We start from the raw sequence: 55,985 nt of genomic DNA, 5'->3' as shown, positions 1-55,985 counted from the left end.
ATGCCTTGATGAAGAGCATTGATTCGATGCACGAAACGTTGCGCACCGGACAAGACGGCATCCTCGAAGCCCGCACCCGATCCCGGCCATGATCTACGGAACTCCTCAAGTCCATCTAGTTGATGAATCCACCAATCGAATCGGTGTGCGCACGCGTGTTTTTTCGCAAATGTTTGAGTTCGGCAAGGAACCGAAGCCGCCGCAGGAAGACGGGAAAGCGAAGTTGGTCGGCTCGCAGATTCGCAAACGTGGAGGCATCTATTTTATGACGTGGTTCTACGAGGACGGCAACAAAAGCGGCGTGGGGGTCGAACTGCAAGATCGCAAGAATTCCACCGACTACGACTTTACGGGGGGCTTCGCCGAGGTGTCGCTCAAGTTGCACAAAGATTACTCGAAGCTGCTGGAGAAATACCAGGGAGTGCCCGACGTGGACGGCGGCGATATTCTCTGGCCAGCGACGCTCTCGAAAGAGAGCGGTGGTGGTGGCGCTTTTCCCGGTAATGGAGGGACCGATGGCGACATCAATCCGATGTTCGGTTACCAGAGCAAATTCCGCATGGAAGGCAATTATCGCTTCCGTTATGCGGTCGTGGAACTGCCTGGCGCTCTCTTCGACGGCGTTGATTACATCGCCGACAAACTGCCCGGAAAGCCACCCACCGATCTGAAGGACGGCCGCAACTGGCTGATGGCAGCTCCTAACCTCAAACACCTCGGTAACGTCTGGGATGTGACGGAAAATTACTGGCTCTCGGGCCCAGGCGGTTGGCCGAAACCCATCTATCAGAAGGACTTCTTGAAATGAACGACTCTCTTCCCATCGGCACGGCCACGCCCGCCGGTTACGCGCCGCCACGGCAAAGCCCTGGAATACTCCTGCGGATGAATGCGCAGGGCTACACCCAGACTCCGACCAACCGGGGCGGTGGCAGCTTTAACCATCCGTTTCGCCCGTCGTTAGTCGGTATGGAGCTCCGCTTGAGTCGCGGCTTGGTCAACGGCCTTGAGCCCGTTATCGGCACAAAAAAAATCCCGATTTCCGGCGATGCCAAACACGCTCAGCCAGCTCTCAAGCTCGATCCAGATCAGATCGATAAGGAAACTCAGCAAAGCTGGGTCTGTCTTCAGGTGACGCCCGACAAAGAGGGACGCCTCGCCACCGCCGATCAGATCGAGGTTGTGCAGAGGAAAAGCGCCTACGCTTTCGTCGGCGAAAAAGGCATCCAGCCCGTGGCGCTTGTTCTTTGGAAAAACAAACGACCCGTTCGCGCCATTGACCAGGTCTGGTTCAACCTTCGTTACATCACGATTCTCCCACCCGCCGGACAAGGCGGCAGGAAACATTACTTCCTATGACGCCGCAAACACCAGGTCTCGCGCCGCAAAGACAGCATCCCCAGGGACGCACCATCACGCTGCCTCGCAGCTCGAAATGGCACCATCCCTGGACTACAAATCTATTCTGGCTCGCGCCGCTTAAGAAATGGGTGGCCTCCGTGCGCCCTGGCTTCGTCAACGGAGAGGCTCCGGTCGTCAAAACCAGCTTCGCTGAGATCATGGAGTTGCGACAGGCGGGCCGAAATTTTGGCACCAACCCACTCACGGGTGAGCCCTATTTTTCCTCCTATATTTTTAACCAGGGCGAGGCAAAGAAAAAGATCGAGCTGCAAGCGCCTGTGGATGTCCCGCTCTACTTCAATCCGCCGATTTCTACGAGCTGGCGCAACCTTGGTGTGGACGGACCCGGCTCCACAGTTCCGCAATTCTTCCTGGACCGTGGAGTGAACGCGCCGCCGCGCTTGAGCGACGACGAAAGCGTTGCGGTGCAGCAGCTCCTCAATCCAGTATCGCCCAAACAAAACCGCCTCCTGCGGGCCTGCGACATCGTGCTGCACCAGCCGCGCCTGGCATTAACCTCACAGATCAGCGTTCAACCCGGCATTGTCACCGGCATTTCCAACGTCACTCAAACCTTGAGCGTCCGGAGCGCCGCACCGGGCGACCGGCTGAAGGTTTACAGCACGTCGCTTTTTCGCCCGCTGGATGCCGCGCCCGATCCGCTGACCGGCGTTTATGAAGAGCCTAACTTCGACGAGATTCTAATCTCGACCATTTACCTTCTCTCGCCTCCCAATGCGACTCCTAACAGTGCGCCCGACGCCACTTGGACGCCCTTCGTTCGGCAGGCGCTGTTTTGGGATCTGAACTACATGCAACCGGAGCTGCGGATCATCAACACCGATCCGGGCACGCCCTTCATTCCACCGCTCGCGGCGGGAGCGGCCCAACTCATTATCAACTTCACCACGGCGAGTTTTAACGACGCGATTTCCAACGCCCTTAACGTCCTCAGCGGCCACTCACTGGCAGGCACCTTCTGGACACCCACTGGCGGCGGCTCCGACAGCACGTTTCCACTCCCCTCTTTAGACGAGGAAAAACCCGCCATCGGCACCGATAAAACCGCCCGCAATCAAGCGAAGGCCCGCCTGGCCCAGAAAGCAAAACGCCGGTCGCGCCTGGACCCGCCTTTTCCCTACATCGCCCGCGCATTCGACCTCGCCCTCCTGTCCTGATTTTTTATGAAACAATATCTCTCTGTTAACCTCGCGGACCGGACCGCCTCGCTGGTCGGCGGCGCGACCTGGACGCCGCCTGATCTCACCTTCGGCGACGATCTTGTGCTGGCCTTGCGATTCGAGAAAATCATTGATGGCCAAACCGTGGAGACCAGTGAAAACGTGGCCGCTCTGTGGGCGGCGATTGGCGAGATCGACGCACCGCCGGTGCAGGGAAAATTTGCCATCAAGGTGGGCAGCGGCGCTTCGACCGGAGCGAACACCACACAGGAAGTGAATTACGATGTGTCTGCAACCGGCTTGCAGACTGCTCTCAACGCGCTTGCGGCGACGGTGGCCACTTACGGAGCCGTCAAGACGTGGAAGGTGGATGGCTCGCTTCTCATGCGCTTCGGAACCGGATCGGTCGAGGTGCCTTTGCTTGTCGTGGATAACACCCTCTGGCCGATCAGTTTTGGCCGGATCAGTGCCTACCAACTCGATGGCCAGTGGATTCACGAATTGCGCCTGCAGCAAGCTCCGGGCGCGTTTACCGACGCAGCTCCTCGCGTGCTGCCACCCGCGCCGACCGTGGCTCGTGTGCGGGCCGGTGAAGTCGTCGATGACCTCATTATTACCGAAGTCCAATCGCTCACTCTGCAGCGGGAATTTCGCGGGACCTACGATCTCACTTTTGGCACCGTCCGCACGGATCTTCTCAGCCAGGAAGATGGACCCGAGGAAGTGCAGGCGGCGCTGCAAAAATTGAACGCTGGCTTCCTCGTCACATTGCCAATCAGCGGCACGATGAATATCGAGTTTGCGGGCGACATGGCAGGCAATGGCTACGATTTATTGGAGGTGAATGTGCGCCAGGCTCCGGAGGGCGATCTCACCTTCACTCTCACGACACGCCGGGCCATTCTGGCCGCGATGTTGCGCACGCAGGAAGAGGTGACTCTGCCGCTACACATCCGTCTGAATATCGTCGAGGATGGCGAAGTAAAAGACGTTGTCGCATTGCGGCGGGATGTGATTATTCGCCGCCCTCTCATCTGGGACGATCTGGCCACGGTCCAGGACATCGACTGGCTCCAGCCGCCGTCTCCGAAGGATTACATTCCCTTCACGCTCGATCAGGTCATCACCGGCACGCAGCACTACACCACGACCATCGGCGACGGCTCCGCGACGACCTTCGCCATTGCCCACAATCTCGCGACGGAATCACTCCACGTGAACGTCCGCGAAAACGTCTCGGGCGGCCGCATTCTCCGCGACAACGAATTTACGGCCGTTAACACCTCGGCGAATGTCCTGATGATCAGCGGATTTGCCACCACGCCGACAGCGGCGCAATACGCGGTTGTTATCAGCTCGTCCGGGCCGATCTCCGCGTTCCTCGCGCACACTCACACGATGGGCCAGATCGTGGGTCTGCTGGATTACCTGAGCGACCTGAGCGGACGCGTGACGACGCTCGAAGAAATCCTTCCCTCGACCGGCCCGGCTGGCACTGCAGATACGACTGGAACTGGACTGGAAATCGAGCTGCCAGAGATCAACACGACGTTGTTTTACGTCGCTGCCCCCGGCGATTTCGACCCCGCAGCGCTGCCCGTGCGCAACATGGCCTATTTGCTCCCCGCAGTCCACGATTCCACGGTCACCACACTCCCCGGAACATTGCCCGCGCCCGCCGCCGCCAGCGTCTGGCAAAACACCTCGGGAACCGCCGTGCTCATTTCCTCGGGCGGCCACATTAAATCCGCCAGTGTGGCCGACCAGGGCTACGTCGGCAGCGATGGCCGCACGCTCTACGAAGTGGTCCGCAGCGGCACGAGCAATTCCTTCTACGCCGCCGCTTTCGAGCGCACGCTGTTTACCTTCGAGATCAACGACAAAATGCTCCGCCTCAACGGACTGCTCGATCTCCAGTTTTCACTGGTCGCGCAGCTCCTCAATGCGCCCTGCCAGGCCCAGTGGATCGTAGTCATCGAGGTCGGCAGCATCGACGCCGATACCACCCCGAGTCCCATCGGGCTCAACCTCAAAAAAATCACCTGGTCTGCGACACCAATCCTGAGCCAGGTCATTCTGCTTTCGCCGCTGGCTGTGAAGCACACCTTCGGAGCCCGCATCCGCCGCAAGCTCGTCTCCCTCGTGGACACGCTCACTGCCGACCGGATGCGCTACGGCGTCTGGGAGGGCGCGAACGACGGCAAACCGGCGACCGCCAACTTCGCCATCCGCGCCCGGCTCACCCAATTCGACACCGAAAACGTGGACGCCACCACCCTGCGCGGCTGGGTCCATTACGAACTCAGCGCCGCCGCCACTGCCGGTGGCAGCAAAGCCACAGCCACCATCACTTACTAAGTTATGCCCGCACCCACCATCGACCCCACCACCAGCGTTCTCGGCTACAAACAATGGGAATACTGGCAATATCAGCCCTACGCGACCGATAGCAGCTTCCTCCCCGTCGTCCTCTGGGAAGCCAAAGGTTTGCCGGACGGTATGACCATCGACGCGCCGACGCTTTACATCGCCACCACGGGCGCAGCATCGACGGATATAATCACCGCCACCGGCAGCGCTTTTGCCAATGGCGACAAGGTTTATTTCACCGCACTCACCGGCGGCGCGGGGCTGGCCGTCAACACGCGCTACTATGTCGTCAACGTCTCTGGTGCGACCTTCAAACTGGCGCTCACCTCGGGCGGCACAGCGATTGACTTCACCACCGACATCACAGCGGCCACGATCAGCAAAGTCTCGACCGGCCTGATCAGCGGCGCGGCGACGGTTCCCGGCGTGTTTGTTGTCGAACTAAAAGCCACCAATGCAGAGGGCACCGGGCGTTTAATTGTGCCCATCGGCATCACTCCGCAGGCCGGGTCGAACAGCTTCTATCCCGACGTGGAAATCGACGTAGTCACGCGGGAAGTCCTCTGGCCCGGCTGTGTCATCAAATTGCACGACGCCCTCATCCTGCGTGTCGCTTTCAAAAACTCGGGGAGTTACATCGACATGGATCTCACCGGACTGCGCATGGTGCTGAAGCAGGAGGAAACTGAGTCGATCCTGGTCAAGGGCAACACTTTTGCTAAAGTCGGCGCTGGCACTGCCGCCCGTTATTTGCTCTACATTCCCGCGTCAGATGCCGCCTTTGCAGCCGCCCTCGCGGATTCCGAGGATAACATCCCGCTCGACGCCGCGTCGGGACTCTCCACCACTGGTTTCCCCGCCCTCGCGGAGATTAGTTGGACGGTGAATAACGCCAGCGGAATCAGCGGCTCTCCGACCACTCTGAATCAGTCGTCGAAAACTTTCCTCATCGAAGCCGAGCGCGATCTCGAACCCACCCAAGCATGACCTGGAACGAAGCCCGTATTTTAGCCGAGGCAGGCCAATTGGTTCGCCGTCGCTCGTGGCCTGCCACCACCCCCGACTTCGCCTGGCTCTTCGAGGATCGCGGGTTGTTTTATTCCGACCAATTCATCCTTACCAACGGCAAACTTACCAGCAAAGGCGTGAGAGCCATTGTCACCAACGCCCGCTTTACGTCCGCCGAATTTCTGGCCACGGATTGGCAAAGCCAGAATGAATACCTGACCACGATCACTCCGGTGCCACCCCTGCCACCGACACCTCCTTTGCCCCCGGTTCCGCCGGTATTACCGCAGCCACCCACACCCTCTGTCCAAGCAGCCATCGATATTCGCTCTGAGCGTTTTTCCAGCGTTACGTGGGCTGTCGGCATTTTCCAACTTTATCGAGGGTCCGCCCGCGTCTTCACTCTCACGGCAGACCGTGATTACATCACCTTTCACAACACCCTCATCCTCCAGACGGGCGATGTTTTGCGGCTGGTCAATACCACAGGCTCCCGTGGGTTTGCCTACACCTGGACGACCCGCATCAATGGCGGGCCGGTAGCCACATACTCCGGATCGGGTGCGACTACGCCTGACCCCTTTATTCCGGGCGCGTTCACCCTTGGCTCGATCACGATATGACCTGGGACGAGGCGCGGGCGATCTGCGAGGCAGGCACCCCCGTTCGCCGCCGCTCTTGGCCCGTCACGCGCCAGAGCTTTCGCTGGCTGATCTGCCAACGCGGCCTGTTTTTCGAGCAACAATACTTTCTCAACCCGACCGTGCCGTCCGGTGCGCCCTCCATCGAGACGGCAACCCGCTTCCGCGCCGCTGAGTTTCTCTCCGATGACTGGACTACCGAGCCGATCCTCACCACACTCGATCCCGATCCACCCTCCGTTCGGCCCGAGGGCGACCAAACTCTCCCAGCCAACGACGACGGTTCCACCACCGAAATACCCCTGCCGTTTTCGATCAACTACTACGGGACGACTTACCATTCGCTGTGGGTGAACAACAACGGCAACCTCACTTTCGACGGGGCCATGAGCGCCTACACGCCCACCTCACTGGCCGCGCTAGGTCGCGCCGTTATCGCCGTTTTCTGGGCCGACGTGGACACCCGTGCTCCCACTTCCGGGAAGGCAACTTACGGGAACTATAATACCGACGGCGATGTCTTCGTCGCCACTTGGCCCGAGGTTGGGTATTACAGCGTTGCCGCCGACAAACTCAACCGCTTCCAAATTGCACTCGTCAACCAGGGCGGCGGCGACTTCGACGTGGAGCTAAATTATTCCAAAGTGGAATGGGAGACAGGAAATGCGTCGGGCGGCTCAGGCGGCCTGGGAGGATCATCCGCCCGAGCAGGCTTCGCGGCCGCCAGTGGCGGCTCGGTAGAGATCGACGGCTCCGGAGTCAACGGCGGATTCCTGGACTCCAATCCCGCAGGCTTAATCTACCGCTCCCACGGCTCAGACATCGCTGGCCGATTCCTTTATAGCTTTAGAGGAGGACTGTTGCAGAACCCCTGAACAATGACTGCGCGAACTCTGCAAACCTCACACAGCGAAGGTCAAAATTCTCATACCTATTTCATTCGTTCCCGAATCGGCGTGCGGGATACATGACACGCTCGAAGGGGCGTTTGACACGGTTTATGGCCGATTTGCACGTTCCAAGGCTCGATTGACACGCTCGAAGGCGCCTCTCGCACGGAAAAAGGGTGAATTGACACGTTGCAAGGCTCAGTTCGCACGTTCCAAGCCTCGATTGACACGTCCGAAGGCTGCGCTCGCACGTCCCCAGGCGCGACGAACAGGGAGCCGCTTTCTGGATGGCGCAGCGGGATTTTTCCCTTAACGTCCCAGCCATGCGCCGGCCACGAGTGATTTCCAATTTTGCCATGACGGCGGATGGGAAGGTCTCGACCCGGAACCACACGCCCTCGGGGTTTACCTCGGCGCGGGATAAGCGGCGGTTGCTGGAGATTCGCGCGCTGGGCGATGCGTTGCTGGTGGGGCGCGGCACGGCGGAGGCGGACGAGATGTCGATGACGATTCCGGCGGAGGACTTGCGGGCGGAACGGCTGGCGCGCGGGCAGTCGGAGCATCCGCTACGGGTGCTGGTTTCCCATTCGGGCGAGATTCCGGCGACGCTCCGGGTGTTTGCCAATGCGGTCGCGCCGACGCTGATCTACTCCACGGAGGCGATGCCGGCGGCGAGCCGAGAGGCGTTGCAAGCGAGGGCGGAGTTGCATCTGACTCACGAGAAAACCGTCCCGCTGCGCTGGGTGCTGGGCGAGTTGCGGTCGCATCACGGCGTACGCACGGTGGTCTGCGAGGGCGGGCCGACGCTGCTGCGGGCGCTGCTCGCGGAGGATTTGCTGGATGAGATGTTCATCACGCTGGCCCCGAAGATTTTTGGCGGAAAGGACGCGCCGACGATGACGGGAAAGGCGAGCTCGTTCCTCCCGGAGACGCGGCATTTTCGCCTGAAAAAGTTTTTCGTGGAAAACAATGAAGTCTATTGCCACTACGTCAGGCGTATAACCCCGTAAAATCATGCAAACCGGCAACTCCATTCTCATCCGCGCTTCCAAGGAAAAGATCTTTGAAGCCGCCGCCGATCTCTCGCAATGGCCGAGGATTCTGCCGCATTACCGTTACATCGATTACATCGAGAGCGCCAAGGACCGGCATGTCGTCAAGATGGCCTGCTACCGCACTGGCATTCCCATTTCCTGGATGAGTGAGGAAGTGATCGACCGCGAGAAACTCCAGGTGCGTTTCCATCATTTGAAGGCGTTTACAAAAGGGATGAACGTCGTCTGGACTTTTACCGACACGCCCGACGGCGTATTGGTGGAGATCATGCATTATCTCCGTTTCCGCATTCGCTGGCTCGCCCCGATCGCTGGCTTGATCATTGGGAATTTTTTCATTTCTTATGTGGCCGGACAGACTTTGAAACATATGAAACTCCACTTGGAAAACCCCGCCACGTGAGCCGTCGCGCCGTCATCACCGGGCTGGGGCCCATCACTTGCATCGGCACGGGCAAGGCCGCCTTCTGGGCCGGGTTGCTCGCGCAAAAGAGCGGCATCACCCGTCTCACGGAGTTCGACACCACGCTCTATCGCGCGCATTGCGCCGGGCAGATCGCCGATTGGGATGGAACTCGTTTCTTTCCACCGCACCGGCTGAAACGTCTGGATCGTTACGCGCAATTTGCCGTGGCCTCGGCCAAGCTCGCGCTGGAGGACGCCGGCATCGTGGCGACTCCCGAGAACCCGACGGATCGCATTGGCGTGAGCTACGGCACAGCGCTCGCTGGCATTGCCAACGCCGAGGGCCAGCACGCGCTCTTTGTGAAAAAAGGACCGCGCGCGGTGCATCAGACGCTGGCCTTGCAAGTCTTCGGCGGCTCGGCGCACTCCAATATCGCCATCGAATGCGGTCTGCGCGGCGTGGGCACAACGAACTCCAACTCGTGCGCCAGCGGCACGGTGGCCATCGGCGAGGCACTGCGTTACATCCGCGATGGCTGGGCCGATGTGATGGTCGCAGGCGCGGCCGAAGCGCCGCTGAGTCCGCTGACGTATGGCGCGTTTGCGTTCATCAAAACGATGTCGCAATGGACCGGCGACCCGGCGGAAAGCTGCCGTCCATTCGACTTAAACCGCGATGGATTCGTCATGGGCGAGGGCGCGGCGAGCCTGATCATCGAGGAATACGAGCACGCCAAAAAACGCGGCGCGCACATTTACGGCGAGGTGCTGGGTTACAGTCTGAACAACGACGCGCATCACATGACGACTCCGCTGCCGAGCGGCGAGGCTTGCACGAAGGCGATCAACGATGCGCTGGCCGATGCCAAGGTGAACGGCGACCAGATTGACTACATCAACGGCCATGCGAGTTCGACTCAAATGAACGACGCCAACGAGTGTTTCTGCGTCCAGAAAGCGCTCGGACACGAGGTGGCGAGTCGCATTCCGATCAGCGGAACGAAGGCTTACACGGCGCATCCGCTCGGAGCCACGGGCGCGATGGAAGCGATCATTTGCGCGCTCGCGCTGGAGAATAACTGGGTGCCCCCGACGCTGAATTACGAGACGCCCGACCCGGCCTGTCCGCTCGATGTGGTGCCGAATGAGGGCCGCGAAAAGAAGTTGAGTTACATACTAACCAACAGCTTCGGCTTTGGCGGAATCAACAGTTGCGCCGTGCTCGGCCAAGTCTGAGCCGGCTCCATTTCACTGCAACTCGTCCGGGTGCCGCCCGGTGAGCGCGTGGCGGATGGTCTTCAGGAGCGTCTCTGCCGTGTAAGGTTTCGGCACGAAATAGGGAACGGCCATTCCGACTTCCTGGGCCACATGTTCATTGGAAGACAAGCCGCTGGAGCCGATGACTTTGACTTCCGGATTGATCGCCTTCAAAGCGAGGATCGTGGCCGGGCCGTCCATCACGGGCATGGCCATGTCGGTGAGGACCAGGTCGATTTTTTGTTGGTTCTGCGCGTAGATCGCAAGCGCCTCGACGCCGTGAGCGGCGAGCAGGGTGCGGTAGCCGAAATGTTCCAGCGTCTTCTGCACGGTCTCGCGGAGGATCTGCTCATCGTCCACGACGAGAATCCATTCGCCGTTGCCGCACGGGAGCGGTTTGGGAAGCAATGCCGCGGCGGTGGCGGAGGCCGCGACGGTGTTTGCCGGGAGATACACCTCAAACTGCGTCCCCTCGCCCAACTGGCTGTTGAGCGCGATGAATCCCTCGTGGCTTTTGACGATTCCGATGCTGGTGGAAAGCCCGAGCCCGGTGCCCTGGCCCACGACTTTGGTGGTGAAAAACGGCTCAAAAATCTTGTCGCGCACTTCCGGCGGAATGCCCTCGCCCGTGTCGGCGACGGTGATCCGAACGTAATCGCCGGGCCGCGCCTCGGGGTTCATCGACACGTAAGTTTCATCCAGCCGGACGTTTTGCACGTCGATGGAGAGACGACCGCCCCGCGGCATGGCGTCGCGGGCATTGACGCAGAGGTTGAGAAAGACTTGGTGCAACTGCGTGTGGTCGCCGGTGATCGTCCAGAGGTCGCGGCCGATATTAAGCTCACACGTGATCGACTTAGGGAACGTTTCGCGGGCGATTTTCTGGATGTCGCGCAGGATGTGAATGAGATCCACGACGACGCGCTGGCCTTCGACGCCACGGGCAAAGGAGAGCACCTGCCTGACCAGGTCGGAGCCGCGCTCGGCGCTGCTGAGCAGGGTGTTGAGCAATGCCTCGGTGTCTTTGTCGGGGAATTTCATTTTCAGGATTTCCAGCGACATCATGATGGGGGCCAGCATGTTGTTGAGGTCGTGCGCGATGCCGCCCGCCAGCGTGCCGATGCTCTCCATCCGCTGGGCGCGCAGGAACTGGGCTTCGAGTTTTTTCTTTTCCGTGATGTCTGTGGCGATGGAGAGAACGGATTTAGGCCGGCCCTCGCTGTCATTAACGACGGTGCAGTGCACGTCCATGGTCAGGTCACTGCCATCCTTGCTGCGCTGGGCCACTTCTCCCCGCCATTCCCCGGTGGAAATGATGGCGTTGAGAATCGCATCGTATTGAGTTGGATCCTTGAAGAGCAACTCCACGGAATTCTTGCCCATCGCCTCCTCGGAGGTCCAGCCGTAGGTGCGTTCGGCACCTTTGTTCCAGTAGATGATGCGCCCGGCGAGATCCTTCACATGAATGGCCTCCTGGGCGCTGTCGAGCAGGGCGGCCTGCTCGCTCAGTCGCTGTCCGTCGCGTTTTCTTTGCTCCTCGCTCTCATGACGATGCGTAATGTCGCGAGCCACCCCGAAGACCTGGCGCGACTCCGGCATGGGATAGACGTTCCAGGAGAGCCAGCGATGGGTCCCGTCCTTGCAGAGGTAGCGATTCTCGAAGTCGCGGACAGGCACGCCGTGGAGGATTTTTTCCCGGGTCGCGAGGGTGATGTCGTGGTCCTCGGGGTGGACAAATTCCACCGAGGGACGGGTGGTGAGTTCCTCCGCCGACCAGCCGAGCGTGCTGGTCCAGGCGGGATTCACGATTTCAAACCAACCATCGAAATTGGCCACGCAGAGCATGTCCATCGAGTAGTTGAAAAACCGGTCGCGCTCCTCCTCGGCCTGCTTGCGCGCGGTGATGTCCTCCGTGACTGCGATGAAACTCGACTCCTGACTTATCGGATCGCGAATGACCGACAGGCTGATCTGGCTCCAGACGACGCGGCCATCTTTTCGGAGATAACGCTTCTCGTAAACGCAGCTCTCGCGGCGGCCTTCCCGCACATCGGCGATCAAGCTCTCGTCGCGTTTCCGGTCCTCGGGAACGGTGATGGAAAAAACATCCTGAGATTGCAGTTCGGTTTCGCTGTAGTCGACCATCTGCCGGTAGGCGGCGTTGGTTTCGAGAAACGTCCCGTCGAAGCTGGCGATGACCATCCCAGTGGCTGCGTTTTGGAAAGTGCGGCGGAAACGCTCTTCGCTTTGTTGCAGAGCATTCAACGCCGTGATGCGTGCAGTTACATCGAGCGCGAGAACCAGACGGGCCGGAGAACCATGGAAGTCCAATTGCAGCGAACTGACTTCGACCTGAATCGCGCTCCCGTCCTTGCGCCGATGCCGCCAGACGCCGGATTGGGAGGGAGCCGAGCCCAACTCGGCCAATGTTTTATACAGGGTAGGCACATCCTCCGGCGGGCGGATGTCGACGAGAGAGAGCTGGAGAAATTCTTCCTGCGAATAGCCATACATGGCGACGGCCATATGGTTTACCGCGAGGAATCGCAGCGTATTCACATCATAGACCCACATCGGATGCGGGTTGTGCTCGAAAAGCCAGCGGTAGCGTTCCTCGCTCTCACGCAGCCCGGCCTCGGAAGATTTTCGCTCTGTGATGTCCATCACGCTGCCTAGACGGCGAAGGGGTTTCCCATTTTCGTCGGTGACGAGTTTCCCACGCGCCGACATCCAGCGAATCTCGCCAGTGTCGCGTCGGCGAATGCGAAATTCCACCTCCCAGTCAGATCCCATTTCGGCGCGGTTCAGCAAATGACGATCCTCTGGCAGCACAAACTCGAGAAACGCCTCCATCGTTCTGCCGAAATCCTTCAGCTCGATGCCAAACAAAGCGCTCGTCTCCATGGACCAAGTGGATTGCTGCGTCACGAGATTGAGTTCCCAGCTTCCCATCTTGGCAATCTCCTGCGTCTCGTGAAGCAGGGCCGTCATGCGCTTTTCCTCGCGAATCTGACGACGCAAATCCATCTCGGTCATCACGTTGCGGCTCAACACTTGCAGCGCGTGCTCCTGCATCGGCGTGAGCTGGCGCTCGACCCGGTCGATCACGCACAGAGTTCCCAGAATCTGCCCCGTCGTAGTGATCAGCGGCGCTCCGGCATAGAACCGGATCCCGTCGGGCGCCACCACGTATGGGTTGTTGGAAAAGCGGGGGTCTTCCAATGGTTTCTGCACGATGAGCAAGTCAGGGCTCTCCAAGGCATGAGCACAGAAAGAGTGCTCACGCGGTCCGCCATTCATCTCCAACCCGATTCTGGATTTGAACCACTGGCGCGAATCGTCCACGAGGGTGATCGTGGCGATGGGAGTGCCGCAAATTTCCGCCGCCAGCTTGGTGATCTCGTCATATTTCGACTCCGGTGGCGTGTCGAGAATGTCGTAATCGCGCAGAGCCGCCAGCCGGGCCGTCTCGTCGGCGGGGGAAATGGGCGCAGTCATTGCCGGGCTGGGGAAAAAACAAACATAAACAGTTCCCCAAAGAGGGGTGATCAATCTGTCACAAATGCGAGCCGGATTCCACCCGAAAAGTTAGGAGTCGAGTTAGAAGTAATCCTTCGGGTCCATCCCGATCGCACGAATCGTGCAGCCGGAGACGACTTTGGCGGTTAATTGCTCCTGAGCCCCGCGGAGGAGTTCCGATGTGGCCGAACCCGGATTGAACCACACCTCGCTCGCATCCACTTGCGCCAACCCGGGCAGCAATGACTCCCCGACGGTCGGTGGCACATAGAGGCTTACCCAATCCACCGGCTGCGGCACGTCCACGATGGACGCATAGGCCTTTAACCCGGCGACTTCTTGCTCCTTCGGATTCACCGGATGCACTACCCAGCCCGCCTGGAGAAACGCCAGCACTGCGGCGTGGCCATATTTCCCTGAGTCATTTGAGGCTCCAATGATCGCGATGCTGGGCATGAGGAAATCTGCCGCGCTCCATGGCGTTCCGCAAACACAGCCGCAAGCCCTCCGGCAAACGATTTATCGACTACATGGACTCCATCAATCAACAGCAGCCAGAAGACAATCACGAAGACCTCCGCGGCGCGAAAGCCATCGAGAAAATCCAGGAGCTGATCGAAAAAACGCCGACTTGTTTCTTCGTTACCGCCGAGGCGACGCATGGACCCCACGGGGCGCGCCCAATGAGCGTGCAGAAGGTCGATGACTCGGGAAATTTCTGGTTTCTGAGTGCCGACGACAGCCACAAAAACCTCGAAGTCGCCATCGATCCCTCAGTCAGGCTCTACTTCCAAGGCTCGACGCATTCGGATTTTCTGCTCATCCAGGGCACTGCGAGCATTTCGCGCGACCACGATAAGATCAAAGAACTTTGGGAACCGGTCATCAAAACGTGGTTCACCGGCGGCGTGGACGACCCACGAATCACTGTCATCAAAGTCACGCCCACGGAAGGTTATTACTGGGACACGAAGCACGGACAGGCCGTCGCAGGAATCAAGATGCTCATCGGCGCGACCATTGGAAAGACGCTTGACGACTCCATCGAAGGCCGACTTTCAGTCTAATCAAGACGGCCATCGCGACCTAACTCCACTCACTCCGCAACGTTGAAGCGGAGCTTATTTCTGCGGGACTGTTCAGAATGTCCTCGCGGCGATTGACTTTTTGCTCGGAAAACGTCTTTCATGGTGATATGAGATTTTCCCTAGTGTTCCTTCTCGCCGCCTGCCTCCTCACCCGCGTGGCGCATTCGCAGGGTGTGGCCAACATCCCTTTCATGACGATGGAAGGCAAAGTGACCTCGCTCGCCGACTTCAAGGGCAAGGCCTGGCTCGTGGTCAACGTAGCCTCGCGTTGCGGCAACACTCCGCAATACACGGGTCTCGAAAAACTCGCGAAAACCTACCAGCCGCAAGGTCTCGTCGTCCTCGGCTTCCCTTGCAACGACTTCGGCAATCAGGAGCCCGGCAGCACGGGTGAAATCCGGGAGTTTTGCAGCGTGAAATACGGCGTCACCTTCCCCATTCTCGACAAAATCCACGTCAAAGGTCCAGACCAGACTCCGCTCTACGCCGCCCTGACCAACAGCAGCGCGAAATTCCCCGGAGAAGTGAAATGGAACTTCGGTAAATTTCTCATCAGCAAAGACGGCGAAGTCCTCGCGCGTTTCGAGCCGAAGATGCAACCCGAGGATCCGGCTCTAGTCAGCGCTATCGAGGGAGCGTTGAAGTAAAGGGCAGTCACAAACCTCATTTTTGAAAGCAGCTCTGCCACCGGTGCCGGGTTCCCCCTTTCGTCTTACCGCCGCACCATCTATGAAAAAAATCTGCCTTCCCGTCGTTCTGGCCCTGGCCTTTCTCCCGCTTCTATCAGCTCAAGAAGCCCTGCCTCCGAGCGCGCCTCCTGCCGGACATGGTGAGAAACATGACGACTCCCCGTTACACAAAGAGATGGAGGCTCTCAACCGGAATATGCGCAAACTCAGCCGCCAATATTCCGATGCCGCGCAAAAGGAGAGTTCCCTGAAACTCGTCTCGGAAATGCTGGCAAACTCTGAGGCTGCCAAGACAATGATTCCTTCCCAAGTTGCCAAATTACCGGAAGCGGACCAAGCAAAAGCGCTGGAGATCTACCACAAAGATATGGACACGCTTTCCACTGAGTTGACCACACTCAAAGAGTTGATCACAGCGGGTGACGCGGTGGCCATCAAGGCGCAACTCGACAAGCTAAACGACGTGAAGAAGAGCGGTCACAAGGATTTGGGAGTCAAAAAGGGTGGCCCCGGCGGCGACCGTCCGCACGGCCCCGGTCCGGAGGAAGTCCATTAACCTTCGCCTCCCCGTTATTGCCCTGCTCGGCTTGTTGTGGCTGGCAGTTCTTCCCGTCGCAAGTACCGACGGGGAAAACACACCGGATTTGGAGCGTGATGTGCGGCAGATTTTCGCCGCCAAATGCATTGAATGCCACGATAGCGCCACGGCCCGGCCCAAAGGCGACTTTGGCTACGTTCTCGACCTGGCTCGAGTCGCCGCGAACCCCGATTGGGTGACTCGTGGCAACGCGGAGGACTCCGATCTTTATCTGATGGTGGAGAATGAAGAAATGCCAGGCGATGACGCGACAGTTCCCCCGCTAACCACGCAGGAGAAAGACACCGTCAAACGCTGGATCGACGCCGGTGCCCAGGCCAGTCCGCTCCCAAACTCCGCTCAGAAAACTCCGCCACGCGGACGCACCGATCTTCCTCTCATCCCGCGCCTCATCCGCGCGCTTGGTCAGTTTCATCCGCCCTCCGCGCATTTCCCCATTGCGCTCCTCATTGCCGCCTTTCCGGCTGAGGTGATGTGGAAACGCACGCGCAAACCCAACTGGAAATCCACCGTCCGCTTCTGCGTCATGCTTGGAGCGATCAGCGCCGTCCTCACCGCGCTCCTCGGCTGGTGCAACGCCTCGCCGCATACAGGCGAACTGGCGCACATCATGGAATGGCACCGCTGGCTCGGGACCGGCACCGCCGTTTGGGCTGTTGGCCTCGCCATCATCTCCGAAATGGCGCACAAGGTGGGTCAACCCCGGCTCTGGCGCTATTCATTCCGCACCACCCTCGTCGCAGGCATCCTTCTCGTCAGCTTCACCGGCTACTTCGGAGCTGCGCTGGTTTATGGCATTCAGCACTTCAATTGGTAAAGGAAGATGGCTCTCCGCCAAGAGCTGCGTGTCAGTGGCGCGAGTTCCAATGCAATATATGCAGCCTGACGAGGGAACGGCACCCTCTCCTCTAAACGGTCAGACCCGCAGCGAGCCGCGAAAGGCCCGGGCGGCGTAGTAAGACTGCGCGCCGTTGTGCCCTGTGAAGACCCGTCCGTAACGGCAGTCGCAATACAGCGCGCCGCCGAGTTGACGGATATTGTCCGGCGTTTTCACCCAGCTCGAAGTCTTTAAGTCAAACTCGCCCAGCTTTTGCAGTTCCAGGTATTCCTCCTCGGTGAGCAGCTCGATGCCCATCTCCGTCGCCATGTCGATCGCGGTGTTGGCGGGTCGATGCTCCTTCCTCGATTCCAGCCCGGCACGGTCGTAACAAACACTCACGCGACCTTTCGGAGTTTCCGACGAGCAATCGTTGAAAACGACTTCCCCCGTCTGCGCATCCTGACTCACCACATCGGGCTCTCCACCGGTTTTTTCCATTTCCAAGAGCGACCACAGCTTCTCGGGACTCGCTTCGAGCCGTGATTGGACTTTCGCCCATTCCACACTGGGATGACGACTCACATGTTTCTCAAACCGGGCTTTTAACACCCGAAACAACCCCTCACGTTGCTGGGGCGACAACTCATTTTTCTTGGTGGGCATACCCCAGCATCGCTCCTCTGCCCGGCTGTCGTAAAGCTCAAGCGGCGACCTTGGGAAAAAAATCCAGCACGCGCCGCTAGCAGGCGGGACGCGCGATGGTATCCAGCACTTTCTCAGGAGTCACATCGCGCTTCAACTCGGCGAGCTCGGGATTCTGCGCTTCCTGAAGTTTCAACTGCTCGCCCATTGCAGTTACAAGTTTGGCGATTACGGAATCACGGCCACTTCGGCTTCCAGTCGATCCAGAACCTGTTCGTTGGCTTCAGTGACGAATGACTGAATCTCTCCAAAGTGTTCGCTCGAAGCGAAGACTTGGCGCCACTTCAGTCGCGTCTGGTGTTCGCCTTCCTCTGCCAGTGTGACGATGAGCTGGAACTCATGCGCCGGATCGGGATGATTGATCACGATCCGCTCCGGCTCGACGATCTCGACTGCGAAATACTCGTTCTTGTAATCCGTGCCGTCCGGTCCATGCAGCGTCAGTTCCCAGCGGCCACCGGGCCGGAACTCAAAGCGGTGGAGCGTGCTGCGGAATCCATTTGGTCCCCACCAGCGCGCAAGGTGCTCTGGTTCGGCAAACGCGCGGAAAACCCTCTGTCGTGAGGCATTCAACACCCGGTAACTCACGAGCTGACACTCGATTGGCTCATCCGTGGAGTTGTCCAGATGGCTCACTGTTTTCATCGCGTTAGCATCGCCAAAACTTTCGCCGTTGCGCAAAAGAAAAGCCCTGAAAAAATCATTTCTTTCACTCATATTCCGACCATGAGCGACACCCACACCATCCGCCTGCACCGAGTCCTTCGCGCCAAACCCGAGCGCGTCTATCGCGCCTTTCTCGATCCGGACGCCAAGGCCAAATGGCTCCCGCCCCACGGTTTTACGGGCAAAGTGCATCACCTCGACGCCCGCGTCGGCGGCACCTACCGCATGTCGTTCACCAACTTCACCACCGGCTCCAGCCACCACTTCGGCGGCACCTACACCGAGATCGTGCCCAACGAACGCCTCCGCTACACCGACAAATTCGAGGACCCCAATCTCCCCGGAGAAATGCACATCACGGTCGAACTCACGGAAGTCTTCTGCGGCACCGAGTTGCACATCACTCAAGAGGGCGTCCCGGCCATCATCCCCGCTCCCGCCTGCTATATGGGCTGGCAGGAATCGCTCGAACTCCTCGCCCAACTCGTCGAGCCCGAGATTCCCGATCAAGTCTGATCGGCGAGCCGCAGAGTGCGGAAAAAAGCCATTCGACTTCCATCCGACTCTGCGGCGATTCCTCCGCCGGTTGTTGCGATGCGCCTTACCAGGTCCGCGTGTCTTCCAGCGCCTCGCCGGTCTCCAGCAGCGTCTTCAGACTCGACAAAATCACCGGCCAGCCATTCGACACCGCCTCGATGAATTTCGACTGACCGCGATCCATCTCGTGCAGCACGGTCAATTTCACCATGCCCTCCTTCGGCTCCAGCGTGTAAGTCATCCGCGACACGCCCTCGGCCTTCTTTTCCTCCTGCATCTCGTGCTGCCAGCTTAGGACGAGCCGTTTCGGAGGGTCGAGTTCGAGGATTTCCCCGCCATCGACCACGGTGCCGTCTGGCGCGGTGCTGTGCCATTTCGCCCCGGCCCGAATCTCTCCGTGCAAGGTCGTGGCCCAGAAAAACTCCCGCGGAATCTCGGTCTCGGTGAGTTTCGCCCAGAGCTTCTCGGGCGTGGTGCGAATGAAGGTGACGTAAACGAATGTGCTTTTTTCCATACGATTGATGAGTTGTGTGTTTGAACTAACTGTTTTCTTCGAGACCCTTTTTCAGATCGCTGAGCGCCTGGAGGCGATCGCGTTCATACTTGGCAATCCAGCGCTCGTAGATCTCGTGCAACGGCACCGGATTTAGGAAATGCAGCTTCTCGCGCCCGCGCCAGACGACTGCGACGAGATTGGCCTCTTCGAGAAGAGCCAAATGCTTCGTCACCGCCTGTCGCGTCATCGCCAGGTGCGCGCACAACTCCGACAACGTCTGACCGTTCTCAGCGTGCAACGCATCCAGCAACTTCCGCCGACTCGCATCAGCCAGGGCGCGAAAAACTGCATCCATCGCCATCATTATGCAACCATTCGGTTGCATGTCAAGACTCTATGTCGGCTTCAGAACGGCATTTTTCCGTGCACATCCCAGATTCGCCTGTGTAAACCCCACATTTCCGCGTGACAACCGCCTCTACGTCAGTGCGTGCCCGGCGTTTTCGTCTGCAAATCCGGCGTTCGCCTGTGCCAGCACGGCCTGAACGTGTGTACGACTCCCATTTTCGTGTGCGAGCTCCCCATTTTCCGGTGTAAGCCGCCCATGTTCGCGTGCAAATCGACCCTAAACGCGTGTCACATCCGCCTGAACCGGTGCAAAATCAGCCATTTCCGGTGTCAATCGAGGCTGCGCGTGTATCAAACGGCCATTTCCCGTGTCAATCGAGCCTTCGCCCGTGTCAGGAGAGACTTTTCTCGTGAGTGATCATTAAACACCTTTTTTAGGCTTGTTTCCGGATTCAACGCGCCAATAGACTTCCCTCCCGTGTCATTAACCCGCAACCACCACCTCAAAATCCAATCCTTATGAACGATCGAGAAACCGCCCGCTACGACATGTTTGGCCGCGCTGCCACCTTCGGCATCGATAACTCCGGCGACTTCGCCCCCGGCAGCAAAGCCCTCGGCCATTTCGCCAACATCGCCCGCATCATCAAAGAACTCGACCTCGCCAAAGCCGGGCAACTCGGCGGCGGAGTCACCGCCCATTCCGTCCGCATCGATGGCCTGCGGCTCGACGTCCGAAACATCGCCCGCACCGCCGATGCCATCGATCAAGACGAACCCGGTTTCGCCGACCACTTCCCCTACCCCGCCACCGGCAGCCAGCGCGACCTCATCACCACCGCCGACGCCTACCTGAAGAAACTCGCCCCCGCCGTGTTTCCAGCCGTGGACACCCCAGCGGAACTCGCCGCCAAAACCGCCCTGGCCGCGAAATTCATCGACCACGAACTCCCCGCCGACTTTGTGCAAAACTTGATGGACGACCGTGCCGCCATCGACGGTGCGAAAGATGAAGTCGAGAGCGACGACATCGAAGGCGTGGAAAACACCGGAGCCGTCGGACGTCTCATCCGCGAAGGCATGAAAGAGGTCAACTACCTCGACGCCATCATGAACAACAAATACACCCGCAACCCCGACAAACTCCGCGCCTGGAAAAGCGCCAGCCACATCGCCCGCGCCGCGAAGCGGGAGAAACCAGCGACCAACCCCACTCAGCCAACTTCTTAGGCGATGTAGTAGATTGAGTTTCGTCCTCGTCCTGCCCGCTGGTAGTAGGCTCGGCCCCTTCAGGGTAACAACTGAAAAACTAGAAAGCGCATGGTCCAACGAACCATGCGCTTTCCTCGTTACCAAGCTCCAGCTTCGTTAGCGTGCCCTGCACAGCAGCCTTGCCTCTTCCACTTAGTTCCAGCAGCATCCGCCATGCGGAGCCGTTACCAGATCAACGAACCGAATCGCGCTCACTTCATTACCTGTACCATCGTCGAATGGCTCCCCGTTTTTAACTCTGCCGCTTGTTGCGATCTCATCGTCCAATCTCTCGCTTTTTGTCAGAAACAAAAAGAGCTTCGGATCTACGCATGGGTCATTCTAGATAACCACCTTCACGCCATTCTCGCCGCGCCCGATCTTTCCGCCGTCTTGCGCGATTTCAAAAGCTTCACTGCCTCGAAAATCATCCAGCAGCTCGGTCGTGAAAATCGCGAGTGGCTGCTCAATCAACTTCGCTACTACCGGGCGGCACATAAAACGGGCGAGCATCAAATCTGGCAAGAAGGCTCGCATCCGCAGTCGATCCACACGGACGAAGTGATGCTGCAAAAGCTAGATTACATTCACAATAACCCGGTCAAGCGCGGCATGGTCGTCGCGCCGGAGCATTGGCGTTATTCCTCCGCCCACGCCTGGCTGCCCGGAGCGCAACCGCTCCTGCAATGCGATGACTGGCGTTAGTTGAGGGAAGCCGGACACCGCTTGCTCACTGCCTCTTCGCCCCCTCGTTACTAAGCTCCAGCTTAGTAACGCACTTGTCCCCGAAGCTCCAGCTTCGTCAGCGTGACTTACACAACAACCTTACTCCTCACTCGGCACTGGCCCAGCGTGAAGTCGATGGCCAAGCTTGCAAATAACGTCCATGAAGCCGGAGCTTCAAAAACAACCGCGTCCCCAAGCCAGAGCTTGGAAACGAGGGATATAATGTCCCCCGCTGAGCCTATGGGTAGCCGGTGCGGATTAATTGCAGCGCACATTTTATGCGATGCCACGCGCCATTTCGCTGAAGTGGCGGGGTGGCAGCGCCAACGAGACTCGAAAGTCTCTGATCAAGAGCCTTCAAACCGGGGAGCAAAACTTTTCGGATCAGTTTATCGAATGCCTCGGGATCGGGAGGCTGATTCGCCTTACCACTCATGTGAGCAATCTGCCCTCGCAACCCACCAAAATTCGTCATCTCAAGCACCCAGTTTGCATCGAGGTCCGACATTCGAATTGATAGAGGGACCAATAACTTCCGTAGATACGGCTCCCTGATTCCATGGTTGCTACTGATGACGTGCTTATATTGGTCTAGACACGACACTATCCGCTTTTCGATGTCTGCCTTAGTTTCAAGTTTTGGAAGATCTCTGAAATCGCCTTGTAGCTCCGCCCAGCCGGAATAGCAGATTGTGTAGAGCGAGAAGATAATTCCGTTTACACGGCGGTGCGTAAACCAGTTGGTCTTTGCCGCGTTCGCAACATTTGTGCATCGGATCTCAATAAAAGACTCAATTTCAGCATGAGATAGCGCAATAAAAGCACGAGTTCTGTCAGACTCAGAGTCAGTGTATGCACCAGTTGGACTGATCTGAGGGAGCAGATGCCGTCGCAACGCAGACAGGCGCTTACAAAGGCCGTGGTAATCCGGGCTCATCAACACAACAACTCAAGCACCTACTGCCGGCGGTTGGACGTCAATTTGGTAGGCTTCTGCCAAGCGACCATAAAAAGAGTTGAAGCGGTAGCGCGTCGATTCCAAGCTCTTTGTAGTCCGCTCGATCGATTCGATAAACCTAGGATCCTGTTCGCAAAGCGCTTGATACGTAACCTTCGCTTTCTCGATATCCGCCTCAATCGCGGAGCGTAATAAAGGATCCGTGAGAGCGGCTATGACAACGTCGAAAACCGCACGGTTGAAGCGCCTTTCATAACCACTTCCAGTCCACTTGCTGTAGTTAAAGTCTCGACCGAAAATCGTCTTTGAAAATGCATGTGCGGATTCCAAATCTTCCATTTCCGAAGAGAACCGATCACACAACGCGGCCCAATTTTCGTTGAATTCCTTGCACGATTGATCAAGGAAGTCTTTCAAGTTTCCGCGGTAATAGCTGAGACGATGTTTGAAACTGAAGAAACGGATAATGAGTTCAACATCGCGCATGCGGAAGTCTGGTTCACTAAGTCGCAAAATACCCCGAATTGCCCGACTGGCAGTGGAGCTTTCATCAGCAAAGTCCAAAAATGGACCAGGATGGAGAGCTTGACGAAGTTCTTGCGGGGATAGCGGCTTGCTTCCTCTGTTTAATCGAAGGAACACGTGGAATAAAAGGGCCTCGGACCGCCAGTTTCGCACTACTACCGTGCGAATTGACTGATTTTCGAAAGCGGTAAGGTCCGCTTGGAATTCAAAATCGGATTGAAAATCGCTAAAGCCCCTACCTTCAAGGTCAGGCCGAATTTCTAATCCTTTCAACTTGAACGAACGGAACTCTGATTTTGGGTCCGTCGCCGTAAATTGCCGTAAACACAGAAGACGTTGCTTACCATCCAACACAATATATTTTCCTCTAGCATCGCTTCTTTCTGCTAATACAATCTGAGGGACGGGAAGTCCCAAGATTAGGGATTCGATGAAGAGGCTCTTACGGGTTTGTTCCCAAGCATCCCGGCGCTGAAATCGCGGGTTAAGTTCAATGTTTCCTTTGTCCATCTGACTTAGAAGCGTCTCTGTAGTCCAATCTGTCCCTGACACTGAAACCGAAGAGACATCGATTCGCCTCAGCGGATTGAGGTCGGATTCGTCCTCTGCCCCGTAGTTAGAGTCTATAGATTCCGCGCCGAAGTCTTCCATTAGAGATGATGATTTAAGTGGCTTATGCTTTCGCGTAAAGCTCGGCGCCATTGGCATGGAACTCGGCTGATTTCTCAGCGAGGCCTTTGGCGACGGCTTCTTCTTCGCTGATTTGTTGTTCGGCGGCGTATTTTCTCACGTCCTCGGTGATTTTCATGGAACAGAAGTGGGGGCCGCACATGCTGCAGAAGTGGGCGCTTTTGGCTCCTTCTTGCGGAAGGGTTTCGTCGTGGTATTCGCGGGCGGTGATGGGGTCGAGGGCGAGGTTGAATTGGTCTTCCCAACGGAACTCGAATCTCGCTTTGCTGAGAGCGTTGTCGCGGTATTGGGCGCCGGGGTGGCCTTTGGCGAGATCAGCGGCATGGGCGGCGATTTTGTAGGTGATGACGCCGTCTTTGACGTCTTTTTTGTTGGGCAGCCCGAGGTGTTCCTTGGGGGTGACGTAGCAGAGCATGGCGCATCCATACCAGCCGATCATGGCGGCGCCGATGCCGCTGGTGATGTGGTCGTAGCCGGGGGCGATGTCGGTGGTGAGCGGCCCGAGGGTGTAGAACGGCGCTTCGTGGCACCATTCGAGTTGCTTGGCCATGTTTTCCTCGATCATGTGCATGGGGACGTGGCCGGGGCCTTCGTTCATGACTTGCACGCCTTTGGCCCAGGCGCGTTCGGTAAGTTCGCCCTGGACCTGAAGTTCGCCGAATTGGGCTTTGTCATTGGCGTCGGCGATGGAGCCGGGGCGGAGGCCGTCACCGATGGAGAAGGCGACGTCGTAGGCGGCGCAGATGTCGCAAATGTCGTCCCAATGGGTGTAGAGGAAGTTTTCCTGATGATGCGAGAGGCACCATTTCGCCATGATGGAGCCGCCGCGGGAGACGATGCCGGTCATGCGGGAGGCGGTCCAGGGGATGAAGCGGAGGAGGACGCCGGCGTGGATGGTGAAGTAATCGACTCCTTGCTCGGCTTGCTCGATGAGGGTGTCGCGGAAGATTTCCCAAGTGAGGTCTTCGGCTTTGCCGTTCACTTTTTCGAGGGCTTGATAGATGGGGACGGTGCCGATGGGGACGGGGGAGTTGCGGAGGATCCATTCGCGGGTGGCGTGGATGTTTTTGCCGGTGGAGAGGTCCATGACGGTGTCGGCGCCCCATTTTGTGGCCCAGCGCATTTTCTCGACTTCCTCCTCGATGGAGGACGCGACGGCGGAGTTGCCGATGTTGGCGTTGATTTTGACGAGGAAGTTGCGCCCGATGATCATGGGCTCGGACTCGGGGTGGTTGATGTTGTTGGGGATGATGGCCCGGCCAGCGGCGACTTCGGAGCGGACGAATTCGGGGGTGATTTCGGCAGGGATGCGTTGGGGAAAGCGGGAGAACACGCTCGGCGTGTAATCATTTCTGATTTCTGAATTCTGATTTATGAGTTGGGCGGAGCCTATGTGCTGTTTTTGGAGGTCGGTGCGGTTGTTGTCCTGACTGAAATCGGAAATGTTAAATCCTAAGTTCGAAATGGTTTTTTGGTTTTCGCGGATGGCGATGAATTCCATTTCCGGCGTGATGATGCCGGCTTTGGCGTAGGCGTATTGGGTGACGGTTTTGCCGGGCTTGGCGCGGAGGGTTTCGCGTTTGAGGCCGGGGAATTCGACGAGGCGGTTGCGTTCGGCCTGGCTGGCGAATTCGGCGTGTTTGCCGCTAAGGTAGCCATCGTCCATGGGGAGGACGCTGCGGCCGGCGACGACTTCGACATCGCCGCGGTCGCGGATCCATTTGTCGCGGAGTGGCGGGAGGCCATGGCTGGAATCGCAGGCGACGTCGGGATCGCCCCACGGGCCGCTGGTGTCGTAAACGCGGACGGGTTCATTTTCCACGACGCGGCCATTGAAGTCCTTCGTGGACGCGAGCGAAATTTCCCGCATCGGGACGCGCACATCGGGATGCAACTCGCCTGAAACAAAGACTTTGCGGCTGGCGGGCAGAACGTCGGAGCTGTGGGGAATCGGGGCGCTAAGTGTGGTGGCGTCGTTGTTCATAGGAGTGAGATGGCGTGGAAATGAAAAAAACCGTGCGCTGGTGATGCGTCACGGCTGAGAGATTGAAATGGAACTCCGTTGAAAAAATTCCGCTCCCTTCGACGGGGTTAACCGCATCAGGTTCAAAGGGTCTTTCGCTCGGCCATTGCTGACGGCGAAACTCTCAGCTCGTGGGCTCCCCTGCTTGTCGAGTGCGACGATACCGGAAGCCAGCTGAGAGTCAATGCGCCTTCACTTGCCGGTGAGCTGGCGGACGCGCTCGACGTAGGCGTCGAGGTAGCGGTCGTTTTTCCAGAAATAAAGATTGGGGTCGGATTTTTGTTTCACCAGATTGCGCTCAAACTCGGGTGTGAGAATCTCCGCGCGACCGACGAGCACGCGCGTGATCGTTTTCGGAGCGGGCTGGATGCGCAGCGGGAGAATGGACTCGGTAAAGGCGCCGGGCACGATCCAGAAGACGCGCAGTCCGGGCTTCTGGAAGTAACTTTGCCACCAGGTTTGCAGCATGGCGTCGGCTTCCTTGCGGTAAAGTCCGGCGTCGCGGAGGGCTTCGGCGAGGGTGTTGTAAACAGGCTTTTGCCACTGGCCGGTGGCAGTGAGTTTTTCGAGATCAATGGAAGTCGCCTGGCCAGCGGGCAGCGCGTCGAGGAGTTGGAAACGGGCGGACATGCCGTCGTCGAGTTCGTAAATGAAGAGGCGCGGAATGGCGGTTTCGCCGCGATTCTGGATGGTGAGGACGCGGTCTTTTTCCATTTTGAAAACCACGGGCAACTCGAAATTGCCGACGCCGCGATAGAAGAGAAACTTGTCCGCCGTGCCGTTCTTCGCGGTGACGAGCGCCGAATCGGTCTGGCGAGGGAAGAGCCAGTTGGGAGTCTCGCTGCCACGAAAGATGCGACTTCCATCCGATTCAGCGGGAGGCGTGACTGCGATGTCCCAATGGATGGAACCCTCGTATTTTTGGGCGAAATCGATGTCGCCCAAGAGATGACTCACACCGGCCCCTCCGATGCGAAATGCATTGGCCACGGCGTTCGCGGTTTCTCCGGGAGGCGTCTCGCCGCCGCTGCGACTGGGATACCATTGGCTGATCGAGCCGCCGTGGAAATCCACCTCGACATGGGCCTGAAACTCCTGATCGGTGTAGAAATAAATCACCGGCGTCTCCATTTTCACGGTCACGTTCTTCAGTGGCCGCAGCCAGCCTTTGCCGACGCTAAAATGCCCATCGGCATTGCTCGGGGTGTTCCCCCAATTTTCCATGCCCTCATGCGACTCCACAAACGGCGGCAGGCCTTCCTCCTCGCGTTGCAGGCCGGGGAGCAGCGTGCCATCCGAGCCCGACACCGTCGTAAACGTCCCCCACTCGTGCACCGTGCAGGTCTGCGCACGCGCGGTCGTGATTCCCAGGATAAGCAGCAGTGCGAGTGTTTTCATTGTTCCAAAGATAACGGTTTCCTTCTGCAAAACTTAGGGAAAATATTCCCGCTCAGGCGACTTGCAGTGACACCTTTCGATGCTACTCTGTTGTCCCATTTTTCGCATTTATGAAAGCTGACATCCATCCCAATTACGTCGAAACGACCATCGCCTGCGCTTGCGGTGCCGTTTACCACACCCGCTCCACTAAAAAGGACATCCGCATCGGCATCTGCGCCGCCTGCCATCCGTTCTTCACCGGCGAGCAAAAATTCGTCGATACCGCTGGCCGCATCGAGAAATTCTCCCGCCGCTACGGCACGGAGAAATCCGGTCGCGCTGTTAAAAAAGCCTAGCTCCATTTCGTTCCAATCTGAGACGGTGATTGCGCCCGCGCGCCATCACCGTTTCTCGTTTTTACGCCCGTCCTGCCCGCTGATACCACTTTAACTCCGATGGATTTTTCCCCGCTCATTGAAAAACGCCGCGCCCGCTTCGTCGAACTCGATGCCGAAATCTCGTCGTCGAATCTTTTCGAAAACCCGAAACGCGCCCGGACGATCATGACCGAGCACGCGCAGACCCGGAAACTGCTCGATGCCTGGGAGGAGTTGCAGAAATGCCAGCGCGAACTCGTCGAAAACAGCGAGATGGCCAAGGAGGACGACGCCGAAATGGCCGAAATGGCCGCTGCGGAGATTCCCCTTTTGGAGAAGCGCATCGCGGTGTTGGAGAAGACTGTCCAGTTTTCCCTGCTGCCGCCGGACGAGGATGAAAACCGCGATGCCATCATCGAGATTCGCGCTGGAACGGGCGGTTCCGAGGCGGCGCTTTTCGCGGCGGATCTTTACCGGATGTACACGCGTTACGCCGAGCCACGCGGGTTCAAGATCGAAGAAATAGAGTCGAGTTCGAGTGAACTCGGCGGGCTGAAGGAAGTCATTTTTAAGGTGTCTGGCACCGGCGTCTTTCGCGACATGCGTTACGAGAGCGGCGTGCATCGCGTGCAGCGAGTCCCCGCGACCGAGGCGCAGGGCCGTATCCATACGTCGGCGGCGACGGTGGCCGTTTTACCCGAGGCCGAGGAGGTCGATTTCGAGATGCGCCCCGAGGATTTGCGGATCGAAGTCTGCCGCTCCGGCGGACCGGGCGGTCAGGGCGTCAATACGACCGATTCCGCCGTGCAGGTCATGTATATTCCCACGGGCCGCATCGTTCGCTGCCAGGACGGGCGGAGTCAGATTAAAAACAAGGAAAAGGCGCTCATGATCATGCGTTCCCGCCTGCTAGAGGACAAACGCAACGAGGAGGAGGCGAAATACGCCGCGCATCGCAAAAATCAGATCGGCTCCGGCGGCCGCGAGGAAAAAATCCGCACTTACAATTACCCGCAGAATCGCGTCACCGACCACCGCATCGGCCTCACGCTGTATAACCTCGACACCTTCGTCCAAGGCTACATTGGCGAAATGATCGAGGCGCTCCAGACCCGCGACATGGAAGACCGGCTAAAGGAAGCCGGCCTCGTCGCAGCGTAAAAGCGGCAATCTGGCGGAGATTACGCGATTCGTGTTCCATTTTTGAAGTGCGGCTTTCGCCGATTGATGGGGGGCGATTGGGACAGGTCGCCCCAATCTGCACGTGAGTCGCGTGCGCTTCAACAAACACAGGTCGCTATCCGTCTTCGCCTCCGCTCATGCTGACCTGCGCGCGCAGCAGGTCGTGCAGCGTGACTACGGCGAGCAAGGGCGCGTCGGGGCTATCCGAGAGCACGATCGTGTTCGTTGTGGATTCGATCAGGAGCGACTGGCTGGCGCGAATACTGGTGCTAGGGTTTGCAAAAACGGCCGGCCAAAGACGGGGCGCTCGCTGGCCTGCGAGGGCTTCCGTAATTTCGTCACGAGGCGCGATGCCTTGGACGACGCCGTTTTCTACCACCGGAAAATAGTTGTAAGGATGGCTCTCGAGCAGTTCCCGTAAGGACGCCTCGGAGGTGTCGTTAATAACGATGGGCCGGAAATTGGCAATCGCCGAGATGGGGAGATTGTGCCACGTCCGCAAGTCGCGCGGCGGGATGACGTGTTCCATCTGGTGGCCTTCCTGCTCCAGCACTTGCTCGTAGAAATTGCCGTGGACGAGACTCCGCGCGATGCCTTGGCTAACGAGACCGGCGATCATGAGACCGGGCACGACGGAGAATTGGTGCGTCATTTCAAAGATGATGAGGATGGCGGTGACGGGTGCCTGCACGACAGCACTGAGGCAAGCGCTCATGCCGCCGATGGCGAGGAGCAATTCGTCGGAGCGGTTCAAATGCAGGAAATGCGAGCCTACGCCGGCGACGATCATGCCGCACATGCCGCCAAAAAATAGATTGGGCGTAAAGATGCCTCCGCATCCGCCGAACCCGTAGCTGGCGATGGTGGCGAGCAGTTTCCCCACGAGAAGCAGCGCGGCCAGTTTCCAGGCCATGCCGTGGGTGAGCGCCTCGGAAAGATCGTCGTAACCGAGGGCGAAGACGCCGAGGTGCCCGGTGGTTTTGAATATGCTGATGCCGATGGCCCATGTGATGAGACCGCCGATCAGTGGTTGGAGCCAGCGCGGGAGTAGGGCGGTGCGTTTCGAGTGGAAACGCAAGGAAAGCGCAGCCCTCTGAAAAAGAATCCCTACCAGTGCGGCGATGGCGGCGGCAAAAGGCATGAGTAGATAAGCTCTCCACGTCGGTTCTTGGAGAGGAGGCAACTCGAAGGCGGGTTGCGGCCCAATGAAGGCGTGGACGACAAAGGCGCCAATGACCGAGGCGAGGAGGACCGCGCCGAGCGAGCGGCTGTTGAGGTCGCCGATGATCTCCTCCAGCACGAAGGCGACGGAGGCGAGCGGCGCATTGAAGGCGGCGGCCAGACCGGCGGCGGCTCCGGCGACACTGGCCGGGCGGCGACCTTGTTTCGACACGCCGAGCGCCCCGGCGAGACTGGAGGCGAGATTGCTTCCGATCTGCACGGTGGGACCTTCGCGACCGAGACTCTGTCCGCCGCCAATGCTGATGACGCCCGCGATAAATTTAATCCACGGAATGTGGTGCCCGGAGAGTCCGAAATCCTTCCAATAGGCCAGCTTCACCTGCGGGATGCCACTGCCTGCCGCTTCCGGGCAAAACGAGGCCAGCAACCAACCGGCGATGAGCGAGGTGACAACGATGACGCTCAGGCTGAACCACGCGAAATGCCAGAAATCGCCAGCGGAGGGTCGCAGGAAGCAGATTTCGTAAACCCAACTGATGGCGACTTGAAAGGCGACTGCGGCCAAGCTCGCGACGAGTCCATAGAGGCAGGTATTAAAGACCGGTTTTGCACGACCATGGACGTGGGCGAGTCGCGAAATAGTGGCCTTAAAATCCATCGGACTCCGAACATATCGAACCACGTCCTCCCTTCCAATATTTTCCAGACACTCGGCCCTCTTGTCGTCGCGGTGGGAAGCCCCAGCTACCACCGAGATCAGCGCGAGAAATAAGTGGCGAAAAGGGGGATTTTCATGAAACTGATAACGATGGAACTCAAATGAGTTTCTCCCAGAGCTCGCGCTCGGCGCTGGTGAGTTTGGTCGGTATGTCCACTTCCATGACGACGTAAAGATCGCCGCGACCGCTGTTTCCACGACTGGGCAGGCCCTTGCCGCGCAGGCGCATTTTGCCGCCCGGCTGCGTGCCTGCGGGAATTTTCACTTTTACCCGGCCATCGGGCGTGGGGACGAACGCCTCCGCTCCGAGCACGGCCTGAGCGGGCGAGATTGAGACGGTGTGAATGAGGTCGTCGCCCTCGATCACGTAATCGGGATGGCGCGAGATGCGGACATTCAAATACAAGTCGCCCGCCGCTCCCTGGTTTCCCCCTGCCTCGCCTTTGCCAGCGAGTCGGATGCGTTGTCCCTCGCGCACGCCAGCGGGGATTTTGACGGTGTAACTTTCCACTTTTCCCTGCGGTCCACGCCGGAAGGACACGGTGCGGGTGGAGCCTTGGAGCACCTCGTCAATGGTGACCATGATGTCGGTTTCCACGTCCTGGCCTTTGCGCGGACCGGCAAACCCGCCGCCGCGTTGACTGAATCCGCCTCCGCCACCACCGAAAAATTGCTCGAAGAAATCACTGAAGCCCGTCCCGCCGAAATTGTATTCCTCAAATCCACCGGGCGCAGGTCCGCCCGCACCGCGTCCAAAGCCGCCCGCCGATTGCTGCTCCCAGTTGGGGCCGAGCGTGTCGTATTTCTGGCGTTTCGTCGGGTCGCTGAGGACTTCATACGCCTCGTTGATCTCCTTAAACTTGGCCTCGGCGTTCTTCTTATCCTCGGCCACATCGGGGTGATATTTCCGGGCGAGTTTGCGAAATGCCTTCTTTAACTCATCCTCCGTCGCCGTCTTGGAAACGCCTAATATCTCGTAATAATCCTTGTACTGAACAGCCATCGGCAGACTATGAACGAATCGCCGCGAAATACAAACAACGCTGTCGATTTGCACGATTGAACATCCGCCGAAAGCCAGCTAGCTTCCCGCCAGGATGTCTTTTGGATCTTACGCCAGCAACCAGTCGGATTGGAATTTCCGCAAATGGATTGTGCCGATGCTCGTCGTCTCGCTGACCCTGCATTTTTGCCTGCTGGTGGCGTTCCAATTCAAGAAATTGAACCACTTCGCGCCAGTGCAAACGGAGCGGCTCATTCCCCGCGTCTTCAACATGAAACGCGCCGAGATCGACCCGCGCATTCTGCAAAACTCCGACACTCGCAGTGAGCAAAACATTCCCAGCAAACCCAGCGCCAGCGTGACGAAACTGGAGTCGCCGAAGAAGGCCTTTGAGAAAGCGCTCGACGAGATTCGCGTGGCCCCGGTCGCCCCCGATCCAACGAAACCGCTGGTGAATGAGAAGCCGAAAGTCGATCCGGCTGCCGTCAATTCGGCCATGACTCAAATGGAGGAGCGCAGCTCCCACGCCCTCGAACGCGAAATGGATAATCTCCGCAAGGAACTCACCTCGCAAAAGCCCGCATCGCTCAACCAGCCCGCACTCACGGCCCAGGGTCTGGTCGATTCCTCGGCCGAAGTCGTAGAGACGCCGATGGACGTCGCGTCGCGGCTGAAAGGTGAAAACGCCGGACCCGATGTTGGCACTCCCGGTTTCTCCGATCTGGACCAGCTTTTGTCGCAGACCGGTCCATTGCCATCGAACACGAAGCCGCTTAATTTCAAGGGCGACACGCTGTTTGCCTACGACGACTACACGGTCAATGAGCAGGCCGTCTCCAGCATGACCAAGCTCGGTCAGCTCATTCAAAAAAATCCCGGCGCCACGTTTACCATCGAGGGGCACACCGATTCCTTTGGCGATTCCGCCTACAATCAGCAGCTCAGTCTGGCCCGCGCCGAGGCGGTGAAAGCGTGGCTCGTGGTCAACATGAACATCGAGGCGGCCCGCGTGCAGACCCGCGGCTACGGCAGCAGCAAACTCCTCGTGCCCGTTGTGAAAAATGGCCGCCCAACCACGGTCGAGGAGCAGCAGCTCAACCGCCGCGTCGAGATCGTCATCCGCACGAAGTGACGAAGTCCCTGCCCGCCTGTTTCTGGCCGCTTCTGCTCACCTGCGGTGTCTTCGGCAGCGTCTTTTTTTCCGGCACGCAACACAACGATTTCCCGTATTTCTATCACACCGACGAGCCGTCGAAGGCCGTACAACTCGTCAGCGGCGAGCGCAATTTTTATCATCCCGCATTGATGTTGAACTCGACTGACGCCGTCGCCCGCGTCCTCGGCGTGTCGCGCGAGAAACAGGAAATGGTCGTCGTCGGCAGAACGATGTCCGCCTTTTTTGCCGCGCTCGCCGTCACGGGTTTTGCGCTCGCCGCCTGGCGCGTGGGCGGAGTCGGAGCCGGCTTGCTGGCGGGTGCGTTTTGCGCGTTGTCGGCAGACTTTTTCGACGCCGCGCATTACATGAAGGAAGACCCGTATTGGATTTCCGGCCTGAGTTTCACCTTTCTCGCCGCATTGCATTACTGGAGAAAACCGGGTGCCGTTCCCGCGATATTACTCGGACTCGCCGCTGGCTGGTCAGTCGCTGGGAAATACATCGGCTTCATCGCATTGTTAGTCGCGGTTCTAACCATCGTCGGAAAGATGATCGCCAGCCGCTCACGCCATTTTTTGCCCATTTTCCTCTGTCTCCTCTCCGCCGCTGTCATTTTCCTAACCATCAACTATCAAATCCTCTCCGAACCACGCATTATGACGGCCGGGCTCAGCAAGGAGGTCGGCGCGCTTTACAACGAACACCATCAGAAAAACGAGAAGTTCAAACCCAGCCGTTACCTAGATTTGCTGCATGACACGGTTCCTGGCGTGGCCATCGCGCTGGCCGCCGGATTGTTAGTTTACGGCTTCGCCAAATGGAAGCGCACGCCGCTGCCGGAGCTGCTTTTTCTCCTGCTCCCGGTGATATTAGGAATCGCACTCACCCTCACTCCGAAAGGATCGGCCCGCTATTTTCTGCCCATTGGATTGATGCTGCTAACCTCCGCCGCGACTGCACTCGTAATGGGGGTGAAAACACTGCAACTCCGCTCATTTCCGATCCGCCTCACTTCGTGGATTCTCGGGGCAGCGGCAGTCTGCGCCATCTTGATTCCGCTTGGGAAGGAATACAAAATCCGTCACCACGCCTTTGCCACCGACTACCGCAAAAACCTCGCCGACTACATTCGGCAAAACGTCCCGGCGAACGCGCTCATTGCCTCGGACCAGCGAGCCGCCATACCATCCGCCGACGACCCGCGTTTCGCTGGTTTTCCAAACCTACTTCCTAACAAAATGCTCATCACGCGCTACGTCGCCGATCTTGGGACGCTCGACGAATTACTGGCGAAAGGCGTCACCTATGTTGTCGTCGCCAGCCGCGATGCGAATCGTCTCGGCAACGACGAAAATTTCTCGCGAGAGGATCAAAAGAAACTTCCGGCACGCCGCCAGTTTTATCAGGATCTAACCAAGCGCGGCACAGTCGAATGGAAGTCGAAACTAGGCGACAATAAATACCTCAACGTCTCGCTCATTCTCTACCGCATCGCCCCCTAGTTTCATGTCCCGCTGGCCCGCCATTGTCCTTTCCGTCGCGCTCTTCATCGGAGCCCTGCTTTTCTACTCGCGGCACAACGATTTCCCTATTTTCTATCATCCAGACGAGGAACAGAAGGGCGTGCAAATCGTCACCGGCCAGTTTAATGCGCATCATCCCCTGCTCCTCCTCGACACCGGCGGACTCCTCTTGCGTGCCAGCGGTTTACCGAGAACGACTGAGAACGCCGTCGTCTGCGGACGCTGGGCCTCGGCCATTTTCACGGCACTCTCGCTCGTCGCCCTCAGCGTACTAGCTGGCCGCCGCGCCGGGTGGCTGGGAGCCGTTCTCGCCGCCGTGCTGATCGGGCTGCATCCGCTCCTTTACGAATTGGCGCACTACTGCAAGGAAGACCCCGCACTGCTGCTAGGAATCAGCCTAACTTTGCTCGCACTCGACGTCTTTGCCACCAAGCCGACGCTCTGGCGCGCCGCGATGTTAGGAGCCGCTGTCGGCGTGGCCATTTCTGGAAAATATCTCGGCATTGTGATGTTGTTAGTCGCCCTCCCGTGGATCATCTGGAAAGGCAAAGAAACCGGTAAACGCGGGACTTGCATTGGGCTCTTCTTCGCCGGGTTAATCGCCACCGTCGCGCTAATTAATTTCCCGTTTCTACTCAATCTCCAGGCGCTTTTCGGCGCGTTTGGCTATGAATTGAATGCAGCCCAAGTCGGCGGCGCAAAAGGCCTCACCCGCAACGTGCCCCATGCCAAATATCTCGGCGTCTTCGTCGATAATCTAGGCTGGCCGCTTTGGCTGGGACTCGTCTGTTTCATCGCGGGCTGGTTCCTGCGAAAAAAGGAGCGCCGCGCCAGCGATCTCGTCTGCCTGCTCCTTCCGCTCGGCTATACTTTGCTTCTCTCGTTTTCACCGAAGACCGCCAATCGCTACTTTCTAGCGGTCTCGCCGTTGCTGATTTTGTGCGGCAGCGTCGGCCTTGCCTGGCTTGGGCAATTTCTTTCTGGCAAACAACGGCTCGCGGGACAGTTGGCTCTCCTAACCATCGCAGGACTTGCCCTCTGGCAGCAGTGCGTTCTAACATTTCCTAACATCCGCAGCTTCCGCTCCGACTCCCGGATGGAAATGGCCGTGTGGATTTCCCAAAACCTGCCTCCTAACAGTGCCATCCTCGCGGAAAACCGGCTCTGTCTCACCAAGCCGCCGATCTGGGTCCACACCCAGGCGCGGCCCGACTTGCAGATCTCCGAGAAAATTTTTGCACCGGACTTTGGTTCCTTTGAAAAACTTCAGTCGAATGGAACTCGCTATGTGGCGGTGATTCGTACTAGCTATGGCGGTTATCTGTCGGAGAAACGCAAGGCCTCGAAGACGCAGGAAGGCCAGCATCAGCGGCGGAGCACGTTTTATCAGGAGCTGTTTTCAAAGGCGCATCTGCTCAAGAAAACCGGCGGCTCCGGCGTGTCGCATCTCAATCCGGAAATCCGGCTTTACGAGTTGCCCTAACTGGGCTCCACGACCTCTATGCCGCTGTCGGTGAGGCGGATGAGGCGTTTGCGGTAGAGCGAACCGAGAGCCTGCTTGAAAGCTTTTTTGCTGGTGGCAAACTGCTCGCGGATTTCCTCGGGCGAACTGCCGTCGCTCACGGCGAGGCGTCCGTTGTTTTTCTGAAGCGCGTCGAGGATTTCCTCGGTCAGCGAACGCACGCGGCCGTAGCCGGCCTGGGTGAGGCTGAGGTCGATTTTTCCATCGGGCCGCACGGTTTTCACATAGCCGTCAAGCGTCTGGCCGATGCTGAGAGCGGTGCCGAGGTCGGATTTGAAGAGCAGGCCCCAGTGGGCGTTTTCGACGATGGCCTTGTAGCCGAGAGGCGTCTCGCCCGCGACGAGTAGACTCACTTTTTGCCCTTCCTCATAAGCGGGCGGAGTGCGATCCAAATGGGAGTCGAGCCTCGTGGTGGCAATAATGCGGTCGCTCTGACCGTCGAGCAGGACATAAACGACGACCGTTTCGCCGACGCTCACCCGCTTCGTTTGCTCGCGGATGGGCAGCAGCAAATCCTTCGTCAGACCCCAGTCGAGAAACGCGCCGAGCTGTGGATTCACGCTGATCACGCGCAGACTGGCAAATTCCCCCACCCGTGCGCTGGGGATTTCGGTGGTGGCCACGAGCCGGTCCTCGGAGTCGCGGTGGATGAAGACGAGCACGTAATCGCCGGGGCCGGTGCCTTCGGGAATGTAGCGGCGCGGGAGGAGGATTTCGCCGAGGTTTTCCCCATCGAGATAGAAGCCGGGCGTGGCTTCGCGACGGATTTGCAGGGCGTTTCTTTGTCCGATGGAGGCCATTTGAGCGCACTCTAGCCCGCTGCCTATTTCGTGTGGAGGGAAATCAGCGCACTGAGATTGGAATCCAAGTCCCGTCTAAAGTTTTCGCCTATAGCCCTTTGAGCGCACGCATTTTGGCCAGATCGACGGGGCTTGCGGCATCGAAGTCGGTGCCGTGGGCGCGGCGGAAACGGGCGTTCCAGTCGATCACGGAATTGGCGGCTGCGACGTGTCGAGCTTTGGCGGCTTCCTTGGCCATGCCGTCCACAGCGCGATCAAACTCCTCCACGCGGAGCAGTTCGATCCGGCGGCGCATGGCGAAGCTGATCTGGCGCTCCATGGTGTCGTTGGGCAGCCAGACTTGGCGAGGGGTCTCGCCGTCCACATACCACCAGGCATAGCCGCGATGCTCGTCGTCGCGGTAAAGGATGCCGCTGCGCTCGCGGGTGACGGAGCGTTTTGGGAGAAAAGCCATCGGCGTTTCTCCGAGGGCAAACGTGCTGGTGCTGGTCGGAGCAACGATAGGCCGCTCGGACACTTCATAGCGGAAGAGGATCCGCTTGTGCTCGATGCCGCGTTGCGTCAGAAGCCGGTGGACGTTTTCCAATCTGTTGGAACCTTCTGAGCGGGTGTGGGAGACGGCGACCTGCAACTCCGACGAGCGGAAAACATGGCAGCTCGTGAGGAGCAAAACGCCGAGAAGAAATGGGGAAATCTTGGGGAGGTTCATCAATGCGGGAGGAAAATTAACCACTGGCGAGTATGAACGCTTTTTGCCCAGTGGCAAGGGCGATCCGGCTATGGCCTGAGTGATTTGTCTCCTGGTCACTCGTTCGCTGGAAAAATGAACCGGATTCCAGTATGACTCTTCTCATGATTTTGAACGCGACTTGTGAACTCACTTTTCATACCCACGTGCCGGTGCCGGCGGTGCTCATGCTTCATCCGCACAGCGGCAAGCGGCAGTGGATCATGCGGGAGGAATATTCCATTATGCCGCATTCGCCGGTGACGGAATACACCGATGGCTTTGGCAATCTCTGCCAGCGCGTGGTGGCGCAGCCGGGGGATTTTACCGTTCGCTCCAGTTGCACGGCGGATGTGGCCAATGAGATCGAAGTCGATTGCGACGCGCAGTTTGTCCCAGCGGAGCAGCTGCCTGATAATGTGCTGCAATACCTGCTGCCGAGCCGCTACTGCCAGAGCGATCTGATGCATCAGGAGGCGCTCTCGATTGTCGGCAATCTGCCTCCGGGTTATCAACAGGTGGAGGCGATTCGGAGCTGGATCGAGAAAAACGTCGCGTATCGCTACGGCGCGAGCAATGCCAGCACCTCCGCGCTGGATACGTGGAATGCCAAGTCGGGCGTCTGCCGCGATTTCGCGCATCTCGGAATGGCGCTTTGCCGGTCGATCAACATCCCCGCGCGCATGGTCGTGGGGTATTTGAAGGACTTGGAGCCGATGGATCTACACGCTTGGTTCGAGGCTTGGGTAGGCGGACGCTGGTTTGTTTTCGACGGCACCCAGAAGGAGCCGCGTGGCAATCGAATCACGGTCGCCTATGGGCGCGACGCGGCGGATGTGGCGCTGGTGACGCAGTTTGGCCCGCTGCAATTGCTCTCGATGAAGGTTACAGTCGAGGCGCCGCCGGTGTTTGTCTAAGGAATCCAGGGCCAAGCATATTTTGCCAAATCGCGCTTGTCTCTACCCGGCAAACGCTCCACGCTTCCGGCGTATGACCTTTATCCAGACCGTCTTCGAGAAATTGGCGCGTCACCCCAAGCGGGTGGTCTTTCCAGAGGGAACGGAGCCGCGCGTGCTGCAGGCAGCGGGGAAATTTGCCTCGCTGAAACTCGGCACGCCGATTCTGCTCGGCGACCGCAACTCGATCTCGGCCGCCGCCAAAGCGCAAGGGGTGAGTCTGGACCATATCATGGTGATCAACCCCGGAACGGCGTCGGACTTTGAGACGTTTGTGTCCCGATTTGAAAAGCTGGAGCGCTATCGCAAAATGGGTCCGACGAGTTGCCGCGAGCTGATGCTGAATGCCAATTTCTTCGGCGCGATGATGCTGCAATACGGCCAGGCCGATGCCCTCGTCGGCGGCGCGTCGGCATTCTCGAGTTCCCTGCTACGACCGCTCATCCAGATCGTCACACCGCTGCCGCACGTGAAGACCATTTCGAGTTGCACCATTATGGAGATGAGTGACCACGAGTTGGGCGACAACGGCGTGCTCTTCATGGGAGATTGCGCCGTCGTGCCCAACCCCGACATCGAGCAGCTCGCCGCCATCGCCGTGGAAACCGGACGCCTCTCACGCCAGCTCACCGGTGCGAGGCCGCGAGTCGCATTGTTATCGTTCTCGACCCGGGGCAGCGCAAAAATGCCGCTCACTGAGAAAATCGCCGCCGCCACCGCGCTGGCTCGTAAAATCGCCGCCGATCAATTTCTCGACATGGCCATCGATGGCGAGTTGCAGGCCGATGCGGCATTGCTCCCGGCACTCGCCGCCAAAAAAGTCCCCAGCAGCGAGGTCGCGGGCAAGGCCAACGTCCTCATTTTCCCCGACCTGAACAGCGGCAACATCGCCAGCAAACTCGTCCAGTATCTCGCCAAACCGGCGGTTTACGGCCAGCTCCTCACCGGACTTTCCAAACCTGCCGCCGAGCTTTCGCGCGGTGCGACCGTGGATGAAATCGTCGGCGTCGCCGCCATCGCGGGCTTGCAGGCGATCGAATACCGCAAACTCTATCCCAACGACAATCCGCTGGAGAGTTTCATTCCGATCTAACTCGGATCAGCCCGGCGGGGCTTAGTGCATGTCCGTTTCCTCGTTCCAGCCGCTGTCCTCGCGAATGGAGCGAAGGCGTTTCCGCATTCCGCGCTTCGACTCCGGGCCGTTCGTCCGCGAGACGACATAGGTCACAATCACCGGCACGACCGACGCCACGGCGACCGAGAAAAGAGTGATCGCCGTCGTCTGTTTTTTCTGGCGGAGTTTGTCAGCAATCAAGAGGCCGATGCCGCAGCCGATGGCCGTCTGCGCGAGTGAGAATAAACCGGCCATGGGAGCCGACGTGGGGAAAGAGTTTGGAGGATTGTTCGACATGTCTTGAGCGTTAGAATAGGCTCGCGACCGAAAAAAAACAATCCGTTAGTCTTTCCGATTCTTTACATGAAAACTGATCTTTACGTCCTCATCCTCGCAGGCGGCAGCGGCGAGCGTTTCTGGCCGCTCAGCCGCAAGGCGACGCCGAAGCAGTTGCTCAATCTTTTCTCCGACCAAACGTTGCTCGAGGACACCATTTCCCGACTCTCTGGACTCGTGCCGGTGGAAAATATTCTCATTCTCACCAATCGCGACCAGGAGGAGTCCGTCCGGCGGATCATCACTTCGCTGCCAGCGGAAAACATCTTTGCCGAACCCGACAAACGCGACACCGCCGCCGCCATTGCTCTCGGAGTCGGACTCGTCGCCAAACGCAATCCCGCCGCCACCATGGTCGTGCTCCCGGCGGACCACATCATTCGCGACGAGGAAGCCCTCCAAAACGACCTCGCCACCGCCGCCGAAGCCGCCCGCTCCACCGGCGCACTCGTCACCATCGGGATTCCGCCGACGTGGGCATGCCCCGGTTTTGGCTACATCGAGCAAGGCGCTCATCTGGCGGGCACCGACGCCCCGATTTTTGAAGTGGTCCGCTTCCGCGAAAAACCCGCCCCCGACCTTGCCGAATCCTTCCTCAAACAAGGGAACTTCAAGTGGAATGCCGGCATGTTCATCTGGACGATTCCGTCGATTCTGGCGGAGTTCCAGCGCAACACTCCGGAGCTCTCGACATTCATCGAGGGCCTCATGGCAGCGAGCGACCTCGCGGCGTTTGTCGATTCGACTTTCAGTGCGCTGCCAAAGATTTCCATCGATTACGCCATCCTCGAAAAGGCCACCCGCGTGCTCGTGGTCGAGGCGTCATTCGACTGGGACGACGTCGGCGGCTGGCTCGCTGCGGCCAATTACCTGCCTCGGGACGGCTACGATAACCGCACGAACACGCCCACGACTGTCACCGATTCCGAGAACAACATCGTTTATTCCCGGGGCAAAAAACACATCGCCTTGCTCGGCGTGTCGAATCTCGTCATCGTGGAAACTGCCGACGCCATCCTCATTGCCAATCGCCACGAGGCCGAGCTGATCAAAACTCTCATCAAAAAGATTCCACCCGAACTCCAGTGAGAATCCTCGGCATTGATCACGGCGACGCCCGCATCGGACTCGCCATTTCCGACGAACTCGGCATGCTCGCGCACCCGCTGGAAACGCTCAATGGCCGGGAGAAATTCAATGCGACTTCCAGACGAATCTGCGAGGTCATTGCCGAGAAAAAAATCGAGCGCGTCGTCATCGGCCTCCCGCGCAATATGAATGGAACTTACGGCCCCGCCGCCGAGAAAATCCGCGAGTTCGCCGACAAATTGAAGCCCGCGCTGAAAATCCCCATCATTCTCTGGGACGAACGCATGACCACACAGCAAGCGCAGCGCTCCCTCCACGACGCCGGGCGCACGGTCAAAAACAGCCGCAAAGTCATCGACCAAGTCGCCGCTGTGATCATTCTCCAGAGCTACCTCGATTCGATGGCTCCGCCGCTGGAGTGAGGCCAAGGACGGAGAAACCGTCCGCGTCGATTTACAGCCGGGTCGAATTTCAATTTCGTTTATCACGTGAAATGAAAGCACCCAAACTCCTCCCTTCGCTCCTCGGCCTGATCTGCGGCGTCTGTGCGACCGGGCCGATGAGCGCAGTAATGATCGCGCTGCACCGGCGCTTGCCGCAGTCGGAAAAATACCCGCTGCCGCCGCGCGAGATCACGGAGAAAATCACCACGGATATGCCTCTAACTCCCCCCACCCGTTCGGCTGTGGCCTGGCTGGCGCACTTCGGCTACGGCGGCGCTGCGGGCGTCCTTTATGCGAATGCAAAAGTGCCCATTGCACCGGCTCCGCGCGGTCTGATTTTTGGAATGCTGGTCTGGCTGACAAGTTATTTCGGCCTCCTGCCCGCTCTGGGAATTCTTTCTCCGGCGGAAAAACATCCCGTGCGCCGTAGCGGTTTGATGATTGTCGCGCACCTTGTCTGGGGCTGGCTGCTGGCGATGCTGCTCGATACGTTTCTCAACGACCGCCGAGAAACAGAGGCCGCGTTTCACACGTCGCCACGGGCGAGTCAGGACGCATCCTAGCCATGGCAGCTCCGCATCAGAAAGATGAGGAGCAACGAGCCGAGGAGGGACACGACGATGGAGCCGAGGCATCCGAGTTTGTTGGAGAAAAAGGCAAACACGGCTTTCGAGTTAGATCGCTATGTGCGCGCCCACTGGTGGGGTTGTTTCCATTGCAGCCGTGGCATTTCTTCAATGCGCTCCGTGCGGAGCATTGGCGTCGGCGCGTCGCCCAAGCCGAGACGGTGCGCGAGTGACATGGCATCGTGCGGCGCGCGGACTTTTACGTCGTTGTCGAAGTAAACGTAAACGTCGCAGCCCTGCTTTTGCTTGGGAGCTTTCGAGGAAAACAATTTCGCGCCTTCCGGGTTTTTCCCCTTCGACCACGACTCGATTTTGTGCGCCCAGTTGGCGAGCGATTCCTCGGTGTAGCCGCTGGCGTAAAGCTCTTCCTCGCCGTGCAATCGCACATAGACGAAGTCGCTCGTGATGTCCTCCATGAAAGGCCATTTCCCGGCCGTGTCGGCGACGACCAGCGCGACGCGATATTGGCGGAGGAGTTCGATAAATTCCTCGCACTGAAACGACGGATGCCGCACTTCCAGGGCGTGACGCACCGGGCACTCCTCCAATTCAGGGTCGAGCTCGGTCCAGTCGTGGTCCTCGACGATTTCATTGTGGGTTTTAGCCACGGCCACGGCGTCCTTCATCGTATGCGGCAGGAGTTTGAAAAACGTCTCCAGTCGCACCGGATCGAACTTCAAACTCGGCGGCAACTGCCAGAGGATTGGCCCGAGTTTTTTCTCCAGCCGCAGCAGGCCGGACGCGAGGAAATTGGCTACCGCCTGTTCAATGTCCTTGAGCCGCCGGATATGCGTGATGAAGCGTCCGCCCTTCACGGCAAAGACGAAGTCGTCGGGCGTTTCCTCGAACCATTTGCGATAGCTCTCCGGGCGTTGCAGCGAGTAAAAGGTGCCGTTGATTTCAATGGAACTCACCTGGCGCGAGGCATAGGCCAGCTCGTCTTTTTGCCGCCATTTCTCGGGGTAAAAAACGCCTCTCCATGGCGGATACGTCCACCCCGATATGCCGATGCGGATCTCGCTCATGCCACCCTTTCAACGTGTTTCCATTTACCCGCGGACGCCAGAATGTTGGTCTGCATCCGCTTCGCGATAATGGTGGGCAGGACAGGATTCGAACCTGTGAAGGCGATGCCAGTGGATTTACAGTCCACCCCGTTTGGCCACTCCGGAACCTACCCATTTTTAGACATTATCGTCGTCCCCACTCGCGCGGGGAGTGCTGTTATAGGCCGCGTCCCCACCCTTGGCAAGGGGTTATCTGCAAGAAATTTTTACAGCCCCACCAAGGGAAGTCCGACCCGTATCCAGAACGGAATTGTCAGCAATCCGATCACGCTGGTGCCGATGACGACTTGCAGCGCCGCACCCGGATCGCCGTCGTAATGCTTCGCGATGACGACGGGCAGCATTCCCGCCGGCATCGCAGCTTGGATGACGATGATTCGCTGGAGTTCCAATGACATCGGCAGCCAGCGGGCGGCGAGGAGAAACAGCACGGGCAACACTCCGAGTCGCAGTCCGATGGCGAGGGCGACGAGAGGCGTGCGGAAGCCGGTTTTGAGCGAAGGAATCCAGTCCGCCATGGTCGCGCCGGTTAATAACAATGCGAGTGGAATGGCGATCCCGCCGACGGTGTGGATGCCCGAGGTGAGGAAATGCGGCAGCCATTCTGGACGCACGATGGCGTTCAAAATCACAGCAAAGACGATGGACAAAATGGGCGGATTGACGACACGACGCCAGCCGGGACCGGCTTTGTTTTCGCTTCCGGTGAGAACAATCAAACCCACGGTCCAGAAGGCGATCTCGACGCCTAGATTGAAGGTGAAGAGCACGCCCAAAGTCGCCCGGTTGAAGAGCGAAACCACCAGAGGCAGCGCAAGGTAGGAGTAGTTGTAAATGCCCGTGGTAAAAGCAAATGTCCGCCGCATTCGCAGGTCGTGGCCGAGCCATGGGCTGACCAGGCGCGCGACGGCAAAACCGATGATGATGCTGGCAAAACCGATGACGGGCGGGAGGATGAGATTTTCCACACGGGCGAGCGATGGATTCCCCAGAATGGAATCGAGGATGAGGCACGGGATGAGCAGATTAACGACGAGCCGCAGGAGGCTGGCGTCGGCGGCGGCATTTAACCACCCAAGGCGGCGCACGGCGAATCCGGTAACGATGATGAGATAGACCGGTGCGACGAGTCCGAGGAGCTGGAGATACTGGGTGTTCAATGGATTGGAACTCGAATGGAAAAAGGCTGGTTTCCGGTTAGGGAAGCCAGCCTTTTTGAACCACGGAAATGATTGCTCGGTTTAGCGAACAGCGAGCAGTTCGACCTCGAAAATAAGGGTCTCATCCGGTCCGATGTCGCCACCAGCACCGCGTGAGCCGTAGGCGAGTTGCGATGGAATGAAGAATTCGTATTTGGAGCCTTCGGACATGAGTTGTACGCCCTCGGTCCAGCCGCGGATGACTTGATTCAACCCAAACTCGATCGGCTCCTTGCGCTTGTAAGAACTATCAAACTCGGTGCCGTCGAGCAGCGTGCCGCGGTAGTGAACCTTCACTACGTCCGTGGCCTTCGGCTTTTTGCCGGTGCCTTCGGTGTGAACCTTGTATTGAAGCCCGGTAGCGGTGGTGGTGATGCCTTCCTTTTTGCCGTTTTCAGCGAGGAAAGCCTGTCCTTTTTCGAGTGCGGAGTTTGCCATGATTTTGGGAGTTAGATTGGGATGTGGGGATAAAAAAACAACTGGCGGAGAGTGAGGGATTTGAACCCTCGATACCCTTTTGAGGTATGGCGCTTTAGCAAAGCGCTGCTTTCGACCACTCAGCCAACTCTCCGTGTCAGTTGTGCGGCCAATAAACCAGACACCGCCGGGAGCGTCAATCCATGAATTTTGGGAAAGACTGGCTGCTCCGGCAGATTCGAGTAAGATCGGAATCTATGTGGAAGCGCGGTTTTATATTGGTGTTGCTGCTGGCGGTTTTGCCCGGCTGCGCCGTCTTGGGGAAGTTTGGGAAAAAGAAACCGCCCGCCGAGACCGTGGCCACGCAAAATTTCCTCGGAACGATCTCGATGGTGAATGACGCAGGCCGTTTCGTGCTGGTGGATTTCGGCGGTTTCGCGGCTCCCACGCCGGGGGCGGAAATGCAGGTGCGACGTGGCGGCGAGGACGTGGCGACTTTAAAGGCGGGCGCGGAGATGCGGCGTCCCTTTGCCGCCGCCGATATCGTGCAGGGAGCGCCCCAGCCGGGCGATGATGTATGGTCGAAGAAGCCGACGCCCTAGCCCGGATTTTGTCGGCGGCGAGTCCGCTGCCCATGGTGGAAAGGCCGCTGCGCGAGGCGCTCGGCTCGTTTCTGGCGCAGCCGATGCGCTCGACGATGGCGCATCCGCGTTTCGATAATTCAGTGGTCGATGGCTACGCGATCCGCGTGGCGGACGAACCGGGCGAACGCATCCTGTGTGGAGAGCAACCCGCCGGGCAGGATCGTTCTCTGCGGCTGGAAAAAAACGAGGCGAGTCGCATTTTTACCGGAGCGCCGATTCCGGCAGGCTGCACCGGCGTGGCGATGCAGGAGGACGTGACGGTCGAAAATGGCCGGGTGCATTTGCGCGAATCCGTCGAGCCGGGGGAAAACATCCGCCGCGCCGGAGCCGATCTCGCCGCTGGTCAACTCATCGGCAGCCCTGGCCAGCGGATCACACCGCAACTGGTGGCGCTTCTGGCGAGTCAGGGATTGGCGACGGCACCGGCGCATCGGATGCCACGAGTGACCGTACTTTCGACCGGCGACGAATTGCGCCCGCTGGGAGTTCCATTGTTATCTGGGGAGATTTACGACTCCAACAGCCCCATGCTGGCCGCGCTTTTGCAATCGCTGGGGATTCAGGCCGAACTGCGGCATAGCCCCGATGATTTGACTGCAACTCAACTGGAAATCCGCCGCGCGCTGGAGACGAGCGATGTTCTCATCATCAGCGGCGGCGTTTCCGTGGGCGATCACGATCATGTGAAACCCGCGCTGGCTGCCCTCGGAGTCGCGCTCGATCTGTGGCGGATTCGGATGAAACCCGGCAAGCCACTGGCGTTTGCGCGCTCCGGCGAAAAACTCATTTTCGGCCTGCCCGGCAATCCGTTGGCGTCGTTTGTCACGTTTCTTGTGCTGCTGCGCCCGGCCTTGCTGCAAATGCTCGGAGCCCGCGACGGCGAGCGTTTTCTGCCGGTGAAAACACTGCAACTCGACTCGCCGCTGGCCAACACCGGGGATCGCCCGCATTACGTTCGCGGTCGCATTGAGGGCGAGCGTTTCGTTCCCCAAGGTTTGCAGGAAAGCCACGCGCTTTTCGGCTTGAGCCGGAGCGACGCGCTGCTGCGGATGGGCGCGGGGACAGAGATTGCCGGAGGCGAAATGGTGAGCGTGTTAGTTTGGTAATTCCCGGTTGCGTGCCTGTTTTTCGCGGCTACCGTCAACCTGCTTGATTGTTAAGCACCTTAACTAAAATGCCTCCACTTGCCCTTCCGACCGAGCAGCACCGCGATGCGGAGGAATTGGCCAACATCATCATCGTCCTCCAGCGGTGTTTCCTGATGAATCTCTCGAAGGAGCTGTCGAATGGAAACGTCTCATTCGCCCAATATTTTCTCCTCGGCCATCTCGATCAAAGTGGCGTCGCCACCATGTCGGAGATCGCCCTCAAGATGGGCCACACCACCGCCGCCGCGACCGGGCTAGTGGATCGGCTGGAAAATCTCGGCTACATCACCCGCTGCCATTGCACCGACGATCGCCGCAAAGTCATTGTCAAAATTACCGAAAAAGGCCAGTCCCTCGTCCACCGCATTCGCGAAGATATGGTGCGAAACGTTCAGAAAGTGATGGAACACCTCACCCCCGATGAGCAGTCGTCCTGGCTCCACATCTACCAGAAAATTTTCCAATATTGCCAATCTCAGGATCATGAATAAGTCCATTACTCAACTTATCAGCGCGACGCTGGCCCTCAGCGTCTGGACGGCCACCGCGCAGGATGCACGTCCCACTTTGACCTCGCCCTCGCCAGCCCCGGCGGCCTCGCCAACTCCCACGCCCGTGCCGAGTGCGGCGGCCAACGATGAATCGATCATGGCAGGCGACACTTCGAAGGTGAATGAGGACCTTCTCGCCAACGACCCGGTGCTCGCAGGGAACAATCGTTCTTCCGGGCCTGCCAACGATCCTTTTGCCAAACTGGACATCAAGCGGCCCTTTGCCGCGCAGCCACCGAGCCCGGCCAATGGCATCACACTAGACCAGGCCATCCAGACCGCGCTGGAACACAATGCCGACATTCTTCGCCAGATCGCCGAGATCAAGCGCACTCTCGGACAAGTCGTCGAAGTGCGCGCACAGGCCCTGCCGCAACTCGGCGTCAGCAGCGGCTACAGCCAGAGCAAAACACTCAGCAGCGGGAGCAGCAGTTCCTCTAGTTCCAGTTTAAGCTCCTCCTCCAGATCGGGATCGGACCCGAATGTCATCGGCACCGTGCTCATCGACGGCGTGGCTCTGCCCGTGACCTCGACCAGCTCCCTCGGCAAATCCCTTTCCACCTCCGGCGCCAGCGCTTCCACGGAAAATAAATCCTGGAACGTCAACTTCGAGGTCACCCAAGTCATCTACAGCGGCGGCCAGGTTTCGGCAGCCTTGCGGGCGGCGCGCATCGCCGAGGACAGCGCCTTTTACCAGCTGCGCAACGTCGTCGATCAAGTCATCGCGTCGGTGCGCCAGCAGTTTTACACCGTGCTCCTCAACCGCGCCCTCATCAGCGTGCAGGAGGAATCCGTCACGCTTTTACAGAGCCAGTTGCGCGATCAGCAGAATCGTTTCGAGGCCGGCACCGTGCCGCGCTTCAACGTTCTCCGCGCCGAAGTCGAGCTCGCCAACGCCCGACCCGCGCTGATTCGCGCCCGCAACAACTACCGCACGTCGCAGTTGCAGCTCGCCAAACTCGTCGGCGTCTCGTGGCCGACCACCGGCGATCTCACGCCGTTTCCGATCAAGGGCCTGCTCACTTACGACGCGCAAGTCATCGATCTTCAGGAATCGATCCGGCTCGCGATGGAACGCCGCGCATTGCTCAAAGTCCAGCGCCAGTCGATTCTCTCCGAGGTCGAGCAAATCACCGTCGCGCTCGCCGGTTATCAGCCGACGATCAACGGAAACGCGGGCTACCAAATCCGCAACGCCTCGGGCAGCCTGAGCGACGAGGTCGATGGCTGGTTCTTCGGTTTCTCGGGCAACTGGAATATTTTCGATGGGTTTGCCACCAGTGGTCGCGTGCAGCAGGCTCGGGCACGACTCGAGTCGGCGCGGGTCAATTACGAGGACAGCGTTCGCCAGGTGGAACTCGAAGTGCAGACCAGCTACTCCAGCCTGATCGAGGGCCGTGAGTTGATTGAAAGTCAGCAAAAAGCGGTCGAGCAGGCGCAGGAAGCGTTGCGTCTGGCGAGGGAGCGATTCTCCGCTGGAGCAGGCACGCAGCTGGAGGTGCTCGATGCGCGCGTCTCGCTGACCCAGGCGCAGACGACGGCTTTGCAGGCGGTCGCGGATTACAATTCAGCGCTCGCGGAATTTGATCGCGTGACGGGTTCGGTGACGCATTACCACGATACGTTTGCAGATCCATTGGCCAGCAAAGGTGCGCGCAAAAAATGGATCTCCAGTGCCAAAAAATTGAAGCCCACGCTGACCGACGACGAGATTCGCGCCAACCTAGTCAAGCGCCGTCAGGCTCAATAACGACCTAACTCCCGTGCCGACCGCTGCTCCGCACGAAACGTTTCCCGCCCTCGCTGCTGAGGTCTGGCTGCGCCACGGCTTCCTGCAACGCGTGACGGGTTTGGATGTGCAAGTGGATCGCGAGGCCGCCCTCGCCCGGCTCGACGACTATCATCGCGCCGCGCTGACTAACATCGGACTCGCGGATAGGAAATTCGTCACTGCGCAACAGGTGCATGGCAAAAATGTGGTGCGCGTCGATTCCAACTCGCTGTCTCCCATTCCTGACTGCGACGGACTTCTCACCAACGATCCTAACATCGCGCTCGGCATTTACACCGCCGATTGCGGCGCCATCTTTCTGGCCGATCCCGAGCATCGCGCCATCGGTTTGCTGCACTCGGGAAAGAAAGGCACGGAACTCGGCATCCTAACCGTGGCCATCGAGAAAATGAGAGTCGAGTTTGGGTCGAATCCAGGGCAGATCATTGTCCAACTCGCCCCGTGCATTCGGCCGCCGCACTACGAGATCGACTTCGCCGCGCAGATCGCCGCGCAAGCCGGCGCTGCCGGAATTGCGCACTACGCCGACTGCGGAAAATGCACCGCGTCCGATCTCGCCACCTACTATTCCTATCGGGCCGAACTCGGCAAAACCGGCCGCCTTCTCGCGGTGTTAGGTTATGCGGACTAACCTCCGCCAGCGCGCGTTTGATCCGGGTGAGATCGAACTCATGGACGTGGCCGAGACCGCCGACGCCACGCTCATCGCCGACCTGAAAAACCTCCGCCAGCTCAATCGCTGGTTCGGAAGTTATAGGCTCATCCGGCATTATCTCGCGATGTTAGTCCAACCCGGATCGTCGCATCGCTTTCTCGATCTTTGCACCGGCTCGGGCGACATCCCCCGACTCATCGTGGACTGGTGCCGCGAGCACGAGGTTAGCATCGAAGTCGAGGCTTTGGATTTTCAAGATGCGACGCTGTCTGTGGCCAAGTCGCTCAGTGTTAGCTATCCCGAAATTCAGTTCCGCCAGTGCGATGTCACTCGACTCGCTGCCAATCAGGAATACACCGGCGTCTTTTGTTCTCTCGCGCTGCATCACTTTAGCGAGGTGGATGCAACTAACATCCTGCGCCAGATGTTAGCAGCGACCACTGGATTTGCCTTGGTGGCCGACTTGGAGCGGAGTCTCCTCACTTGGCTGGGCGTGCGCTTCATCACGAGCACCGTCTTCCGCGAACCCATGACCGTCCACGATGCCTTGCTCTCGGTGCGGCGCTCGTTTTCCTACGAGGAACTGGCGCAGATAGCGATGGAAGCCGGCTGGATAAACTTCCAGCACCGCCGCTTCCTCTACGGGCGGCAGGCGATGTTAGTGCAATATTACACCTCCGCGAGTTCCATCGTTCCCTTGAACTTCGGCTCCTCCGGCTCCACTCCGAAATTATCGGCGTAGAGATCCGCGATGCGCTCCATTTCTTCCGAGGTTAGTCGCGCGGTGTCGGGCGCCTTGGCAAACTCGACTACCTGCTCCGCGTTGTAGATGTTCGGCAGCGTCGTGGCCACGCGCTCGTCGGCCAGCAACCATTGCAATGCAGCCTGACCCAACGTGCGTTCGCTGTTCTCCAGAAAGCGCAGCGTGTCGATCTTGCGAACCCCATTCAGCAGCCAGCTTCGCGGACGATGATTGCGATGATCGTTCGGCGGGAAAACGGTGTCGGCGGTGTATTTTCCTTCCAGCATCCCGGAGGAATGCGGCACGCGAATCATGAACATCGTGTCCTTGCCCGCCTCGGTCGCGGCGTCGTGCATGGCCCGGCCGGGATGCTGCTCGAGCAGGTTGTAAATGTGCTGAACGGAATTGAACTCCCGCTCGCGGATGCAATTCACCCCCTCGTAAAGCCAGCCAATGGCCGGCCCGAGCGCAATGCCCGTCGCAAGCACTTTGCCAGCGGACTTGAGCTGCTCCAGCGTGGTCCAGATCGCGTCATCATAGACCTGCTCCATGCGGATGTTGTGCAGTTGCAAGAGGTCGATCCGGTCGGTTTTCAATCGCTTCAAAGCCGCATCCGTCGCCTTCACCAAAGCCTCGGGCGAGAAATCATGCGGAATCTCCCGCTGCCCGCGGCGCTCGTCGCCGAAATGGGTGAAATCGTAGCCAATCTTCGTCGCGATCACGACTTCATCGCGGCGTGTGGGGAACGCCTTGGCGATCAATTCCTCACTCAGCCCGTTGCCGTAGCTGTCGGCGGCGTCGAAGAGCGTGATGCCCAAATCGAACGCCTGATGCATCAGCGCAATCGCCTCGCCCTCGGTGAATTGGCCCCACCAGCCGGTGGAAACCGTCCACATGCCAAACCCCACTTCGCTGACTTCCAATTCGGTGCCTTTGTATTTTCGATAACGCATAAGCCCCGAATATACAGGGCGAAGGGGTGGAGGTGTCAAACGCCGCTTCAGAGCAGGCGCTCCAGGGCGGGCAGTCCGATTTTGCTGGCGAGCACGTAGTCATTCGTCGCATCTGACCACGCAATGGCGGACCAGTTTCCCTGCGTCTGGCGGGAGGTTTGGGCAGTAAAAGAGCCGACCTCTATTTTCTTGGCGACGAAGAGATGATATTCACGACCGTCCTTCTCGAAACAAATGATCGAGACAGGCCGTCCGTGGTAGGAAACGGTGCGGCAACCCAGCTTCTCCAGCGCAGCGAGACGCTCCGGGACCGCTTCCGGCGTTGGCATTTGCCGGGCAGCGAGCCAGTTTTCCAGTTGAGTTAGATCTTTATTGTGCGCCTCCAAAAGGAAACCCCGGCTCGCGTAATTCATGGCAAACTCCGGCAGATTCCGACCGTCCACCGGCATCATCCGCCAGCCGCCGACCAGGGCAAAAATCAGCAGCGCCGCCGCCAGCGCCATCCAGCCCCGACGCCGACACCACACGGGTTTCCGACTCACCCGGCCACCGGCGAGAATGCGGTCGCGCAGGCCAGAGGGCACTGGAACTCGACTCAATTTTTCGCAAACCAGCCGGTCCATTTCCTGTTCGCGGGCCAGCCATTGGCCGAGTTCGGGATCGTTCGCCGCCATCTGCAACGCTTCCGCGAAACCCGCGTCCGACGCATCCTCGCCGCCGGGGCGGTAGGCCGTGAGAATAAATTCAGCTTCCTCGCGTTTCATAGATTCCTCCTTTTTTCGTCGGCTTCACGCGATGGATCAAAGGGCACGATCTTCTCCCCGGCCTCCGCGTCGCTCAGCAGCGCTCGCAACTGCTGCTTCCCTCGCGACAACCGCGACATCACCGTTCCAGCAGGCACACCGAGCGTCTCGGCGATCTCCGCATAGGAAAAACTCTCCAGGTAAAATAACGTCAGCGGCGCACGAAACACCTCATCCACATTGGCCAGCGCCTCCAGCACGCCCGCGCCATCGAGCTTGCGCCAGGCCTCCATTTCCTCGGCAGCAAAATCGTTACGTCCCGGTGGCAATTCCTCCAGCGAGGTCCAGCGTTGATCCCGATGACGCCCCCGCAGAAACTCCCGGTGCAACGTCGTAAAGAGCCACGACTTCGCCTTCGAGGCATCGCGCAACGTGTGACCCTTCGTGGCCCAGATGTAAAATGTCTGCTGGGTGAGGTCGCAGGCCGCCGACTCGCTTTTCGCCAGGCTGTAGGCGAAACGATAGAGCGCCGCATGGTGCGCATCGACGAGTTGTTGAAAGAAATCCACGGAGATAACGATGGGAGTGCCCCGGGTATTGTTTATTCCCAGACGTGGCCGGAATAAAGCCTTTCCCATGCGACTCCCATGAGAATGAAAACCTTCCTTTTCACCCCTCTCTTGGCCCTCGTCCTCAGCCCGCTGGCGCTCGTGGCCCAGACCTTTTCGAGCGGCCCGCAACAAGTCTCCCTCGTGGAACTCTACACCAGCGAAGGCTGCAGCAGTTGCCCGCCCGCCGAGGCGCGCCTGAGTGCGATGCGCAGCGACAGCGACCTCTGGAAAACCTTCGTGCCCGTGGCTTTTCACGTCACCTATTGGGATAACCTCGGCTGGGCCGACGCCACGGCGCAGGCGGCATTTACCGCGCGTCAGCAGGCGCTCGCCGCGAGCTGGCATACGAGTTCCATTTATACGCCGTGCTTCGTTCGCGACGGAAAAGAATGGCGCTCCGCTGAAAAGATCGCCGCTTCCCACGAGAAACCCGGCACCCTCATCCTCCAGAAAACCGGCGGTCAGGTCACCGTCACCTTCGCTCCCAGCACACCCGGCAGCTACGAAATCCATCTCGCCACCCTCGGCGGCGGCATCGAAACGAAAGTTCGCGCCGGGGAAAACGCCGGTCGCACCCTGCGGCACGATTTCGTCGCCCTCACGCTGCAAACCGCCACGCCCGGCGACAGCGCCACCTTTACCCTGCCCGCGCCGGCAAAAAATCCCCCACCCGACCTCGCCCTTGCCGCCTGGGTCACAAGACGAGGCGAGTTGCAGCCCATTCAAGCCGTCGGCGGGATGCTTCCCAAGTCACCTCCCGCGCGGTAAACTCGCGGCGTGCTGGATTTTCATGCGAGTTCCAAAGCGATCGTGCTGCGCAAAACCAAGCTCACCGAGACGAGCCTGATCCTGAGTTTCCTCACGGAAGATCATGGCCGAATCAAAGCCGTGGCCAAGGGCGCGAGGAAAAACAAAGGCGCGTTCTCCGGGCAGCTCGACCTGTTTTATTTGTGCGAGATCAGCCTGCGGGCCAGCCAGAAAAGCGAATTGCACACCCTCACCGAGGCGAAATTGATTACGCCGCATTCGGCGATCCGCGAACACTACCTGCGGCTTCTCTTTGCCTCCTACGCCTCCGAATTGATCGAACTCGCCACCGAGCCCGAGCACGCCAGCCCGGAGTTATTTCACCTCATGCAGCGGCTGCTCGGTTATCTCTCGGAGAAAACGCCCGACCGCCGAGCCCTCACCTTTTTCGAGATGGAAATCTGCCGCGCCAGCGGGATCACACCCGAGTCGGAGTCCCATGCGAGCCGCGAGTTGCTCCGCCATTTCCACAAACTCCCCGAGTCACGCCGCGAACTGGTGGCCGCGCTGAAATAAAAGGCCTTTTGCCGCTGGGTAAATGACTTTTCCCCTCGGGGGAAGCGCCTGAGCTCGCGCCGGGTGAGTCGCGTTCGGACGAGCACCTCCCAGGGTTGCCAGAGAGGACGCTCCGAGGGCGGCTTTGGAGGGCTCTTGTCCTCAAGTGCCTACCCTAAAATCAGCGTGGCAGCGGGAAGCGGGCGGTGAGTTTTTTGACTTCGGCGCGAATGGCGTGGAGCGCTTCGGTGTTGCCGACGTTTTGCAGGCCGCGATGGATGAGGTCGGCGATTTCCATCATTTCCTCTTCTTTCATGCCGCGCGTGGTGGCGGCGGGGGTGCCGATGCGGATGCCGCCGGATTTGGTGATGGCGACGGTGTCGAAGGGGATGGAGTTCTTGTTAATCGTGATGCCGGCTTCGTCGAGGGTTTCCTGGGCTTCTTTGCCGGTGATGTTTTTTGGCCGCAAATCGACGAGCATGAGGTGGTTGTCGGTGCCGCCGGAAACGATGGTGTAGCCGAGCATGGTCAGGCGGGCCGCGAGGGCTTTGGCGTTGGAAACGACCTGCCTCTGATACGACTTAAACCCGGGTTGCAGCGCCTCGTGGAAGCAGACGGCCTTGGCCGCGATGACGTGCATGAGGGGTCCGCCCTGGACGCCGGGGAAGACCTGGCTGTCGATGGCCTTGGCGTATTTTTCTTTGCAAATGATGATGCCACCGCGAGGGCCGCGCAGGCTTTTGTGCGTGGTGGAGGTGACGAAATCCGCGATACCGACCGGACTCGGATGCACGCCCGCCGCGACGAGGCCGGCGATGTGCGCCATGTCCACGAAGAGATACGCGCCGACGGAATCCGCGATCTCGCGCATCCGTTGGAAGTCGATGATGCGCGGGTATGCGGAGGCCCCTGCGGTGATCATTTTGGGCTGATATTCGAGGGCTTGCTTGGCCAGCGCGTCGTAATCGATGCGGAAATCGGTCGGACTGACACCGTAATGGAGCACTTGATAAAGGCGGCCCGAGAAGTTCATTTTCATCCCGTGGGTAAGGTGTCCGCCGTGGGAGAGGTCCATCGTGAGGATTTTGTCGCCGGGCTCGAGGACGGAGAAATAGACGGCCGCATTCGCCTGCGAACCGCTGTGCGGCTGGACGTTGACGTGGTCTGCGCCGGGGAAAAGCAGCTTCAGCCGCGCGATGGCGAGGGTCTCGACGACATCGACGTTTTCGCAACCGCCATACCAGCGGCGACCGGGGTAGCCCTCGGCGTATTTGTTGGTCAGGCAGGAACCCTGCGCTTCCATGACGGCGCGGCTGGTGAAGTTTTCGGAGGCGATGAGTTCGATGTTTTCCGACTGGCGGCGCTCTTCGAGTTGAATGGAGGCGTAGATTTCGGGGTCGGTCTCGGCGAGAGCACGACCGCTGTCGCTGGTGCCGAGGTGATCGAGTTTTTCCAGTCGCTCCTGGTGGCGTCCGCCGTCGAAGGGAGTTGAGAGCCAGGCATCCACGATTTCACCGGCCGTGCGCTCGTCGATGGAGTCGGCGGCGAGGCAGAGGACGTTGGAGTTATTGTGATGCCGCGTGATGCGGGCGGTGTGTTCGTCTTTCACCAACGCCGCACGAATCTGCGGGAAACGATTGGCGGCGATGCTCATGCCGATGCCGGTGCGACAAAAAAGAATGCCAAACTCGGCCTGTCCGTCGATGACTTCGCGGCAAACCTGGTCGGCGTAATCGGGGTAATCGACCGAGTCCGGGCCGTTGACGCCTTTGTCGTGGAGAATGTGCCCGGCGCGATTCAGGTGACGCTGGATTTTTTGTTTGAGTTCAAATCCACCGTGATCGGCTCCGAGGCTGATGGTGAGCGGGCGGGTTTGGGCGGACGGAATGGTGGGTGCAGACATGGTGTTGGATTGGTCGATGATTTGCAGGATGTTGGGCAGACTTTCGCGGATTTCGTCGCGGCAGGCGCGGTAAGAGTGGAGTCCCATGCCGATGGGGTCGGCGATGTCGCGACCGGGGTCGATCTCGTCGAAGTCGGTGAGGAGAAACGTCTTTTCCACGGCCTCGGGATAGAGCATGGCGATGGTCTCCAGATGGCCCTGCGTCATGGTGAAAATGTGGGTCGCCTTGTCGATGAGATCATCCGTCACCGGTTGGCTGCGGTAGTGGGAAATGTTGATT

Annotated in this window: 56 protein-coding genes, 2 tRNA genes, 1 pseudogene and 1 riboswitch (2 of these 60 cut by a window edge); of the genes and pseudogenes, 36 read left to right on the top strand and 23 right to left on the bottom strand. The window is 58.9% G+C overall.

The genetic code is table 11. The annotated features are described in order from the left end of the window. The 11 genes from ABIT76_08605 to ABIT76_08555 all read left to right on the top strand — a co-directional run. On the top strand, positions 1-92 hold the 3' portion of the coding sequence (locus ABIT76_08605; protein ID MEO7933202.1) for a hypothetical protein. 1,228 nt of this gene lie to the left of the window's left edge; the window shows 92 of its 1,320 coding nt (coding positions 1,229-1,320); the start codon falls outside the window, past its left edge; it ends in the stop codon at positions 90-92. After that, positions 89-808, top strand: coding sequence for a hypothetical protein (locus ABIT76_08600; protein ID MEO7933201.1), 720 nt, complete (start codon positions 89-91; stop codon positions 806-808). The genes ABIT76_08605 and ABIT76_08600 overlap by 4 nt, the downstream gene beginning before the upstream one ends. After that, a complete protein-coding gene (locus ABIT76_08595; protein MEO7933200.1) occupies positions 805-1,359 on the top strand; it encodes a hypothetical protein in 555 nt (184 codons plus the stop codon). The genes ABIT76_08600 and ABIT76_08595 overlap by 4 nt, the downstream gene beginning before the upstream one ends. Further along, complete coding sequence (locus ABIT76_08590; GenBank protein MEO7933199.1) at positions 1,356-2,579, top strand: hypothetical protein; 1,224 nt, start codon at positions 1,356-1,358, stop codon at positions 2,577-2,579. The genes ABIT76_08595 and ABIT76_08590 overlap by 4 nt, the downstream gene beginning before the upstream one ends. Positions 2,580-2,585: 6 nt before the next feature. Then, positions 2,586-4,940 carry a hypothetical protein gene (locus ABIT76_08585; GenBank protein MEO7933198.1) on the top strand — a complete coding sequence of 785 codons (2,355 nt, stop codon included), beginning with the start codon at positions 2,586-2,588 and terminating at the stop codon, positions 4,938-4,940. Between the two features lie 3 nt (positions 4,941-4,943). Beyond that, the gene (locus tag ABIT76_08580; protein MEO7933197.1) at positions 4,944-5,939 is read left to right on the top strand and encodes a hypothetical protein; all 996 of its coding nucleotides are present in this window, start codon (positions 4,944-4,946) and stop codon (positions 5,937-5,939) included. Continuing rightward, entirely contained in the window at positions 5,936-6,583 is a 648-nt protein-coding gene (locus tag ABIT76_08575; protein ID MEO7933196.1) for a hypothetical protein, read from the top strand. Before ABIT76_08580 ends, ABIT76_08575 begins: the two co-directional genes overlap by 4 nt. Further along, positions 6,580-7,476 carry a nidogen-like domain-containing protein gene (locus tag ABIT76_08570; protein ID MEO7933195.1) on the top strand — a complete coding sequence of 299 codons (897 nt, stop codon included), beginning with the start codon at positions 6,580-6,582 and terminating at the stop codon, positions 7,474-7,476. Before ABIT76_08575 ends, ABIT76_08570 begins: the two co-directional genes overlap by 4 nt. A 338-nt stretch (positions 7,477-7,814) precedes the next feature. Beyond that, positions 7,815-8,501 carry a dihydrofolate reductase family protein gene (locus ABIT76_08565; protein ID MEO7933194.1) on the top strand — a complete coding sequence of 229 codons (687 nt, stop codon included), beginning with the start codon at positions 7,815-7,817 and terminating at the stop codon, positions 8,499-8,501. A 4-nt stretch (positions 8,502-8,505) separates the two neighbouring features. Then, positions 8,506-8,949: an SRPBCC family protein gene (locus ABIT76_08560; GenBank protein MEO7933193.1), complete on the top strand. Its 444-nt coding sequence runs from the start codon at positions 8,506-8,508 to the stop codon at positions 8,947-8,949. Continuing rightward, positions 8,946-10,187, top strand: coding sequence for a beta-ketoacyl-[acyl-carrier-protein] synthase family protein (locus ABIT76_08555; GenBank protein MEO7933192.1), 1,242 nt, complete (start codon positions 8,946-8,948; stop codon positions 10,185-10,187). The genes ABIT76_08560 and ABIT76_08555 overlap by 4 nt, the downstream gene beginning before the upstream one ends. A 12-nt stretch (positions 10,188-10,199) precedes the next feature. Here ABIT76_08555 and ABIT76_08550 read toward each other — a convergent pair whose 3' ends face one another. Together ABIT76_08550 and ABIT76_08545 are read right to left on the bottom strand one after the other, a co-directional pair. Then, on the bottom strand, positions 10,200-13,706 hold the full coding sequence (locus ABIT76_08550; protein MEO7933191.1) for a PAS domain S-box protein: 3,507 nt from the start codon (positions 13,704-13,706) through the stop codon (positions 10,200-10,202). A 102-nt stretch (positions 13,707-13,808) separates the two neighbouring features. Further along, the gene (locus ABIT76_08545; protein MEO7933190.1) at positions 13,809-14,183 is read right to left on the bottom strand and encodes a CoA-binding protein; all 375 of its coding nucleotides are present in this window, start codon (positions 14,181-14,183) and stop codon (positions 13,809-13,811) included. Positions 14,184-14,257: 74 nt separating this feature from the next. On the opposite strand from ABIT76_08545, the gene ABIT76_08540 reads away from it, so the two are divergent. From ABIT76_08540 to ABIT76_08525, 4 genes are all read left to right on the top strand, one after another. Continuing rightward, on the top strand, positions 14,258-14,794 hold the full coding sequence (locus ABIT76_08540; protein MEO7933189.1) for a pyridoxamine 5'-phosphate oxidase family protein: 537 nt from the start codon (positions 14,258-14,260) through the stop codon (positions 14,792-14,794). 212 nt (positions 14,795-15,006) lie between these two features. After that, positions 15,007-15,462 (top strand): glutathione peroxidase, encoded by a 456-nt coding sequence (locus ABIT76_08535; protein MEO7933188.1) that lies wholly within the window; start codon positions 15,007-15,009, stop codon positions 15,460-15,462. An 82-nt stretch (positions 15,463-15,544) separates the two neighbouring features. Next, positions 15,545-16,060: a cytochrome b562 gene (locus tag ABIT76_08530; GenBank protein MEO7933187.1), complete on the top strand. Its 516-nt coding sequence runs from the start codon at positions 15,545-15,547 to the stop codon at positions 16,058-16,060. A 100-nt stretch (positions 16,061-16,160) separates the two neighbouring features. Further along, positions 16,161-16,919: a DUF2231 domain-containing protein gene (locus tag ABIT76_08525; protein MEO7933186.1), complete on the top strand. Its 759-nt coding sequence runs from the start codon at positions 16,161-16,163 to the stop codon at positions 16,917-16,919. Positions 16,920-17,018: 99 nt separating this feature from the next. On the opposite strand, the gene ABIT76_08520 is transcribed toward ABIT76_08525, so the two are convergent. Continuing rightward, positions 17,019-17,585 carry a DUF4256 domain-containing protein gene (locus ABIT76_08520; GenBank protein MEO7933185.1) on the bottom strand — a complete coding sequence of 189 codons (567 nt, stop codon included), beginning with the start codon at positions 17,583-17,585 and terminating at the stop codon, positions 17,019-17,021. Positions 17,586-17,792: 207 nt separating this feature from the next. Next, entirely contained in the window at positions 17,793-18,269 is a 477-nt protein-coding gene (locus ABIT76_08515) for an SRPBCC family protein (protein MEO7933184.1), read from the bottom strand. An 81-nt stretch (positions 18,270-18,350) separates the two neighbouring features. Here ABIT76_08515 and ABIT76_08510 point away from each other — a divergent pair, with 81 nt between their 5' ends. Then, positions 18,351-18,806, top strand: a complete 456-nt coding sequence (locus ABIT76_08510; GenBank protein MEO7933183.1) for an SRPBCC family protein — start codon at positions 18,351-18,353, stop codon at positions 18,804-18,806. A gap of 85 nt (positions 18,807-18,891) precedes the next feature. Here the strand turns inward: ABIT76_08510 and ABIT76_08505 are convergent, their stop codons facing one another. After that, entirely contained in the window at positions 18,892-19,341 is a 450-nt protein-coding gene (locus ABIT76_08505) for an SRPBCC family protein (GenBank protein ID MEO7933182.1), read from the bottom strand. Positions 19,342-19,366: 25 nt separating this feature from the next. Next, positions 19,367-19,678 carry a helix-turn-helix domain-containing protein gene (locus ABIT76_08500; protein ID MEO7933181.1) on the bottom strand — a complete coding sequence of 104 codons (312 nt, stop codon included), beginning with the start codon at positions 19,676-19,678 and terminating at the stop codon, positions 19,367-19,369. 512 nt (positions 19,679-20,190) lie between these two features. On the opposite strand from ABIT76_08500, the gene ABIT76_08495 reads away from it, so the two are divergent. Both ABIT76_08495 and ABIT76_08490 read left to right on the top strand, forming a co-directional pair. Continuing rightward, positions 20,191-20,901, top strand: a complete 711-nt coding sequence (locus ABIT76_08495) for a hypothetical protein (GenBank protein ID MEO7933180.1) — start codon at positions 20,191-20,193, stop codon at positions 20,899-20,901. A gap of 195 nt (positions 20,902-21,096) precedes the next feature. Next, positions 21,097-21,627: a transposase gene (locus tag ABIT76_08490; GenBank protein MEO7933179.1), complete on the top strand. Its 531-nt coding sequence runs from the start codon at positions 21,097-21,099 to the stop codon at positions 21,625-21,627. A gap of 970 nt (positions 21,628-22,597) precedes the next feature. Here ABIT76_08490 and ABIT76_08485 read toward each other — a convergent pair. From ABIT76_08485 to ABIT76_08475, 3 genes are all read right to left on the bottom strand, one after another. Continuing rightward, complete coding sequence (locus ABIT76_08485) at positions 22,598-23,782, bottom strand: DUF262 domain-containing protein (GenBank protein MEO7933178.1); 1,185 nt, start codon at positions 23,780-23,782, stop codon at positions 22,598-22,600. Positions 23,783-23,804: 22 nt separating this feature from the next. Continuing rightward, on the bottom strand, positions 23,805-25,805 hold the full coding sequence (thiC, locus tag ABIT76_08480; protein ID MEO7933177.1) for a phosphomethylpyrimidine synthase ThiC: 2,001 nt from the start codon (positions 25,803-25,805) through the stop codon (positions 23,805-23,807). Positions 25,806-25,881: 76 nt separating this feature from the next. Continuing rightward, positions 25,882-25,997, bottom strand: a riboswitch (TPP riboswitch). A 39-nt stretch (positions 25,998-26,036) separates the two neighbouring features. Then, complete coding sequence (locus ABIT76_08475) at positions 26,037-27,242, bottom strand: hypothetical protein (GenBank protein ID MEO7933176.1); 1,206 nt, start codon at positions 27,240-27,242, stop codon at positions 26,037-26,039. Between the two features lie 110 nt (positions 27,243-27,352). Between ABIT76_08475 and rpmE the strand changes: the two genes are divergently transcribed. Together rpmE and prfA are read left to right on the top strand one after the other, a co-directional pair. Then, a complete protein-coding gene (rpmE, locus tag ABIT76_08470) occupies positions 27,353-27,580 on the top strand; it encodes a 50S ribosomal protein L31 (protein MEO7933175.1) in 228 nt (75 codons plus the stop codon). A 99-nt stretch (positions 27,581-27,679) separates the two neighbouring features. Continuing rightward, on the top strand, positions 27,680-28,762 hold the full coding sequence (gene prfA, locus ABIT76_08465; GenBank protein ID MEO7933174.1) for a peptide chain release factor 1: 1,083 nt from the start codon (positions 27,680-27,682) through the stop codon (positions 28,760-28,762). A 136-nt stretch (positions 28,763-28,898) separates the two neighbouring features. Here the strand turns inward: prfA and ABIT76_08460 are convergent, their stop codons facing one another. Both ABIT76_08460 and ABIT76_08455 read right to left on the bottom strand, forming a co-directional pair. Further along, positions 28,899-30,623, bottom strand: a complete 1,725-nt coding sequence (locus ABIT76_08460; protein ID MEO7933173.1) for a chloride channel protein — start codon at positions 30,621-30,623, stop codon at positions 28,899-28,901. A 157-nt stretch (positions 30,624-30,780) separates the two neighbouring features. Further along, on the bottom strand, positions 30,781-31,686 hold the full coding sequence (locus ABIT76_08455) for a DnaJ C-terminal domain-containing protein (protein ID MEO7933172.1): 906 nt from the start codon (positions 31,684-31,686) through the stop codon (positions 30,781-30,783). 94 nt (positions 31,687-31,780) lie between these two features. Here ABIT76_08455 and ABIT76_08450 point away from each other — a divergent pair, with 94 nt between their 5' ends. From ABIT76_08450 to ABIT76_08440, 3 genes are read left to right on the top strand one after another with little or no spacing between them, the layout of a single operon-like run. Further along, the gene (locus ABIT76_08450; GenBank protein MEO7933171.1) at positions 31,781-32,818 is read left to right on the top strand and encodes an OmpA family protein; all 1,038 of its coding nucleotides are present in this window, start codon (positions 31,781-31,783) and stop codon (positions 32,816-32,818) included. Next, positions 32,815-34,344 carry a hypothetical protein gene (locus tag ABIT76_08445; protein MEO7933170.1) on the top strand — a complete coding sequence of 510 codons (1,530 nt, stop codon included), beginning with the start codon at positions 32,815-32,817 and terminating at the stop codon, positions 34,342-34,344. The genes ABIT76_08450 and ABIT76_08445 overlap by 4 nt, the downstream gene beginning before the upstream one ends. Before the next feature lie 4 nt (positions 34,345-34,348). Beyond that, positions 34,349-35,848 carry a glycosyltransferase family 39 protein gene (locus tag ABIT76_08440; protein ID MEO7933169.1) on the top strand — a complete coding sequence of 500 codons (1,500 nt, stop codon included), beginning with the start codon at positions 34,349-34,351 and terminating at the stop codon, positions 35,846-35,848. Here ABIT76_08440 and ABIT76_08435 read toward each other — a convergent pair. Continuing rightward, positions 35,845-36,687, bottom strand: a complete 843-nt coding sequence (locus ABIT76_08435; GenBank protein MEO7933168.1) for a S1-like domain-containing RNA-binding protein — start codon at positions 36,685-36,687, stop codon at positions 35,845-35,847. The genes ABIT76_08440 and ABIT76_08435 overlap by 4 nt on opposite strands. 88 nt (positions 36,688-36,775) lie before the next feature. After that, positions 36,776-37,396, bottom strand: coding sequence for a hypothetical protein (locus ABIT76_08430; protein MEO7933167.1), 621 nt, complete (start codon positions 37,394-37,396; stop codon positions 36,776-36,778). Between the two features lie 143 nt (positions 37,397-37,539). Between ABIT76_08430 and ABIT76_08425 the strand changes: the two genes are divergently transcribed. Together ABIT76_08425 and ABIT76_08420 are read left to right on the top strand one after the other, a co-directional pair. After that, the gene (locus ABIT76_08425) at positions 37,540-38,331 is read left to right on the top strand and encodes a transglutaminase family protein (protein MEO7933166.1); all 792 of its coding nucleotides are present in this window, start codon (positions 37,540-37,542) and stop codon (positions 38,329-38,331) included. Positions 38,332-38,404: 73 nt separating this feature from the next. Further along, positions 38,405-39,463, top strand: coding sequence for a phosphate acetyltransferase (locus tag ABIT76_08420; protein ID MEO7933165.1), 1,059 nt, complete (start codon positions 38,405-38,407; stop codon positions 39,461-39,463). Positions 39,464-39,484: 21 nt separating this feature from the next. On the opposite strand, the gene ABIT76_08415 is transcribed toward ABIT76_08420, so the two are convergent. Beyond that, the gene (locus ABIT76_08415) at positions 39,485-39,781 is read right to left on the bottom strand and encodes a hypothetical protein (protein ID MEO7933164.1); all 297 of its coding nucleotides are present in this window, start codon (positions 39,779-39,781) and stop codon (positions 39,485-39,487) included. A 66-nt stretch (positions 39,782-39,847) separates the two neighbouring features. On the opposite strand from ABIT76_08415, the gene ABIT76_08410 reads away from it, so the two are divergent. From ABIT76_08410 to ABIT76_08400, 3 genes are all read left to right on the top strand, one after another. Further along, entirely contained in the window at positions 39,848-40,909 is a 1,062-nt protein-coding gene (locus ABIT76_08410) for a sugar phosphate nucleotidyltransferase (GenBank protein ID MEO7933163.1), read from the top strand. After that, a complete protein-coding gene (gene ruvX / locus ABIT76_08405; protein ID MEO7933162.1) occupies positions 40,906-41,331 on the top strand; it encodes a Holliday junction resolvase RuvX in 426 nt (141 codons plus the stop codon). The genes ABIT76_08410 and ruvX overlap by 4 nt, the downstream gene beginning before the upstream one ends. A gap of 71 nt (positions 41,332-41,402) precedes the next feature. Beyond that, entirely contained in the window at positions 41,403-41,915 is a 513-nt protein-coding gene (locus tag ABIT76_08400) for a DUF6789 family protein (GenBank protein MEO7933161.1), read from the top strand. A gap of 119 nt (positions 41,916-42,034) precedes the next feature. Here ABIT76_08400 and ABIT76_08395 read toward each other — a convergent pair whose 3' ends face one another. The 5 genes and pseudogenes from ABIT76_08395 to ABIT76_08375 form a co-directional block, all read right to left on the bottom strand. Next, complete coding sequence (locus ABIT76_08395; GenBank protein MEO7933160.1) at positions 42,035-43,003, bottom strand: DUF72 domain-containing protein; 969 nt, start codon at positions 43,001-43,003, stop codon at positions 42,035-42,037. Between the two features lie 70 nt (positions 43,004-43,073). Then, positions 43,074-43,158: transfer RNA gene (locus ABIT76_08390), tRNA-Tyr, on the bottom strand. 93 nt (positions 43,159-43,251) lie between these two features. Continuing rightward, a complete protein-coding gene (locus ABIT76_08385; protein MEO7933159.1) occupies positions 43,252-44,205 on the bottom strand; it encodes an AEC family transporter in 954 nt (317 codons plus the stop codon). Positions 44,206-44,286: 81 nt separating this feature from the next. Beyond that, positions 44,287-44,667 (bottom strand): annotated as a pseudogene (locus ABIT76_08380) (FKBP-type peptidyl-prolyl cis-trans isomerase). A gap of 57 nt (positions 44,668-44,724) precedes the next feature. Further along, positions 44,725-44,815 (bottom strand) — tRNA-Ser (locus ABIT76_08375). A gap of 103 nt (positions 44,816-44,918) precedes the next feature. Between ABIT76_08375 and ABIT76_08370 the strand changes: the two genes are divergently transcribed. The 6 genes from ABIT76_08370 (at position 44,919) to ABIT76_08345 (ending at position 50,193) form a co-directional block, all read left to right on the top strand. Next, a complete protein-coding gene (locus tag ABIT76_08370) occupies positions 44,919-45,263 on the top strand; it encodes a hypothetical protein (protein MEO7933158.1) in 345 nt (114 codons plus the stop codon). Further along, positions 45,239-46,411, top strand: coding sequence for a gephyrin-like molybdotransferase Glp (gene glp, locus ABIT76_08365; GenBank protein ID MEO7933157.1), 1,173 nt, complete (start codon positions 45,239-45,241; stop codon positions 46,409-46,411). Before ABIT76_08370 ends, glp begins: the two co-directional genes overlap by 25 nt. 68 nt (positions 46,412-46,479) lie before the next feature. Beyond that, positions 46,480-46,944: a MarR family transcriptional regulator gene (locus tag ABIT76_08360; protein MEO7933156.1), complete on the top strand. Its 465-nt coding sequence runs from the start codon at positions 46,480-46,482 to the stop codon at positions 46,942-46,944. Next, on the top strand, positions 46,937-48,754 hold the full coding sequence (locus tag ABIT76_08355; GenBank protein MEO7933155.1) for a TolC family protein: 1,818 nt from the start codon (positions 46,937-46,939) through the stop codon (positions 48,752-48,754). The genes ABIT76_08360 and ABIT76_08355 overlap by 8 nt, the downstream gene beginning before the upstream one ends. 13 nt (positions 48,755-48,767) lie before the next feature. Further along, positions 48,768-49,427, top strand: coding sequence for a polyphenol oxidase family protein (locus ABIT76_08350; protein ID MEO7933154.1), 660 nt, complete (start codon positions 48,768-48,770; stop codon positions 49,425-49,427). Beyond that, on the top strand, positions 49,417-50,193 hold the full coding sequence (locus tag ABIT76_08345; protein ID MEO7933153.1) for a methyltransferase domain-containing protein: 777 nt from the start codon (positions 49,417-49,419) through the stop codon (positions 50,191-50,193). The genes ABIT76_08350 and ABIT76_08345 overlap by 11 nt, the downstream gene beginning before the upstream one ends. Here ABIT76_08345 and ABIT76_08340 read toward each other — a convergent pair. From ABIT76_08340 to ABIT76_08330, 3 genes are read right to left on the bottom strand one after another with little or no spacing between them, the layout of a single operon-like run. Beyond that, entirely contained in the window at positions 50,121-51,146 is a 1,026-nt protein-coding gene (locus ABIT76_08340) for an aldo/keto reductase (protein ID MEO7933152.1), read from the bottom strand. The genes ABIT76_08345 and ABIT76_08340 overlap by 73 nt on opposite strands. 47 nt (positions 51,147-51,193) lie before the next feature. Beyond that, on the bottom strand, positions 51,194-51,910 hold the full coding sequence (locus ABIT76_08335; protein MEO7933151.1) for a hypothetical protein: 717 nt from the start codon (positions 51,908-51,910) through the stop codon (positions 51,194-51,196). Continuing rightward, positions 51,907-52,527: an RNA polymerase sigma factor gene (locus ABIT76_08330; GenBank protein MEO7933150.1), complete on the bottom strand. Its 621-nt coding sequence runs from the start codon at positions 52,525-52,527 to the stop codon at positions 51,907-51,909. The genes ABIT76_08335 and ABIT76_08330 overlap by 4 nt, the downstream gene beginning before the upstream one ends. Positions 52,528-52,542: 15 nt before the next feature. On the opposite strand from ABIT76_08330, the gene ABIT76_08325 reads away from it, so the two are divergent. Continuing rightward, on the top strand, positions 52,543-53,268 hold the full coding sequence (locus ABIT76_08325) for a DUF1223 domain-containing protein (GenBank protein ID MEO7933149.1): 726 nt from the start codon (positions 52,543-52,545) through the stop codon (positions 53,266-53,268). Positions 53,269-53,277: 9 nt separating this feature from the next. Beyond that, on the top strand, positions 53,278-53,823 hold the full coding sequence (gene recO / locus ABIT76_08320; protein ID MEO7933148.1) for a DNA repair protein RecO: 546 nt from the start codon (positions 53,278-53,280) through the stop codon (positions 53,821-53,823). 160 nt (positions 53,824-53,983) lie between these two features. Here the strand turns inward: recO and rpiB are convergent, their stop codons facing one another. After that, positions 53,984-55,985, bottom strand: the 3' portion of a protein-coding gene (gene rpiB / locus ABIT76_08315) for a ribose 5-phosphate isomerase B (GenBank protein ID MEO7933147.1). It continues 176 nt past the right edge of the window; the window shows 2,002 of its 2,178 coding nt (coding positions 177-2,178); its start codon lies beyond the right edge, outside the window; its stop codon occupies positions 53,984-53,986.

Source organism: Chthoniobacterales bacterium, assembly GCA_039930045.1.
GTDB lineage: Bacteria > Verrucomicrobiota > Verrucomicrobiia > Chthoniobacterales > DASVRZ01 > DASVRZ01.
The sequence above is the reverse complement of the archived record's forward strand: the minus strand, read 5'-3'. Positions and strand labels throughout refer to the sequence as shown.

Excerpts from the sequence above, each read along its gene's own strand:
- ABIT76_08565 (MEO7933194.1), top strand. The coding sequence starts at position 7,815 with ATGCGCCGGCCACGAGTGATTTCCAATTTTGCCATGACGGCGGATGGG.
- ABIT76_08435 (MEO7933168.1), bottom strand. The coding sequence starts at position 36,687 with ATGGCCTCCATCGGACAAAGAAACGCCCTGCAAATCCGTCGCGAAGCC.
- ABIT76_08530 (MEO7933187.1), top strand. The coding sequence starts at position 15,545 with ATGAAAAAAATCTGCCTTCCCGTCGTTCTGGCCCTGGCCTTTCTCCCG.
- ABIT76_08575 (MEO7933196.1), top strand. The coding sequence starts at position 5,936 with ATGACCTGGAACGAAGCCCGTATTTTAGCCGAGGCAGGCCAATTGGTT.
- ABIT76_08455 (MEO7933172.1), bottom strand. The coding sequence starts at position 31,686 with ATGGCTGTTCAGTACAAGGATTATTACGAGATATTAGGCGTTTCCAAG.
- ABIT76_08510 (MEO7933183.1), top strand. The coding sequence starts at position 18,351 with ATGAGCGACACCCACACCATCCGCCTGCACCGAGTCCTTCGCGCCAAA.
- ABIT76_08325 (MEO7933149.1), top strand. The coding sequence starts at position 52,543 with ATGAAAACCTTCCTTTTCACCCCTCTCTTGGCCCTCGTCCTCAGCCCG.
- ABIT76_08345 (MEO7933153.1), top strand. The coding sequence starts at position 49,417 with ATGCGGACTAACCTCCGCCAGCGCGCGTTTGATCCGGGTGAGATCGAA.
- ABIT76_08370 (MEO7933158.1), top strand. The coding sequence starts at position 44,919 with ATGTGGAAGCGCGGTTTTATATTGGTGTTGCTGCTGGCGGTTTTGCCC.
- ABIT76_08335 (MEO7933151.1), bottom strand. The coding sequence starts at position 51,910 with ATGAAACGCGAGGAAGCTGAATTTATTCTCACGGCCTACCGCCCCGGC.
- ABIT76_08440 (MEO7933169.1), top strand. The coding sequence starts at position 34,349 with ATGTCCCGCTGGCCCGCCATTGTCCTTTCCGTCGCGCTCTTCATCGGA.
- ABIT76_08330 (MEO7933150.1), bottom strand. The coding sequence starts at position 52,527 with ATGGGAAAGGCTTTATTCCGGCCACGTCTGGGAATAAACAATACCCGG.
- ABIT76_08420 (MEO7933165.1), top strand. The coding sequence starts at position 38,405 with ATGACCTTTATCCAGACCGTCTTCGAGAAATTGGCGCGTCACCCCAAG.
- ABIT76_08520 (MEO7933185.1), bottom strand. The coding sequence starts at position 17,585 with ATGCCCACCAAGAAAAATGAGTTGTCGCCCCAGCAACGTGAGGGGTTG.
- ABIT76_08490 (MEO7933179.1), top strand. The coding sequence starts at position 21,097 with ATGCGGAGCCGTTACCAGATCAACGAACCGAATCGCGCTCACTTCATT.
- ABIT76_08395 (MEO7933160.1), bottom strand. The coding sequence starts at position 43,003 with ATGAGCGAGATCCGCATCGGCATATCGGGGTGGACGTATCCGCCATGG.
- ABIT76_08500 (MEO7933181.1), bottom strand. The coding sequence starts at position 19,678 with ATGGATGCAGTTTTTCGCGCCCTGGCTGATGCGAGTCGGCGGAAGTTG.
- ABIT76_08590 (MEO7933199.1), top strand. The coding sequence starts at position 1,356 with ATGACGCCGCAAACACCAGGTCTCGCGCCGCAAAGACAGCATCCCCAG.
- ABIT76_08355 (MEO7933155.1), top strand. The coding sequence starts at position 46,937 with ATGAATAAGTCCATTACTCAACTTATCAGCGCGACGCTGGCCCTCAGC.
- ABIT76_08360 (MEO7933156.1), top strand. The coding sequence starts at position 46,480 with ATGCCTCCACTTGCCCTTCCGACCGAGCAGCACCGCGATGCGGAGGAA.
- ABIT76_08540 (MEO7933189.1), top strand. The coding sequence starts at position 14,258 with ATGGACTCCATCAATCAACAGCAGCCAGAAGACAATCACGAAGACCTC.
- ABIT76_08515 (MEO7933184.1), bottom strand. The coding sequence starts at position 18,269 with ATGAAAACAGTGAGCCATCTGGACAACTCCACGGATGAGCCAATCGAG.
- ABIT76_08545 (MEO7933190.1), bottom strand. The coding sequence starts at position 14,183 with ATGCCCAGCATCGCGATCATTGGAGCCTCAAATGACTCAGGGAAATAT.
- ABIT76_08560 (MEO7933193.1), top strand. The coding sequence starts at position 8,506 with ATGCAAACCGGCAACTCCATTCTCATCCGCGCTTCCAAGGAAAAGATC.
- ABIT76_08505 (MEO7933182.1), bottom strand. The coding sequence starts at position 19,341 with ATGGAAAAAAGCACATTCGTTTACGTCACCTTCATTCGCACCACGCCC.
- ABIT76_08340 (MEO7933152.1), bottom strand. The coding sequence starts at position 51,146 with ATGCGTTATCGAAAATACAAAGGCACCGAATTGGAAGTCAGCGAAGTG.
- glp (MEO7933157.1), top strand. The coding sequence starts at position 45,239 with ATGGTCGAAGAAGCCGACGCCCTAGCCCGGATTTTGTCGGCGGCGAGT.
- ABIT76_08460 (MEO7933173.1), bottom strand. The coding sequence starts at position 30,623 with ATGGATTTTAAGGCCACTATTTCGCGACTCGCCCACGTCCATGGTCGT.
- ABIT76_08485 (MEO7933178.1), bottom strand. The coding sequence starts at position 23,782 with ATGGAAGACTTCGGCGCGGAATCTATAGACTCTAACTACGGGGCAGAG.
- ABIT76_08495 (MEO7933180.1), top strand. The coding sequence starts at position 20,191 with ATGAACGATCGAGAAACCGCCCGCTACGACATGTTTGGCCGCGCTGCC.
- rpmE (MEO7933175.1), top strand. The coding sequence starts at position 27,353 with ATGAAAGCTGACATCCATCCCAATTACGTCGAAACGACCATCGCCTGC.
- ABIT76_08550 (MEO7933191.1), bottom strand. The coding sequence starts at position 13,706 with ATGACTGCGCCCATTTCCCCCGCCGACGAGACGGCCCGGCTGGCGGCT.
- ABIT76_08400 (MEO7933161.1), top strand. The coding sequence starts at position 41,403 with ATGAAAGCACCCAAACTCCTCCCTTCGCTCCTCGGCCTGATCTGCGGC.
- ABIT76_08600 (MEO7933201.1), top strand. The coding sequence starts at position 89 with ATGATCTACGGAACTCCTCAAGTCCATCTAGTTGATGAATCCACCAAT.
- ABIT76_08595 (MEO7933200.1), top strand. The coding sequence starts at position 805 with ATGAACGACTCTCTTCCCATCGGCACGGCCACGCCCGCCGGTTACGCG.
- ABIT76_08585 (MEO7933198.1), top strand. The coding sequence starts at position 2,586 with ATGAAACAATATCTCTCTGTTAACCTCGCGGACCGGACCGCCTCGCTG.
- prfA (MEO7933174.1), top strand. The coding sequence starts at position 27,680 with ATGGATTTTTCCCCGCTCATTGAAAAACGCCGCGCCCGCTTCGTCGAA.
- ABIT76_08475 (MEO7933176.1), bottom strand. The coding sequence starts at position 27,242 with ATGAAAACACTCGCACTGCTGCTTATCCTGGGAATCACGACCGCGCGT.
- ABIT76_08415 (MEO7933164.1), bottom strand. The coding sequence starts at position 39,781 with ATGTCGAACAATCCTCCAAACTCTTTCCCCACGTCGGCTCCCATGGCC.
- thiC (MEO7933177.1), bottom strand. The coding sequence starts at position 25,805 with ATGAACAACGACGCCACCACACTTAGCGCCCCGATTCCCCACAGCTCC.
- ABIT76_08430 (MEO7933167.1), bottom strand. The coding sequence starts at position 37,396 with ATGAACCTCCCCAAGATTTCCCCATTTCTTCTCGGCGTTTTGCTCCTC.
- ABIT76_08425 (MEO7933166.1), top strand. The coding sequence starts at position 37,540 with ATGATTTTGAACGCGACTTGTGAACTCACTTTTCATACCCACGTGCCG.
- ABIT76_08450 (MEO7933171.1), top strand. The coding sequence starts at position 31,781 with ATGTCTTTTGGATCTTACGCCAGCAACCAGTCGGATTGGAATTTCCGC.
- ABIT76_08580 (MEO7933197.1), top strand. The coding sequence starts at position 4,944 with ATGCCCGCACCCACCATCGACCCCACCACCAGCGTTCTCGGCTACAAA.
- ABIT76_08410 (MEO7933163.1), top strand. The coding sequence starts at position 39,848 with ATGAAAACTGATCTTTACGTCCTCATCCTCGCAGGCGGCAGCGGCGAG.
- ABIT76_08535 (MEO7933188.1), top strand. The coding sequence starts at position 15,007 with ATGACGATGGAAGGCAAAGTGACCTCGCTCGCCGACTTCAAGGGCAAG.
- ABIT76_08570 (MEO7933195.1), top strand. The coding sequence starts at position 6,580 with ATGACCTGGGACGAGGCGCGGGCGATCTGCGAGGCAGGCACCCCCGTT.